The sequence below is a fragment of the Myxococcota bacterium genome, assembly GCA_035498015.1.
Lineage (GTDB): Bacteria > Myxococcota_A > UBA9160 > SZUA-336 > SZUA-336 > VGRW01.
In genome coordinates, this window is record DATKAO010000085.1 from 1 (window position 1) to 56,680 (window position 56,680).

Genomic DNA, 56,680 nt, shown 5'->3' on the forward strand with positions numbered 1-56,680 from the left:
CCGGTGGCCTGCTCCTGCTCGGCGTCGTCGTAGATCTTGATGTCCGCGCCCGGCCACGCCTTGCCGACCGTCCCCGGGAAGCGGCGCCATTCCTGCGGAGTCACCAGAGTCCCACCGCCCTCGGTCGCGGCGTAGTACTCGAAGATCGAGTTCCCCCACCAGTCGAGCATGCGGCGCTTCACGTCGGGCGGGCAGGGTGCGGCGGCGTGCACCATGGTGCGCGTCGAGCTGCAGTCGTACTTGGCGCGCACGTCGGGCGGCAGCGCGAGCATGCGGTGGAACTGGGTGGGCACCATGTGACTCGTGGTGACCCGGTAGCGGTCGATCAGCCGCAGGCAGTCCTCGGGCGTCCACTTCTCCATCAGCACGAGCGGATGCCCCATGTTGAGCGACGCCGAGCCGAACACCAGCACCGCGGTGTGGTAGAGCGGCGAGCCCACGATGTGCACGTTCCCGTCCTCGGGCTTGATGCCGAACATGGCGAGGAAGCCCGTGAACAGGGTCGCGATCGTATCGGGGTCGAGCGGCGCGAGCGGCCGGCGCACGCCCTTGGGCTTGCCGGTCGTGCCCGAGGTGTAGTTCATGACCGCGCCGGCGAAGCGCTCGGGCGGCGGAGTCATGGCCTGCCCGGCCACCAGGTCGCTGAAGCGGCGGAAGCCACTCACGCGGCCGATCGCGAAGCGGTGTGAGCCGGGGAAGCCGGCCTCGTCGGCCGCCGCCTGCGCGGTCTGGCCGATGCGCTCGTGCGCGATGAACGCCTTGGCCTCGCTGTCCTGCAGGATGTACGCGATCTCGCCCGCGGCGAGGTGCCAGTTGATCGGCACGAGATACCAGCCCGACTGCGCGCACGCGAGGTTCACCGCGATGAACTCGGCGCAGTTCGGCATCGCGACCGCGACCGCGTCGCCGCGCTGCAGCCCCGCGGCGCGCAGGCCGTTCGCGATCTGGTTCTGCAGCGCGTACAGCTCGCCGCGCGTCCATTCCCTGCCGTCGGGCGCGACCAGCGCCAGCTTCGACGGGTCCTGCTGCGCGAAATTCCAGAAACCCAGACCGGCCATCCGTGCTCCCTCTCCGAGACTCAGGGTTTGTGGTCGGCGACGATGTACGTGCTGAAATACTGTGACCCGCCGCCGTAGGCGTGCCCCAGCGCCTTGTGCACGCCGTCGACCTGGTGCTCGCCCGCCTGGCCGCGCACCTGCATGGCCGCCTCGGCGAAGCGGATCAGCCCCGACGCGCCGATCGGGTTGGACGACAGCACGCCGCCCGACATGTTCACCGGCAGGTCGCCGTCGAGCGCGGTCGCGCCCTCGTAAGTCATCCGCCAGCCCTGGCCCTCCTCGGCGAAGCCCATGGTCTCCATCCACATGGGCTCGAACCAGCTGAAGGGCACGTAGATCTCCGCGCAGTCGATCTCCTTGCGCGGGTTGGTGATGCCGGCTTTGGCGTACAGGTCCTTCGCGTTCATGCGGCCGGCCATCGGGTTCACCTGGTCGCGGCCGGCGAACATGGTCGGCTCGGAGCGCATCGCCGTGGCGTGCACCCACGCGGGCTTGCCGGGTGACTTCGCGGCCGCGCGCGCGCTGGCGAAGACCATGGCGCACGCGCCGTCCGAAGAGGGGCAGGTCTCGAGATAGCGGATCGGGTCCCAGAGCATGGGTGAGTTCATCACCTGCTCGAAGGTGACTCCCGGGATCTTCACGTGCGCGTAGGGGTTCTTGAGCGCGTTCTGGCGGTCCTTCACCGCCACGCGGATGCCGGTGTCCTCGGGCGCGCCCGAGCGGCGCATGTAGCCGCGCACGAGCGGCGCGAAGTAGCCGCCCGCGCCCGCGATCACCGCGACACTGAACGGTGTCGACACGGTGAGCGCCCACATCGCGTTCGACTCGGACTGCTTCTCGAAGGCCACGCACAGCACGCGCTCGAACACGCCCGACTCGACCAGCGACGAGGCCACGATGCCGGTCGAGCCGCCCACGCTGCCCGCGGTGTGCACGCGGATCATGGGCTTGCCCGCCGCGCCCAGCGCGTCGGCCAGGAACATCTCGGGCATCATCACGCCCTCGAACATGTCGGGCGCCTTGCCGATCACCACCGCGTCGATGTCCTTGAAGGACAGGTCGGCGTCGGCGAGCGCGGCCAGCGCCGCCTCGCGACACAGTCCGGGCATCGACACGTCGATGCGCTTGGCGTCGTACTTGGTCTGGCCGATCCCGACGACCGCGCTGTGCTCGCCCATCAGTCTCCCTCCAAGACGCAAACCAGGTTCTGCTGCAGACAGGGGCCCTGGGTCGCGTGGGCGACTGCGCGGTCGCCGTGACCGGCCATGATTCGCGCCGCCGCCTCGCCGATCCGCACGAGGCCCGCGGCCATGAGCGCGTGCGACGCGAGCGCGCCGCCCGACGGATTGATCTTTACGTTCTCGCCCAGCCCGAGCGCCGCGCGCAGGATCAGCTCCTGGTGCGAGTAGGGCGCGTGCAGCTCGGCGAAGTCGACCTTGCCCTTGTGCACCCCCGCCTTTGCGCCCGCGATCTCGCTCGAAGCCGAGCGCACGAGCTCGCGCGCGCCCAGTGACTGCGGCTCGATCCGATGGTCGATGCCGCGGATCCATACCGGCCGCTCGCACAGCTGGCGCGCGCGCTCGCCCGCGACCATGACCAGCGCCGACGCGCCGTCGGTCACCGGCGGCAGGTCGTGCGCGCGCAGCGGCGAGCTCACGTAGGGCTCGGCCAGGAGCTTCTCGACCGAGAACTCGCCCGAGACCACGGCGTGTGGATTGCCGATCGCGGACCGCCGGCTGCGCGCCACCACCTCGGCCAGCTCGCGCTCGCTCTTGCCCGTGGCTTCGAGGAACGCGCGCGCCTGGATCGCCGCCAGGCTGTGCGCGTCGGGCCACAGCGGAGTCACCGTGTAGGGGTCGAGCTGGAGCGCGAGCACCTCCGCGATGTCGCCCGGCGACGACTTGCCGAACGAATACACGAGCGCGGAGTCGACGTCGCCGGTCTGGATCTTGATCCAGGCCTCGTACAGCGCCCACGCGCCGTCCATCTCGACGTGTGACTCGCGGATCGGCGGCCAGGCCCCCACCGCGTCGAGCGCGCCCACGAACGCGAAGCTCTGGCCCTGCAGGTAGTCACTCGAGCCCGAGCAGGTGAAGCCGATCTCGGTGCGCGGCATGCGCGAGGCCCCGACCGCCTCGTGCACCACGGGCATCAGGATCTCGATCTCGTTGCGCAGCTCGCGCGCCTTGGCCGACTGCGCGAACGACACGATCGCGACGTCGCGCATCAGAGGTGCTCCTTGTACGAGTCGAACTCGGCGTCGGGCTCGGCCACGGGCTTGAAGTAGCGGATGCTCGACATCGACGGCCCGAGGTCCTTCCGGTCGACCCACACGGCCTGCACGCGCATGCCCATGCGCACCTGTTCGAGCGGGCACTCCTGCAGGACGTGGTTGAACGGGATGTTCGCGCCGTCGAGCAGCACGGCGACGCAGGCGTAGGGCGGAGTGAACGACAGGTTCTCCGACGGCACGCGCACGATGCAGAACGTTGTGACCGTGCCCCTGTCCGAGACCTGCAGCTCCTCTTCGGTCGCGACCGCGCAGCGCGGACAGGCGCCGCGCGCCGGCACGTAGACACGGCGGCACTCGGGGCAGCGCTGGCCCAGGATGCGGCCCTCCGCGATGCCGCGCAGGAAGCGGCTCTGCGCGCGGCCGGTCACGTAGTCGTAGTCGAGCACGACGGGAGTCACGATGCTCTTCACGAGCTCCAGCTCCGCCATCTCAGGCCTCCGGCTCGAAGCAGGCCAGGTCGGCCGGCTCGCCCTTGGTGTCGCTGCGCCAGCGCGGCCGAACGCGCAGTCCGGTGCGCATGCGCGACTCGGCCCCGGCGTCGACCGCGTGCAGCAGGGGAGTGTCTGCGCCGTCGAGCTGGATCAGCGCGTACGCGAAGGGGTGTTGGAGCGGCTGCTTGGCGCGCGGCGCAGTCACCCAGGTCCAGCTCTTCACCACGCCGCCCGGGCCCACCGGCACGAACTCGCCCGTCGTGGCGTCGCCGGTCGCCGGGTCGTACTCCGAAGGCGGCACGAGCACGCGGCCCTGGCGGGTCTTGTTTCCCACCAGCCGGCGCTCGCGCAGCTCGGCGAAGAAGCGGCCGAGCACCGGACCGACGGAGCGCCGGTAGGCGTACTCGAGGTGGTGCCGCGCGGTCAGCGGCGCGTCCTGTGACAAGTCAGTCCTCCACGGGCCGCGCGTCGAAGCGCGCGCCCTCCAGCATGAGCCGCGCCGCGGCGCGAATCTTGCGCGGGATGGCGGCGGGATCGGGCTCGGCGCCGATCACCCAGCCGATCAACGCCGCGAACCACACGCCGGTCAGCGCATCGGCGAGCTCGGCCTCTTCCGCGCCGGGCTCGAAGCTCTCGAGTGACTCGAGCAAGAGTCCGGGCGCGTCGCGCAGCGAGGCCACGATCATGCGCGCGATGCGCCGATTCGAGGCCGCGATCTGCTGCGCCGTCTCGCGCTCGCTGCCCGACATGGCCCGGACCAGCGCGCTGCCGAGCTGCGCGTTGCGCAGCAGCCCTCGCGTGGCGCGCCGGAAGAAGCCCGTGACCCGCTCGTGCGGGGTGCGTCCCTGGGCGGGACGCGTCGCCAGGCTCTGCTCCAGGCGAGTCACACCCTCGTCGAACGCGAACAAGAGGATGTCTTCCTTGCTGCGGAAGTACTTGTAGAGCGTGCCCAGGGCGACGTCGGACTGCTCGGCCACGTCGCGCAGCCGCACCGCGTCGAAGCCGCCCTGCTCGGCCAGCCCCACGGCCGTGTCGACGATGCGCCGCATGCGGCGCAGCTGGCTCGCGACGAGCTTGGGCGGGGGCGCCGCGCTCGCCTTCGTGACGCTGGCCAGGGGGGTGCGGCGCATAGGGAGGCAATTAGAACACGTTACAAACCGCGTTCGCAATCGTAGTACCATTCCGGCGACATGAAGCTCGGACTCCAGCTCGGCTACTGGCAGGCGCAGCCTCCGACGAATCACGTGCAGCTCGCGCAAGAAGCGGAGCGCCTGGGCTTCGATTCGGTCTGGACGGCCGAGGCGTGGGGCTCCGACGCGTTCACGCCGCTGGCCTGGATCGGGGCGCACACCTCGCGCATCAAGCTCGCGACCGGGATCGTGCAGATCTCGGCGCGCACGCCGGCCTCGACCGCCATGCACGCACTCACTCTCGACCACCTGTCGAAGGGCCGGGTGATCCTGGGGCTGGGTGTTTCGGGGCCGCAGGTCGTCGAGGGCTGGTACGGCCAGCCGTTCGACAAGCCGCTGGCGCGCACGCGCGAGTATGTCTCGATCGTGCGCCAGGTGCTGCGCCGCGAGTCACCCGTGACCAACGCGGGCAAGCACTACCCGCTGCCCTACACCGGCGCCGGCGCGTGGGGCTTGGGCAAGCCGCTGCGCTCGATCGTCCACCCGCTGCGCGCCGACCTGCCGATCTACCTGGGCGCCGAGGGCCCGAAGAACGTGGCGCTCGCGGCCGAGATCTGCGACGGCTGGCTGCCGCTCTACTACTCGCCGTTCCGGCCCGAGGTCTACGCCCAGTCACTCGCGAAGGCAAAGCCCGGCTTCGAGGTCGTGCAGGGGCTCCTGGTCAACGTCACCGACGACGTCTCGGCGGGTCTCGCGCCCGTGAAGGCGATGCTGGGCTTCTACATCGGGGGCATGGGCGCGAAGCAGCACAACTTCCACAAAGAGCTCATGGGCCGCATGGGCTACGAGGCCGAGGCGGACCGCATCCAGGAGCTGTTCTTCGAGAACAAGCGCGGCGAGGCGATCGCCGCGGTGCCGGACGCCTTCGCCGACGAGATCTCGCTGGTCGGGCCGATCGAGCGCATCCGCGACCGGCTCAGCGCCTGGAAGGGCACGCCGGTCACGACCCTCCTGATGTCCTCGCACGACCCGCAAGTCATGCGAAAGATGGCGGAGCTGGTGTTGTAGAGCGGGCGCATCCGGGGCTGCCCAATACGAGCACCCCGGAGCATGCGGAGCGCGGGTAGGGTGCTCGCGCGATCACCGGTAGGGTGCCCATGCGACCATATGGTAGGGTGCGGCCTCGCGCGGGGGGCGCGGAGGGCTCGTGCACAAGACCAGCGCCCAGGGCGCGCTCGCCGATCGGTGGGCCAGACTGACTGCCGCGTTGCCGGCCGATCTGCGCGCGCGCACGATCGCCGAGGCCCGCGTCGTGCGCCTGCCCGGGAACGTTCCGCCGTGGACGGACACCGGCCTGCGCCTCGCCAAGGGCGAGGAGGTCTCGGTGCTGGCCGAGGGACGGATCGTGACCTCCGAGGCCGCGGGTCTCTCGTTCGGGCCGCGCTTCGCGCTCTGGGCCCGGATCGGCGGGCGCGGCCCGATCTGGACCGGCACGCGCGACACGCAGAGCTTCCGGGCCGAGCGCGACGGCGCGCTCGAGCTCGCGGTCTACAACGGCGAGTGGAAGACGCCCGACGGCGTGCTGGCGACGCCCGTCGAGGCCTACGCGGGAACGAGCGGCGCGCTCGACGTGCTGGTCGTGCGCTGGCGCGGCGACGCGCAGCCGGGTCTGGCGGCGCTGGCCAGCACGAGCCCGGGCGAGCCGCTCGTGAGTGCCGAGCTCGAGAGACTCGCCGCGCCCGCCGTGCGACCTGCCGGCTGGAGCTACCTGTGGTTCCTGGGCCAGAGCGAGGTGTACCGCGCGCAGCGCGTGGGGGCGAGTCACTCGATCGCCTGCCGCTGCCAGGACGACGTGGCGATCCTGCGCCGCCCGATCGACCTGGCGCTCGATGCGGAGAGTGAGATCCGCTGGCGCTGGAAGATCGACCGGCTGCCCTCGAGCCAGCCCGAAGACTCGCTTCTGAGTCACGACTATCTCTCGGTCGCGCTCGAGTTCGACGACGGCCGAGACCTGTCGTGGTTCTGGAGCTCGAGCCTGCCGATCGGAAAGAGCTTCGCCTGCCCGATCCCGCAGTGGACCCCGCGCGAGACGCACCAGGTCGTGCGCACGGGTGCGGCGGGCCTGGGCGCGTGGCAGTCGGAGCGGCGCGCCATCCTGGCCGATCACGCGGCCGCGATCGGCGGCGCCACGCCGCGCCGCGCGGTGGCCGTCTGGCTGATCGCCACGAGCATCTTCCAGCACGGCCTGGGCGAGGCCGAGTTCGCAGACATCGCCGTCGAGAGCGGCGGCAAGACCGTCGAGGTGATTGGCTGATGAGCGAGCGCGCGACCACCCGTTTCGGCCACTTCGTGGTGCGGCGGCGCGTGCCGATCGCGTTCCTGCTGATCCTGTCGACGGGCTTCTTCTTCTATCCGATCGCGAACGCCATCTTCAGCGCGGCGGGTCACCCGCTGCCGGGACCCAAGGTGCGCGTGGGCAGCGACGCGCGCGCACAGCTCCCCGATCACCCCTTCATCCACGCGCAGGCCAAGTTCGCGGGTGACTTCGGCAACGCCACGCCGGTCGCGATCCTGTACACCGTCGACGAGGGCACGATCTACACGCCCGAGAACCTGGCGAAGATCGACGCCATCACGAAGTCACTCGACGGCTGGGACTACGACCCGCGTGCCGACGAGCGCAAGGCCGAGAAGCAGCGCCTCGACCAGGAGGGCAAGAAGAGCAAGGCCGAGATCGCCGCCGAGCTCGACCGGCGCTTCCCGCCCTATCCGGTGAATCACGACACGGTGCGCTCGATCACGCACCTGTCGACGCGCATCATCGAGTACGAGAAAGACGGCACGCTCAACGCCAATCTCCTGATGGAGAACCCGCCCGACACCCAGAAAGAGGCGGACGAGATCCACCGCAAGGCGAACGAGCTCATGCCCGACGAGGCGCGCCGGCTCCTGGTATCTCCCGACGAGAAGGCCGCGCTGATCACCGCGGGCTTCGTGACCGACCGGCTGTCGAGCCTCGAGGTCTACCGCGCGGTGTTCGACCATCTCATGGCGCTGCAGAAGCGCGAGGCCGACGACAAGCACCACGTGTACATCACCGGCGCGCCGCTCGCGGTCGGATATCTCCTGGCTCACTCGCGCGAGATCGGTCTGTCGGTGGTGGCCGCGGTGTTCGCGATCTTCGCGCTGCTCTGGGCCTACTTCCGGCGCTGGCACGGCGTGCTGATTCCGATGGTGGCGGCCTTCGCGACCGTGATCTGGGGCACCGGGTTCACCGGCTGGGCGGGGATCGCGTTCGATCCGCTGGTGCTCGTGATTCCCATGCTGATCACCGCGCGCGCGGTGTCTCACACCGTGCAGATGGCGGAGCGCTTCTTCGAAGACTACGAGCGGCTCTTCCCGATCTACGGCGACGCGGAGCGCGCCAAGCTCGAGGCCGCGGCGATCGCGATGGGCGAGCTGATCGTGCCCGGCACGCTGGGCATCCTGACCGACGTGGCCGGGCTGCTCGTGATCCTGGTGACCACGATCCCGCAGATGCGCGACCTGGGCGTGTTCGGCGCGTTCTGGGTCGCGGCGATCGTGGTGACGGTCGAGATCCTGCACCCGATCCTGATCTGCTTCCTGCCCGCGCCCAAGGAGTCCAGGCACTACACGCCAGCCGTGATGCGGCGCCTGGTCGGGCTGCTGGGTGACCTGGTGACTCACCCGGTCGGACGCTGGGCGGTGGTGGGCGCGTTCGTGGCCATCTTCCTGGGCTCGGCCGCGGCCGTGGCCGCCTGGTCGACGATCGGCGAGGCCAAGCCGGGCATCCCGCTGTTCTGGCCCAATCACCCCTTCAACCAGGCGATCGCGAAGATCGGCGAGAAATTCGGCGGCGCCGACAACCTGACCATCTATGCGGAGGCCGACCGCGACGACGGCGTCGAAGACCACGACGTGCTGGTCAACATGCAGTCACTCGAGCGCAAGCTGAAGCGCGAGACCGGTGCGGTCGCGGTGGTGTCTCCGGTGCAGATCGTGCGCGTGGCCAACCGCCAGTTCCGCAACGGCGAGCCCAAGCAGGAGATGATCCCCGACGGCGCGGCCGCGCGCGCGTTCCTGATCTTCATCCGGCTGAACAGCTCGCCGGGCGCGCTGTCTTCGATCATCAACGTCAACGGCCGCGTCGCGCAGCTCACCGCGTTCTATCCCGACCACAAGGGGCCGACCATCCGCCGGGCGATCGAGACCGCCGAGAAGTTCATCGCCGACAACCCGATGGGCGCGATCCAGATCCGGCTCGACGAGCACCACGCGGCGCCGGGCGCGCCGCCCTGGGACCGCGAGCGAGTCACCGACTTCTTCTACTACATGATCGGACCGCTCCTGCCCGCGCGCGCGCACACGCTGAAGGTGCTGCGCCAGCAGGACCACGAGTACGTGCCGTTCGAGGTGAAGACCGTCGCGAAAGACGGCTTGCCGCCGTGGATCGACGACTTCCGCCAGCGCTCCGTCGACAAGTACGCCAAGGAGAAGCAGCACGTGAAGCCGGGTCACTCGTTCGTGTGGCCCGCGCGCCTGGCCAACTGGGACCCCAAGGCCGTGGACCAGTGGTTCGAGAACGACGAGCTGCGCATCCGCGCGGTGTCGGTGAACACGCAGGACCTGATCGTCGACGACCAGAAGTCGAAGGGCGCAGCGCCGACCTACCAGCCCACCCAGACCTGGACGCGCGGCGTGCAGTTCATCCTGGCGGGCGGCGCGCTCGGCACGCTCGCGGCCGTGAACGACGAGGTCGAACGCGGTCACCTGGCGAACATCTCGCTGATCCTGTTCGTGATCTTCGTGCTGCACTCGGTGACTTACCGCTCCGCGGTGAGCGGCGGAATCATCTTCCTGCAGCTCGCCACGGCGACGCTCCTGTCACTCGCCTACATGGCTGTGCGCGGGGTCGGGCTCAACATCAACACGCTGCCCGTGCAGGCCGTGGGCGTGGGCGTCGGCGTCGACTACGCGATCTACATCGTCGACCGGATCCGCCAGGAGATGGCGGTGCGCAAGGACCTCGACGAGGCGATCCGCACCGCGGTGCGCACGACCGGCATGGCAGTCACTTTCACCGGTACGACCGTGGTCGGCGGGATCGGCTTCTGGGTGTTCTCGAACCTGCGCTTCCAGGCCGAGATGGCGCAGCTCTTGATCGTGCTGATGGCGATCAACATGCTCGCCGCGGTGACTCTGGTGCCGGCGCTGTACTCGATCCTGCGCCCGGGCGTGGCGAGCTCGCTGTTGCGGCGCGACGAGGCCGAGGACCAGGCCGGCGCCGAGGCCGACGCCGCCGGCTGAGTCAGAGCAGGTCGAGCTGCGCGCCGCCCGGCCGGCGGAAGGCGGCGGTCGAGAGCTCCGGCCCGTGCGCCGGAATGCCGTGGCGCTTGCGCGCCAGTGACACCCACTCGGCGATCTGCTCGGCGAAGACGCCGACGCCCCGGTGGCGGATGCCGAAGCGGGAGTCGTTGAGCTTCCCTTGGCGCATGGACTCGATGCGGTGCAACACCTTGTCGCGCCGGTCGGGGAAGTGGTCGGCGAGCCAGGCCGCGAACAGGTCCTTCACGGAGTAGGGCAGGCGCACGATCTGCCAGCCCGCCCAGCGCGCGCCCGCCGCGGCAGCCGCCGCGACCAGCGCCGGGATCTCGTGGTCGGTGAGTCCCGGCACGATCGGGGCGAGGTTCACGCCCACGGGCACGCCCGAGCGCGCCAGCGCCTCGATCGCGGCGAGCCGCGCGCGCGGCTGCGCCGCCCGCGGCTCCATCTTGCGCGCCAGCTCGGGGTCGAGACTGGTGAGCGAGACCGTGACCGACACCGCCTGGTGTCGCGCGAGTTCCTGCAGCACGTCGGCGTCGCGCGCCACCAGCCGGCTCTTGGTGATCACCGAGCACGGGTTGCGGAACTCGGCCAGCACCTGCAGGCAGCGCCGAGTGAGCCGCAGCCGCTGCTCGACCGGCTGGTAGCAGTCGGTCACTCCCGACAGGGCGATCACTTGCGGCTTCCAGCTCGGCCGCGCCAGGTGCGCGCGCAGCAGCTCGGGCAGGTCGTGCTTCACGACGATCTTGGTCTCGAAGTCGAGCCCGGCCGAGAATCCGAGATACTCGTGCGTGGGCCGCGCGTAGCAGTTGTGCGTGGCCAGCCCCGCAGCGAAGAACGTGCCCGTCGAGGTCTGGATGTCGACCACGTCGCGCACGCCGCCCGGCTCGAGCGCCTCGATCGGCTCGGGCTCCCAGGCGGGCTCGTGCCCGAACACGGCCTCGAGCTTGCGCCGGTCGGCGGGCCGGCACGCGGCGAAGAAACGCATGCGCTCGGCGTTGGACCGCGCCTCGATCCGGAGCCCGAGTGACTGCGCCCAGCGGCGCGCCCGCTCGAAGGCCTCGCTCTCGGGCCGCGCGCCGGCATCGAAGCTGCCGGCGAGGAAGCCGCGCCGGTAGCTGGCGCTCGCGCGATCGACGTGCACGAGCTTGTCGATCGAGCCCAGCGCGCACAGCGAGCGGACCTCGACCCGGGAAGGCCCGACCACCACGGGCAGCCCGAAGGCCTTCAGATACTCGGCCACGCGCGCGAGCGCCCCGGCCTCGGCCAGGCTGACGCGCCAGAACGCCGCCTGCGGCCGCGGTGTCTCGGCCGCGGACAGGCCCGCGATGTATCCTGCCCGGTAGTCGTCGTCGATCTCGCACTGCGACTCCACCGGCACGCGCCGCAGCGACCGGCCCGGCGCGAGCTGGCTCGTGCGCCACCAGCGGAAGTTGCGCGCCTGCAGCCAGCGGTGCTCGGCGGTCGTGACGAGCTCGGCGCCGCGAGTCACGAGCCGCGTGCTTTCCTTGCGCGACCACCACACGCCCAGCACGGTGGCGGCGCGCAGCTTGCGCGTGCTGCGCGGCTTGCAGTGCTCGTCGAAGCCCACGAGTGAGTCGCCCGGGCGCACTTCGCCCAGCGGCCGCCAGGTCAGGTCGGCGTGCAACACCGGTGTCTCGGGCGCGAGACAGTAGATGCAGCCGTGCTCGCAGCCGCGGTACGGGTTGATGCCGACGTCGAAGCCCACGTCGGGACTCTGGTTGCGAGCGATGGCCGAGCGCGAGGCGTCGCGCAGGAACTGCGTGCGTGGATCGGGGGTGAGCTCGTCGTCGAAGCCGGTCTCCGCGTCCGGCTCGAGCGCAGCGCTCTCGAAGCGGTTCGCAGGGGCGGCGGGGGTGCCTCGGCCTCGGATCGGCTCTCGGTAGCGAGCCATGCCCGAAGCCTATACGAACAAAAATCGAAAGTCCACGCGTGCTAGAGTCGACGCCACGCCAAGAGAGGAAGGGGGAGCCATGGCCGACGAGCTCTTGTACGCCAAGGACGGGCCGATCGCGACGCTCACGCTGAACCGGCCCGAGCGCATGAACGCCATCTCGGGGCCGATGCTCTCCGCGCTGGCCCAGAGACTCGTCGAGGCGAACGAAGACCGCGACGTGCGCGTGGTGATCATCACGGGCGCGGGGCGCGGCTTCTGCGCGGGGCTCGACCTGGGCGACGCCTCGAGCGGCGGCGGAATCGGCGGCGGCGGTCCGATGCCGGCCACGCTCGACCTGCGCAGCGCTCCACCGACGGTGCTCCACTCACTCGACAAGCCGGTGATCGCCGCGCTGAACGGCGGCGCGGCCGGCTACGGCATGGACCTCGCGCTGGGCTGCGACATCCGCATCGCCGCGCGGCGCGCGAAGCTGGCGGCCGCGTTCACCAAGCGCGGCGTGCTGCCCGAGTCGGGCGGAACGTGGCTGCTGCCGCGGCTCGTCGGCTGGTCGAAGGCGGCCGAGATCATCTTCACCGGGCGCACGCTCGACTCACAGCAGTGTCTCGAGCTCGGCCTCGTGAGTCAGGTGGTCGACGACGACGCGCTGCCCGCCGCGGCGCGCGCGCTCGCCAACGAGATCGCCGCGAACGCCCCGCTCGCGGTCCAGGGCGCCAAACGCATGATGCGGATGGCGCTGTCCGAGCCGTTCGACGCGCACGTGCACCACGTCTACCTGCAGCTGCTCCCGTTGTTCCAGAGCGCCGACTTCAAGGAAGGCGTCCGGAGCTTCCTGGAGAAGCGCGACCCCAAGTTCCAGGGCCGCTGAAGAGCGTCGCCGGACAGGGGTCGAGCATCAGCCGCCGCCAAGCGGCGGCCGGGGACACGCGCAGGAAAACCCGCCGCGCGGGGGGCACCCGCGCGGCGATCAGGAGCCTGACTTAATAGCGGTCGCGATCGCGGTCGCGGAACCCGCCACCGCCGCCGCGCGGCCCACCACCGCGCGGACCGCCGGGACCACCGGGACCACGGCGCTCGTTCGCTTCGCTGACGCGCAGCTTGCGGCCGCCAAAGTCCTGACCGTCGAGCGCGTTGCGCGCCGTCTCGGCAGCTTCGGATTCCATCTCGACGAAGCCGAAGCCTCGCGATCGGCCCGTCTCGCGATCCGAGATCACGTTGGCCGACTCGACCCGGCCGTGCTTCTCGAAGAGCGCACGGAGATCCGCGTCGTTGGTGGTGTACGGAAGGTTCCCGACGTAGAGCTTCTTACCCAAAACAGATACCTCGGTGCCGGGTCCTCTCCTAGGACCGGGGGGCACCCTACTCGCCTTGACTCCGGGCCGGCATTTCCGGCGGCGGAGCCCTTGCAAACACCTCCAGAATGGAGGCTACCGCCGCGGAGCTTATCACAGGGTTCCGGGAGCTACTCGCACAATCCGAGAGAAACCCGCGAGGCGGCTGGCGATGTGCATCTCCCGAGCTGCCCGGGCCATCGGCTGCCGTAGAATCCGGTCCGCCTTGACCCTTCGATGCGCCAAATTCCTTGGGGGCCGCCGCTCGCTTTGCCCAAGGCAGCCAGAGCCCCGGCTTCCGAGGCCGCGGGCGCCCCGCCCCAGGCCCGCCGATCTCGTCCCGCGGCGTGACTCTCACCCGAACGCCTTCCCATAGTCCACGCTGAGCCACCGCTCCGGCCGCAGCCGCACCAGGATGTCGCCGTCGCCGCTCCCGCTCTGGGCGAGGTAGGCATCGCCCATCTCCTTGCCCAGGTAGCGGTGGGCCAACACGCGGCGGTGTCGCTCGAGGTCGGCGCGCTCGATGCCGGCGATGCGGCCTTCGACGGACAGGTACTTGTACGGCGGCGTCTCGGTCTGCACGCACAGGCTGATGCGGTCCACGGACAGGAGCAGCTTGCCCTTGCGCGAGTCGCGGTCGGTCACGAACCAGACTTCGCCGCCGGGCTCGTAGCCGTACCAGACGGGCACGGTGAGCGGGCCGCGGCCGCGCTCCTCGATCGAGAGGACTCCGACGCGCACGGCGGCCAGGAAGGCCTCGCGCTCGCTGCGGCTCATGCGGGTGTCGGCCATGGGTGACTCCGTGTCAGGCGTCGAAGACGATCACGCTGCGGGCCGCGGTGCCTTTGCGCATCTCCTCGAAGGCGTGATTCACCTGGTCGAGCTTGAGCCGCGCCGAGATCATCTCGTCGAGCTTGAGCTGGCCCGAGAGATAGAAGTCGACGTAGCGCGGCATGTCCACGCGGAAGCGGTTGTCGCCCATCATCGAGCCCAGGATCTTCTTGCCGCTGATCACGACGTCGAGCGCGGGCACGTCGACGGTCTGGCCGATCGGCACCACGCCGACCCAGATCGCCGTGCCGCCCTTCTTCACCATGGCGAGGGCCTGCGCGCAGGTCTGCTTGGTGCCGATGCACTCGAAGGCGTAGTCGGCACCCCCGCCCAGGAGTGACTGGACGCCCGCGACGGCGTCGTTGTCCTTCGCGTTCACGCCGTCGGTCGCGCCGAGCGTCTTGGCCAGCTCGAGCTTCCAGGGCATGGTGTCGACCGCGATGATGCGCGCCGCGCCCGCGATCCGGCAGCCCTGGATCGCCGCGAGGCCCACGCCGCCGCAGCCGATCACCACGCAGGTGGTGCCGGCGCGCACCTGGGCGGTGTTCAGCGCCGCGCCGACGCCGGTCGTGACTCCGCAGCCAATCAAGGCCGCCCGGTCGAGCGGCATGTCGTTGCGGATCTTCACCACGGCGTTCTCGTGCACCAACATCTTCTCGGCGAACGACGACAGGTGCGCGAACTGGTTGATCGTGGCGCCGTCCTTCGACAGCCGGGGCGGCGCCTCGCGCGGGCGCATGGTCGCGGCGCCGCCGCACATGTTGGGCCGGCCCGAGAGGCAGTACTCGCAGTTGCCGCAGAACGCGGACAGACAGCCGATCACGTGGTCGCCGGGCTTCACGTGGGTCACGAGCTCGCCCACGGCCTCGACGATGCCCGCGGGCTCGTGACCGAGCACGAGCGGCGGCGGCACGGGCAGCGCCGCGTCACTCACGTGCAGGTCGCTGTGGCACACCCCTGTGGCGACGGTGTGCACCAGCACTTCGCGCGGTCCCGGCCGGCTGATGTCGATGTCCTCGATCGTCAGGGGCTGTTTGAAGGCGCGCATCACGGCAGCTTTCATGGTGTCTCCCTAGGGCGCTGGGCCCAGCAGTTTCTCGGCGAGCCAGCGACGCTGGTGCATGGCGTCGCCGAAGGTCGGGCGCGTGGTCTGCGCGCGCTTCAGATACAGGTGCGCGTCGCAGTCGAGCGTGAAGCCGAAGCCGCCGTGCAGCTGCACGGCGCGCGAGGCCGCGAACACGTACACGTCGCAGGCCTTGGCCTTGGCCATGCGCGCGAGCGTCTCGGCGTCGGGGTCGCCCGCGTCGAGCGCCGTGGCCGCCGCGTACACGAGCGAGCGCAGGCCCTCCACGCCGATCAGCACGTTCACGAGCGGGTGCTTCACCGCCTGGAACGAGCCGATCGGCTTGCCGAACTGCTCGCGCGTGGCGGTGTAGGCCGAAGTCAGGGTGAGCAGGGCATCGGCGCCGCCCGCCATCTCCGCGGCGAGCGCGAGACAGGCCCATGGAGTGAGTCGCGCGAGCGCTTCGCCCGCGCTCGCGGGCAGCTTCTCGCCCGGTCCGGCACTGACGCGCCCCAGGCGGCCGGCGCGGCGCGTCCGATCGAGCACGACTTCCGGCTCGACGCCCGTCGCGCGTGCGTCCAAGACTGCGAAGTCCTCGCCCACCCGCGCCACCAGCCGGTCCGCGAGCGCTGCGCCCCACACGTGGCGAGGCTCGGTGGCCAGTGCGAAGCGCGACTCACCGGACACCAGGGGCGGCAGCCAGCGCGCTCTCTGCTCCTCGGATCCGCTCTGCACGAGCACGAGCGCCGCGAGCGTCGACGACAAGAGCGGGCAGGGCAGGAGCCGCCGGCCGGTCTCCTCGAGCAGCACGGCCAGGTGCACTGCGCCCAGCCCCGCGCCGCCGTGCTTCTCGGGCACGCACAGGCCCAGCCAGCCCAGCGCCGCGAGCTCCCGCCAGTCCGCCGGGTCCTCGCCCGAGTCAGTCTCCGCCAGCGCCCGCACGCGCGCGATCGGGAAGCGCTCGTCGAGCCAGCGCCGCGCCTCGGTGCGCAGCAGCGCGTGCTCTTCGTCGCAGCGCACCGCCGGGTTCATCGCGTCTTCGGCAGGCCGAGCGCGCGCTCGCCCAGGATGTTGCGCAGGATCTCGCTCGTGCCGCCCGCGATGGTCATCGCAAACGAGTTGAGATACGAGCGCTGCCACTCGGCGTTCGCCGGCACGTGCGGGTCACCGATCCACAAGCCCGCGTCGCCACCCAAGAGCTCGCAGGCGAAGTCGGACAGCGCCTGCCCCTGCTCGGAGCTCGCGAGCTTCGACATGAGCGGCAGCGCCTCCGGCCGGTCGCTCACCAGCGCCGGCACGCGCGCGCGCGCCGCGTTCGCGCGCAGCGCCGTCTCGTCGATCCAGAACGCGCTGAGTCGGTCGCGCACGACCGGATCGGACAGCACGGCGCCGCCGTCGCGCTCGAGCCCGCGCAGCAGGCGCACCAGCGCCGCGACCTGCTCCGCGCCGCCGCCCTGGCCGCCGGCCGAGCCTTCCGACGCGCCGCGCTCGAACGAGAGCGTGGCCATGGCGATCTCCCAGCCCTGGCCCTCGCGGCCCAAGAGTGAGTCGCCCGGGATGCGCGCGCCGCTCCAGATCACCTGGTTGAAGCCGCCCTCGCCGGTCATCTTGACCAGCGGCTGCACCTCGACCCCGGGCAGCTTCATCGGCGCGAGGAAGTACGAGATGCCGGCGTGCTTCGCGCCCGCATCGTCGGTGCGCGCGAGCAGGATGCACCAATCGGCGTAGCGGCCCAGCGTGGTCCAGACCTTGTGACCTTCGATCGCCCAGTCGGCGCCTGCGCGCGTCGCCCGCGTGCGCAGCGACGCCAGGTCGCTGCCCGCGCCCGGCTCGCTGAAGCCCTGGCACCAGATCTCGTCGCAGCGCAGGAGCGGCCGGATCAGTCGCTTCTTCTGTGACTCCGTGCCGTAGCGCAGGATGACCGGCCCGGCCCACGACAGGCCCACCAGGTTGAGCAGGAACGGCGCGCGCCCGCGCGCGAGCTCCTGGTCGATCACCCGTTGCGTGCCGCGCGGCCGGCCGCCGCCGCCGAACTCACTCGGCCACTCCGCGCCCACCCAGCCCGCGTCGTACAGGCGCCGCTGCCAGTCGCGCAGCCAGTCGAACTGGCGGTCCTCGGCCACCTCGAGGGCGCTCTGGGGCAGCTTCCAGCCCGGGTCGCCGGGGTGGTTGCTGCGGATCCACTCGCGCAGCTCGGCGCGCAGGGCCTCGTGTTCGTCCACGGCGCCGATCATATACTGGAACCACCATGCGACTCTTCGACCACCTCGACTGGCACGCGCGCGAGCGCCCGAACCACCCGTTCGCCTGGTTTGCCGGGCGTGAGATCAGCTACCGCGAGGCGCGCGACCGCTCGAACCAGATCGCGAATGCGCTGCTCGCCGAGGGCCTGGCTCCGGGCGCGCGCGTCGCGTTCCTGTCCAAGAACTGCGCCGAGTACGCGCTGTTCTACTTCGGGGCCGCGAAGGCCGGCGTCGTGCCGGTGCCGCTGAACTTCCGGCTCGCGCCCGCGGAGTGGAGTTACATCGTGAACGACGCGGGCGCCGAGCTCCTGTTCGCGCGCGGCGCGCTGGCCGGCGCGATCGACCCGGTGCGGCGCGAGCTCGGCTCGGTCAAGCGCTGCCTGGCGCTCGACGCCACGCCGCCCCCGGGCTGGGAGGCGTACGAGCCCTGGGTGGCGCGCGCCGCCACGAGCGCGCCCGAGCGCTTCGTGGCCGACTCCGCCGACGTGTACCAGATGTACACCAGCGGCACGACCGGCCGGCCCAAGGGCGCGATCCTGCAACACCGCTCGGTGACGGCCAACGCGGCGCAGATCGGCTCGGTCACCTCGCTCGGTCACGGCGACCGCTATCTGGTCGTCGCGCCGATGTACCACGCTGCGGCCGCGGTCTCCTCGTTCTGGATCGTGCAGGAGGGCGGCTGCCTGTACATCCTCGAGGACTTCGTCCCCGCCGAGGTCGTGCGCGTGCTCTCCGAGGAGGGGATCGTCGCGGGCACGCTCGTCCCGGCCATGATCCAGGCGTGTCTGGTCGGCGTGCCCGACGTCGCGCAGCGCCGCTACGAGTCACTGCGCACCATCATCTACGGCGCGTCGCCGATCGCGGTCGAGACACTGCGCCGCGCGATCGAGGTGTTCGGCTGCGGCTTCGCGCAGGGCTTCGGCATGACCGAGACGACCGCGGCCGCCACCTTCCTCTTGATGAGTGATCACGAGCGCGCGCTGCGCGGCAAGCCGGAGCTCCTGCTCTCGTGCGGACGCGCGCTGCCCGGCACCGACGTGATCATCGCCGGGCCCGACGACGCGGAGCTGCCGCGCGGCGAGATCGGCGAGATCCTCGTGCGCGGCCCGCAGGTCATGCGCGGCTACTGGAACCTCGAAGGCCCGAGCGCCGAGGCGCTGCGCGGCGGCTGGATGCACACCGGCGACGCCGCGAGCATGGACGACGAAGGCTACGTGTTCATCCAGGACCGGCTGAAGGACATGATCGTCTCGGGCGGCGAGAACGTGTATCCGCGCGAGGTCGAAGACGTGCTGTTCAAACACCCGGCCGTGGCCGATGCCGCGGTGATCGGCGTGCCCGACGCGCAGTGGGGCGAGGTCGTGAAGGCGATCGTGGTGCTGCGCAAGGGCGCGCAGGCGACCGAGGCGGAGCTGATCGACCACGCGCGCCAGTCACTCGCGAGCTACAAGCGCCCGCGCTCGGTCGACTTCATCGCCGAGCTGCCGCGCAACCCCAGCGGCAAGGTGCTGAAGAAGGACCTGCGCGAGCCGTACTGGAAGGGTCACGCGCGCCGCGTCAGCTGACGCTTCAGCCGTTGATCTTCTCCAGCACGTTGTCGCCCTGGTTCCCGAACGCGCCGAACACGGCGTTCAGCCCGCCGTCGATCGAGAGCGCCACGCCGGTGACGAACGACGCGTCGTCGGAGAGCAGGAATGCGACCACGCGGCCGATCTCCTCCGGCTGACCCACGCGGCCCAGCGGGTGCGCCGCCGCGAGCGGGCCCTCGGTGAACACCTTGTTCTTGTGCAGGGGGCCGAGGATCGGCGTGTCGATCACGCCCGGGCAGATCGCGTTCACGCGGATCTTGTGCTGTGACAGGTCGCCGACCGCGCACTTCATGAGTCCGAGCACGCCGTGCTTCGACGCGCAGTAGCTGCCCATGCCGCCGCCGCCGCGCAGGCCCGCGTCGGAGGAGGTGATCACGATCGAGCCGCCTTTGCGGCCGTCGCGCATGGCGCGCGCGCTGGCCTGGAGGCCGTAGAACACGCCCGAGAGGTTCACGGCGATCGTGCGGCTCCACTCGTCGAGCGTGGTGTCGAGCACGTTCGAGGTGGCCGCGATGCCGGCGTTCAGGTGCGCGAGGTCGAGCGAGCCGAAGCGTTTCAGCGTGGCGTCGACCGCGCGCTGGTTGTCGGCGGGGTCGGTCACGTCGAGCCGGAGGCCGACGGCCTCGCCGCCGCCCTTGGTGATCTCCTTTGCGGCGGACTCCGCGCCTTCCGCGTTCAAGTCCGCGCAGGTGACTCGCGCGCCCAGCCGCCCCAGCTCCAGAGCGCTCGCCCGACCGATCCCCGAAGCGGCGCCCGTCACGAGCGCGACCTTGCCCGAAAGCTTGCCAGCCATGTGGAGTCCTCCCGTGCCGCGAGCATAACCCGCCGGCGGGAACGTTTTCCGGCACCCGGTCAGAAGGGCACTGGAAAGCTCGCGATCGCGCCGTCGCGGTTCTTGGCCTTCACCGCCGTGCCGTCGTCGACGATGAAGCTCCCGGGCAAGCCGACGCTGGAGCTGCCGCCGCTGCCAGTGACCTTCAGCGTGGCGGACTCGGGGCAGGTCGTGCCACCGAGCGCGGAGTACTTCAGCGTGAGGACTCCCGGTGCGATCAGCGCCAGCCCGCCCATGCCGGCGTCGCAGGAGATCTGCAGCGTCGCGGGCATGGTGACCGACTTCGTGTCGCCGTTCTTCGTGACGCTGATCAGTGGACCGTTGAGCGAGAGACCGCCCACCGGCGCGAGCTCGCCGAACGGCTGCGTGTCGATGGCCGCGATCGTGTTGTTCGTGAGCTCGCCGCAGTTCATGAACAGGAAGATCCCCTGGGTCTTCGTCGGCCGGGCGCCCGTGCACACCTCGAACACGTCCTTGACGTCGAGCGAGGTGCGGTCCATGCGGCCGTCACCGGAGTTGCTCTCTCCCTGACTCGCGAGCTTGAGGGTCATGGTGAGCTCGTGAGCGGTGATCGAGCCGCCTGCGTGAGCAGGACGAGCGCCGAACGCGAGCAGCAGTGCGGCGGACGCGAGGCCGGTAGCGACGCGGAACGTCATGACTCTCTCTCCCGAGTGGTGAGAGAGCCATCTTACTCGACCCGGACCCTCGGGTTTACGGGAAAGGAGGCAGCGTCGCGATCGCGCCGTCGCGATTCTTGGCCTTGATCAGGGAGCCGTCGTCGAGAATGAAGGACGCGGGAAGCCCGAGATTGTTGCTCGTGGCCGACCCCGTGATCTTCACGGTCGCGGACTCCGGGCAGACCTGGCCTCCACCCGAGAGCGCCGAGTACTTGATGTCCATGATGCCGTGCAACGTCGCGACCAGTGCGCCCGTGTTGCAGCTCAGGTCGATGGTCACCGGGAAGCTCGCGGTCTTCAGGTCGCCGTTCTTCGTGGAGTCGACCATCGGGTCACCGAACGTGATCTCGCCGATGTTGGCGAGGCCCGTGAGCGGCTGGGTCGAGATCGCGTCGATCTCGTTCATGTTCGGGTCGGTGCAGTTCAGGAACAGGAAGATTCCCTGGTTCTTCGTCGGGGAGCTTCCCGTGCACAGATCGAACAGGTCCTTGTCCTTCCGGGTGCTCCGGTCGACCCGGTCCTCGCCGCCGTTGGTCTCTCCCTGGCTCGTGATCTTGAACGTCATGCTGAGCGAGTGTGCCGTGACGACGGTGGAGCCCGCGTGGGCATGGAGCGGAGACGCGGCCACGAGCAGCGCCGCGGCGGATAGAAATGCGTAGCGGACCATGGGCTCTCTCCTCGGGTTTGGGGGTGAGAGGCCATCTTCCGCCAGGCAACGGCGGGGCTCAAGCTCGTTCCGGCGAAGGGCTTTCGCCTGCTACGGCAGGGTGACTGCCGGGTTCGCCTTCTTGAGCTGGAAGGTCGAGCCGTCGTCCACCAGCACGCCGCCGGAGGGCATCGCGGCCAGGCCGGTCACTCGCACCTTCACCGTCTGTGCGCAGAAGAAGATCTCGTCGACCGGCGTGTAGCTCACGTCGGCGATGCCGCTCACGAGGAGGTTGGGGCCGCCCGTGCACTCGATGTCGAATGTGATCGGCATGGCGCTGCGCTTGGTGGTGAAGCCCGTCGAGGTGTAGACCGCGTTGTCCACGTCGAAGGTGACGGTGCCGATCTCCTGGATCACGTTCGAGGTGTCGACGTCGATCGCGTCGATCGAGGCGGTGCCGAGCTCGGTGCAGTCGGGCAGGAACACGTACAGGTCCTGGGTCTTCGTCGGCGGGGTGCCCACGCAGCCGGCGAAGATGTCGGCCGAGCTGATCGCCACGCGCGCCGCCTTCGACCCGTTCGGCACGTCCTTCTGCTGGACGCCGTGGATGGCGATGCGCAGCGGGTAGGCCTGCGCGCGGGCCGTGGCGGCGGCGCCCAGGCAGAGCAGGGCGGCGCACAGGGCGGTCGGAGCGAGAGCGCGGGGCGAAGTCACGTGCGGGTCCTCCAGCGGCGTTTCGTGGCTCCTCTCATCGGCGCCGGCGGCTTTGCGCTTCGCGCTTTCGGGCGCGTGCTATAGACTCGCCGCGCGAAAGGGAGTGAACACATGGGGACAGCGCCGGACGGATCGCACAACGTCGCCGTCTATTTCGACCTCGAGAACGTGGTGATCGGCTGCCGCGACGCCCGCTACAAAGTGTTCGATGCGTCGCTCGTGCTGAAGCGCATGGTCGACAAGGGCAACGTGGTGACTCGCCGCGCCTACGCGGACTGGACCAAGTACCCGGACTACCGGCGGCCGCTGCACGAGAACGGCGTCGAGCTGATCGAGATGCCGGGCTCGAAGCTCACCGGCAAGAACAGCGCCGACATCAAGATGGTGGTCGACGCGCTCGAGCTCTCGTACACCAAGCCCCACATCGACACGTTCACGATCGTGTCGGGCGACTCCGACTTCTCGCCGCTGGTCGCGAAGCTGCGCGAGAACAACCGGCACACGATCGGCTGCGGGGTCAAGAACTCGACCTCGCCCATGTTCATCGAGCACTGCGACGAGTTCATCTACTACGACGACCTCGTGCGCCGCACCGTGGAGCGCAAGCCGCCCTCGCCCAAGGCCAAGGAGCTGCCCAAGAAGCAGCAGGAGGCTTTCGACATGCTGCTCGAAGCGGTCGAGGCGCTGCAGCGCGAGAACCGGGAGCTGCACGGCTCACTCGTGAAGGAGACCATGAAGCGCAAGAACCCGGGCTTCAACGAGGAGTACCACGGCTACCGCTCGTTCTCGCGCCTGCTCGAAGACGCGCAGAAGAACAAGCTGATCGCGATCCACAAGGACGCGCGCAGCGGCACCTACGTGATCGACGAGGTGCTCGACGAGTCCGCCGCCTGAGGCCTTACCGACGTACGTTCGTCTGCGACTCACTGCGCGGGCCTTCGGCCCTTGCCGCCTCGCTCAGGGCGGCCTTCGCTCGGCGCGGCGCGCCCAGCGCTCGGCCCAGTCGGAGAGCGGCGCGAGGGCCTGGCCGAGTGACTCGCCGGCCGACGTGAGCGAGTAGCCGGCGCCGGGCTCGTGCGCGACCAGGCCCGAGTCGCGCAGCTCGGCGAGTCTCTGGTTCAGCACCGTGGGCGAGAGCTCGTCGCACGCCGCGCGCAGCGCGCGGAAGCTCTGCGCGCCGTGGCGCAGCTCCCAGAGGATGCGCAGCGCCCAGCGCCGGCCCAGCAGGTCGAGCGCGGCCATGATCGGGCGGCCCGTGCGCGAGCCGCGCACCGGGGCACCGGGTCTCGGGGTCGGCATGACTCTCCTCGTGCTACGGATCCTCGTGCTACGTAGCTTGTGCTACGGATTCGATAGCGGTAAGCTACGGTAACAGTAGCACGGAGGTTCCCCATGGACGAAGCCCGGATTCCCCCCGCGCCGCGCCCGTACGCGCCCGAGCTCGAAGAGACGCTCGCCCGGCTCATGGGCCCGGGCGTCGAGCCGCTGCGGCTGTTCCGCACCCTGGCGCAGAACCCGCGCGTGCTGGCGCGCTTCCTGGCCGGCGGGCTGCTCGACAAGGGCAGTATCTCGCTGCGCGAGCGCGAGCTCGCCATCCTGCGCACCACGGCGCGCTGCGGCTCCGAGTACGAGTGGGGCGTGCACGTGTCGTTCTTCCACGCGCGCGCGGGTCTCTCGGCCGAGGAGGTGCGCGCGACCTGCGCCCTCGACGGCAGCCACCCCTGGAGCGGCCGCGACCAGGCGCTGCTCGACCTGTGCGACGCGCTGCACGAGCGCTGCGACGTCGACGACGCCACCTGGCGGCGGCTCGCGGCCGAGTTTGCCCCCGCGCAGATCGTGGAGCTGGTCGTGCTGGCCGGCTTCTATCACACGGTCTCGTACCTGACGAACGCGCTGCGCATCGAGCTCGAGCCCGGCGCCGCCCGCTTTCCCGCGTGATACGATCGCGCCGCGATGAGTGACACGCGGCGCGTCGAGGAGATCCTCGGCAAGCTCACGCTCGACCAGAAGGCGTCCCTGACCGCCGGGGCGGACATGTGGCACAGCGTGGCGATCCCGGGCGCCGGCGTCCCGGCGCTGGTGCTGTCCGACGGCCCGTCGGGCGCGCGCGGCAGCAACTTCTCCGAGGCGGGCGCGACCTCGGCCTCGTTCCCGTGCGGCGCGGCGCTCGGGGCCACCTGGAACCCCGAGCTGGTCGAGAAGGTGGGCGCGGCCATCGCCGAAGACGCCCGCACCAAGGGCGCCCACGTGCTGCTCGGCCCCACGGTCAACCTGCACCGCTCGCCGCTCGGCGGCCGCAACTTCGAGTGTTACTCCGAGGATCCGCACCTGTCGGCGCGTATCGCGGTGGCGTTCATCCGCGGCGTGCAGAGCCGGAACGTCGCGACCTGCGTGAAACACTTCGCCGCGAACGACCAGGAGTTCGAGCGCATGACCATCTCCTCGGAAGTGAGCGAGCGGGTGCTGCGCGAGCTGTATCTCGTGCCCTTCGAGGCCGCGGTGCGCGAGGCCGGCAGCTGGTCGATCATGTCGGCCTACAACCGGCTGAACGGCACGCACGCGTCCGAGCACCCGTGGCTGCTGGGCGCGCTGCTCAAGCGCGAGTGGGGCTTCGACGGCGCCGTGGTCTCGGACTGGTACGGCACGAGCAGCACCGCGCCCAGCGTGAACGCCGGCCTCGATCTCGAGATGCCCGGCCCCGCGCGCCACCTGGGCGCGAAGGTAGCCGTGGCGGTGCGCGCCGGAGAGATCCCCGAGTCCGCGCTCGACGACGCCGTGCGCCGGCTCCTGCGCCTGTGCGAGCGCACACACGCCTTCGACGACGCGGCCGCGGCCGAGCGCTCCGTCGACCGGCCCGAGCACCGCGCGCTGGCGCGCCGGGCCGCGGGCGAGGCGATCGTTCTGCTCCAGAACGAGGCCGCCACCCTGCCGCTCGACGCGAGCCGGCTGCGCAGCCTGGCGGTGATCGGCCCGAACGCCGCGGTGGCCGTGAGTCAGGGTGGAGGCAGCGCGCGCGTACGGCCCCACTACGCCGTGACTCCCTTGGAAGGCATTCGCAAGCGCGCAGGCGACGGGGTCAGCGTGCACTTCGAGCCCGGCTGCACCAGCCACAAGACGCTGCCCGCGCTGGGCGCGGAGTCACTCGCCGGCCCCCTGCGGGTCGAGTTCTGGAACGGGCACGGCTTCGATGGCGCGCCCGCGCTGCTGCGCGATGCGCCCGAGGGCTCGTTCACCTGGTTCGGCCGCTTCGCGCCCGAGATCGACTCGCGCGCCTTCGCGGCGCGGGTCACGGGCGCGCTCGCGCCCGGGGTCACCGGTGACTACGAGTTCGCGCTGGTCTCCGCCGGCAAGAGCCGCCTGTTCGTCGACGGAAAGCTCCTGATCGACAACTGGACCGAACAGGCGCCCGGCGACGCGTTCTTCAACCTGGGCTCGGCCGAGAAGCGCGCGTCGTGCCGGCTCGAGCCGGGCCGGCGCCACGACGTGGCGGTCGAGTTCGCCAACGTCGACCGGCCGGGCATCGGCGGGCTCAAGATCGGCTGTCTCGCCGCGCCGCCCGCAGACCTGCTCGAGCGCGCGGTCTCGCGCGCCGCGGCCTGCGACGCCGCGGTGGTCGTGCTCGGGCTGAACGACGAGTGGGAGAGCGAAGGCCACGACCGCGTGACTCTGGCCCTGCCGGGCCGCCAGGCCGAGCTGGCGGCGCGCGTGGCGGCGGCCAACCCGCGCACCGTGGTCGTGATCAACACGGGCGCGCCCGTCGACCTGTCGTTGCTCGAGCACGTGCCCGCGGCGCTCCAGCTCTGGTATCCGGGCCAGGAGTCCGGCAACGCGCTGGCGGACGTGCTGTTCGGCGACCGCAACCCGTCGGGCCGCCTGCCGCACAGCGTGCCCAAGCGGCTCGAAGACACGCCCGCCTATCTCGACTGGCCCGGTGAGCACGGCCGCTCCGTCTACGGCGAGGGCCTGTTCGTGGGCTACCGCTGGTACGATGCGCGGCGCATCGAGCCGCGCCTGCCGTTCGGTCATGGGCTCTCCTACACGCGCTTCGAGTACGGTCCCCTGCGCCCGGCGCGCGAGCGGCTGCGCGGCGACGAGTCACTCGAGCTGTCGCTCGACGTGACCAACGCCGGTCCGCTGGCCGGCCAGGAGGTCGTGCAGCTCTACGTGCGCGACGTGGCGTCGAAGGTCGCTCGGCCCGAGCAGGAGCTGAAGGCGTTCGCGAAGCTCACGCTCGCGCCGGGTGAGACGCGCACGGTCTCGTTCACGCTGGGGCCGCGGGCCTTCGCGTACTGGGACACCGGGGCGGCGAATTGGGTCGCGGAGCCAGGCGAGTTCGAGCTCTGTGCGGGCGCGTCCTCACGCGATCTACGCGCGCGCGCCTCGGTCGTGCTCGAGCCTGCCTGACTCCGCGACTCCCTCCCTCTTTCGCTACAGATTGCAGCCCGACGTGAGCGCCGGCCCCAGGCTGGCGAGCGCGCGCCGCAGCACCGTGACGTCCACGATGTCGCAGCTGGCCGCGCCCGAGCCGTTGGGCCCTGCCACGTTGCACTTGCCCGGCGCCAGCGGCGTCGAGATCGAGGCCAAAAGCTCGCGCGCGGCCCGCACGTCCGCGCTGGCCGCGATGCCGTCCGCAGTCACGTCGCCGCACTGATTCGCGTCGCGGATCCCGTCCGGCTGCGACGAGTCGCCCACGCCGCCGCGGTCGATGCCCATGCGCGGGCCCGAGCCCGGCGGCGTGCAGGTGAAGGTGAGCTCGGTCGGCACCGAGCCGACCAGGTTCTTGAGCTGGGTGCTGGTCAGCGTGGGGTCGGTCGAGGAGTCGGGCGTGTAGGTGTTGGCAGCCGACATCCACCAGCCGCGAGTCACTCCGTTGATCGTGGCCTTCACGACCAGATCGCACTCCTTGTTCGGCGTGCGGTCGACGTCGGGGTAGTCGGTGACCGCGCGCGTCTCGAGCAGGGAGACCCGGTTGAACACGTTGGGATCGCTGATGTTGGCCGAGGTGAACGTGACTTGCTGGCCGACGATGGGCGCCAGGTCGCTCGGGAAGGCCATCACGAAGTTCGCCACGTTCTGGCGCATCGCGGCGCCCTTGTTCTTGTAGTTGCTGTTCGGGTCGTTGGTGGTGTCGGCCGGGAACGAGAACACGCTGCCGTTCAGGAAGCTCACCACGTTGTCGACCGAGCCGTCGTTCAGGTAGCCGAAGCCGCGGATCTGAATGTCGTTGGGGTCGCCGTGCAGCGGGATCCCGGGCTTGTTGGGGTCGGTGATGAGGTTGACTCCGTCCATGCCGTACATGCCGACCTTCTGATAGGCGTTGCGCAGGTGCGGCACCTTGAAGTGCTGACTCAGTCCTTCGAAGGTCGAGAGACCGCCCGTGCCGAAGAAGCCCTGCGACGGGTCGAGCGTGTGACAGCCGTTGCAGTTCTTCAGCGTGTCCGACGGCGCGCCCGCGTAGAAGCCGGCGCCGGCCGCGGCCGACGCGCTCACCGAGAGGTCGAAGCCGCGGATCGGGTTCGGCGGGAGCTGCACCTTCAGGATGAAATTCGTGTACGCGAGCATGTCCGAGGCGCTGAGCTGACTCGCGCGCCCGAGCAGACTCACGAACGCGGGATTGAATTTCTGGAAGGCCTGCGTCTCGTCGAGCGCGTTCGCGGGATCGCCGTCCCAGTTCGGCTGGCGGTCGCTGCTGACCCCGCCCGATCGGTCGCCGCGCCAGTGCATCGGCCCGCTGTGCTCCATGCCGCGCAGGGTCTGCGTGGTCATGGGGCCTTTCAGCGGGTGGAAGTCCACGTTGCCGCCCAGGTTCGCGATCGCCACGGGCAGCGGCGGGGCCAGGCCCGAGCGCACGAACGGGTTGTTGTTGGTGAGCACGCCGTTGGGATCGGGCAGGCCCAGATCCCAGGCCAGTGAGTCGAAGTCGGAGAACACGTGGCACACCGCGCACGAGGCCTCGCCGTTGGCCGAGGTCAGGTGCGTGTCGTACAGGAAGCGCCGGCCGTTCACGATCGTGGCGCTCTCGGGGTTGTGCACCGTGACGTGACCGATCTCGGTCTTCGCCGTCGGGTCCACGATCGAGATGCCGTCGTCGAAGCGCGTGTACACGTAGAGGCGGTTGCGGCCCTCGTCGAGCACCAGCCCGCCCGGACCGCCCGCGCTGAGCGGAATGTGATTCGCGGCGTTGGGCGTGAACGCGCCGGGATCCGAGGGCGGCAGCGCGAGCGCCACGGTGTCGATCACGCCGACCTCCTGGGAGCCGAACGCGGCCAGATACAGCGTGGCGCCGTTCTGAGTCACGGCCATGTCGGTCGGGATCCCGAGGCTCTTCTGATTCATGCTGGCCGGCACGGACACCGGGGCGAGCGTGTAGTCGATGTGCTTGTTCAGGTGGCGGGTCGCTACGGTCGAGCTGCCGGACAGGATCGAGATGCGCGCCTTGTGCAGCTCGCCGCGCAGGTTCGGCTCGGGCGGGGTGGTGTTCGGGTCCGCGCCACCCTCGAAGCGGTCGAAGTTGTTCGCGTCGGTGTTCGAGACGTACACGACGCCCGAGATCGGATTGACCGCCATGTTGTAGAGGATCGTGCCCACGTGATCGAAGACGCCCGTCTGCACCGGCGGCGTCGCGTTTGCGTCGAGCACGAACACGTCGTGGTCGGGCAGCGTGAACTTCACCAGATTGGTGTGAGTCGCGCCGTTGACGTCGACCCAGGTGGTGTCCGACTGGTACTTCAGCATCACGCCGACCTGGGGCGCAGGCAGCGTGCCGCCGGCCGGGTTCACGTAGTCCGGGGTCGGTGCCGGGGTCGGAATGGCGCCCTGCAGGGCGACCGTGGTCTGGTCGCCCGAGTGGAACACCGCGGCGTAGACCGTGCCGCCGTCGGGAGTCACCGCCAGCGCGCGCGGTGTGTCGCCGAACAGGTTCAAGAGCGCGATCGGGGTACCGCCCAGGTTGGCGCCGAGGCTGTTCGCGTCGAACACCCACACGTCGCTGCGGCCCACGCCGCCCTCGAGCAGCTGCGGGTCGCCCGGGCGGTTCTGGCCGCGGTGCGCGGCGGTGATGAAGGCGCGGTCGTGCGCCGTGCCACCGAACACGATGTCGCGCGGCTCGTCACCGACCAAAAGCGTGCGAGTCACCTTCAGGTTCGGAACGTCGACGATCGAGATGCTGTCCGAGAGGTGATTCACCACCCAGACTTCCGTGTTCGAGCGCGCGGCCACCGCGACGGGCTCGAGACCCACGGGCACGGATCCGATCAGCCGGAGACCGCTCGCGCCGACTTGGAAGACCTCGAGCCGGCCGTCCGGGATGTTGCAGGCGAAGAGCTTGGTCTTGTCGGGCGACAGCGCGAGGGGCCGCACGGGGCCGCTCTCGAACAGCGTGTAGTTGTCCTGGGCCGATGCGAGGCCCGGCAAGCCACACAGCAGGGTCCACAGCAGGACAGAGCTACACCAGCGCCAGCGTCCCATGATCCCCTCCAACGCGCCTCTGCCGCGGCAGCGGTCGATGCAAACCGCGGCATGATACGACGATCCACTGACCGGAGGGGAGGGAAAAGCCGAGTCCGCGCGGCCGGATCAGTTCGCGCAGCCGTTCGTCGTAGCGGGCGAAAGGCCAGCGAGAGCGCGCTTCAGGACGGCCACGTCGAGGATGTCGCAGCTCGCCGGGTCGCTGCCCGGGTCGCCCGCAACGTTGCACTTGCCGGGCGCGGTGGGGCTCGAGATTCCGGCCAGGAGGGCGCGCGTCTGGGCCAGGTCGCCCGAGGTCGCCACGCCATCTGCGTCGGTGTCTCCGCACTGCTGCTGGTCGAGGATGCCGTCGGGCGGTGAGTCGTCGCCGACCCCGCCACGGTCGATGCCCAGGCGCGCGCCGGAGCCGGGCGGCGCGCAGGTGTAGGTCAGGTCCTGCCCGGGGGTGGCTGCGAGCGCGCGCAGGTCGGCGTCGGCGATCGGGCCCTCGCTGCTGGAGTCCGAGGTGAAGACGCCCGGCGAGCTCATCCACCAGCCGCGCGCCACACCCGCGATCCGGCCCTTCACCACCAGGTCGCACTCGTTGTTCGGGGTGCGGTCCGCGTTCGGGTAGGCCGTGCTGGCGCGCTGCACCAGCAGGTCGAGGCGCGCGATCAGGTCGGGATCCGTGCCGTTGTCGCTGCGCAGAGTGACCTGCTGGCCGACGATCGGCGCGAGGTCGGACGGGAACGCGAACAGGAAGCTGGCGAGGTTCGCGCGCGTGGTGTCTCCCGCGGGGCCGCCGAGCGGGCTGAAGAACGTGCCCTGCAGGAAGCTCACGATCGTGTCCGAGGAGCCGTCGTTCAGGAAGCCGAAGCCACGCACCTGGTCGCTCGTGGGCGAGCCGTGGCCCGGGAACGAGCCGATCGGGTTGCGCCCGAACATACCGACCTTCTGATACTCGTTGCGCAGGTGCGGCACCTTGAAGTGCTGTGACTCGGCGGAGAAGCTGGTGAGTCCGCTCGTGCCGAAGTGACCGTGCGCGGGGTCGAGCACGTGACAGCCCACGCAGTTCTTGCTGGCGCCGTCGCTGGCCGCGCCCAGGAAGGTGGCCAGGCCCGCGGACTGCGCCGCGGTGAACGAGCCGTCGAAGTTGCGGATCGGGTTCGGCGGCAGCTGGAGCTGCAGCGCGAAGCTCGCGAACGCCTGCATGTCGCCGGCCGACAGCTGGCCGTCGCGGCCCAGCAGGCTCACGAACGCGCCGTTGAACTTGAGGAACGCCTGGTTCGGGTCGTTGGCGTTGGGATCGGCGTCCCAGTTCGGCGTGCGGCTGCTGAAGCCGCCGCCCGAGCGGTCGCCGCGCCAGTGCATCGGCCCGTTGTGCACCATGCCGCGCAGGGTCTGCGTGGTCATCGGCCCCTTGAGCGGGTGGAAATCGACGTTGGTGACTCCGCTGCCGTCGACCACGGCCGGGCCGGTCGTGCCCACGATCTTCACGAACGGGTTGTCGTTCAGGGCCACCGCGCCATCGGGCGACGGAGCGCCCAGGTCCCAGGCCAGCGAGTCGAAGTCGGCGAACACGTGACACGAGCCGCACGAGGCCTCGCCGTTCGAGGACGAGAGGTGCGTGTCGTACAGGAAGCGCCGGCCGGTCGTGACCGACGCGGGCTCCGGGTTGTGCACGCGCACGTGGCCGACCTCGCTCTTCGAGTCGGTCGAGACCAGGGAGATTCCGTCGTCGAAGCGCGTGTACACGTAGAGCCGGCTGCGCGGCTCGTCGAGCACGACGCCGCCCGGCCCGCCCGCCGAGAGCGCGATGTGACTCGCGGCGCTGGGCTGGAACGCGTTGGGATCGTTCGGGTCGAGCTCGAGCGCCGCGGTGTCGATCACGCCCAGCTCCTGGGAGCCGAACGCGGCCACGTAGAGCGTGGCGCCGTCGGAGGTCACTGCCATGTCGGTCGGGATCCCGAGGCTCTTCTGATTCATGCTGGCCGGCACGGACACCGGGGCGAGCGTGTAGTCGATGTGCTTGTTCAGGTGGCGGGTTGCCACGGTCGAGGTGCCGGAGAGGATCGAGATGCGCGCCTTGTGCAGCTCACCGCGCAGGTTCGGCTCGGGCGCAGCGACGTTCGGGTCCGCGCCGCCCTCGAAGCGGTCCATGTTGTTGGCGTCGGTGTTGGTCACGTAGACGGAGCCGGACATGGGATTCACCGCCATGTTGAACAGGATCGTGCCCACGTGGTCGTAGACCGAGGTCTGCGCCGGCGGCGTCGCGTTCGCGTCGAGCGCGAACACGTCGTGGTCGGGCAGCGAGAACGGGACCAGGTTGTCCCAGTTCACGCCGGTGGCGTCCTGCCAGGTCACGGGACCCACCTGGCGCATCATCAGCCCGACCGCCGGCGTGGGCAGGCTGTTCGGGTCCGAGACGCCGGTGGGCAGGCTCTGGAAGGGGCCGATCTGCGGAATGGTGCCGACGGGCAGCGTGGTGGTCTGGTCGCCGGAGTGGAACACCGCGGCGTAGACGGTCGCGCCGTTGGGAGTCACTGCCAGCGCGCGCGGAGTGTCTCCGAACAGGCTCAAGATCGCGAGCGGCGTGCCACCCAGCGCCGCGCCCAGGTTGTTCGCGTCGAACACCCACACGTCGCTGCGGCCCACGCCGCCGTCGAGCAGCTGCGGGTCACCCGGCCGGTTCTGCCCGCGGTGCGCGGCGGTGACGAACGCCCGGTCGTGCGCCGCGCCCGCGAACACGAGGTCGCGCGGCTCGTCGCCCACCAGCAGGGTGCGAGTCACTCGCTGGGTCGCGACGTCGACGATCGAGATGCTGTCGGAGAGGTGATTGACGACCCACACCTCGCCGTTCGTGCGGGCCGCGACCGCGACCGGCTCGAGCCCGACCGGAACCGACCCCGAGTGCAGAAGCCCCGCTGCGCTCAGCGAGAAGATCTCGAGCCGCCCGTCGGGGATGTTGCAGGCGAAGAGCGTCGTGCCGTCGGGCGAGAGCGCGAGCGGGCGCACGGGTCCGCTCTCGAACAGCGTGTAGCTGCCCTGTGCCGCGGCGTTCGCTGCGTACAGCCAGCACAACAGCGCAAGTGCAAGCACCCGACCCAAACCCCGAACCCTCCGAAACTTCTCGCGAACCCCACGCCGGCAACCGCGCCTCTCTCGGGAGCTGCGGTGTCCGCCCATCATACGACGTAGGCCGTCCAGCAGTTGCAGAATCCCGTGTGCCAGAATGGAACCGAGGGGAGCGACGACGTGAAGAACAACATCGGCTTGTTTCTGGCGAAGCGCGCCTTGCTGAATCCGAGCCTCGAGGCCTTCATCGATACTCACTCCGGGCGCCGCTTTTCCTTCGCCGACCTGAATGCCCGCGCCAACCGCACCGCAAGCTTCCTTGCGGGTGAGCTGGGCGTGCGGCCCGGCGAACGGGTGGCCCTGCTCTTGATGAACGGCCCCGAATTCATGGAGAGCTTCTTCGCGATCGCGAAGCTCGGAGCGATCTGCGTCCCCCTCAACTGGCGCCTCGTCGCAGACGAGCTCCAGTTCATCCTCAAAGACGCCGGCGCACGGACCCTGATCTACGGTGGTGAGTTCGCGCAGGTCGTGGCGGAGCTCGAGAAGCGGCGCTCCACCGACGTGCGGCACTGGGTGCACGTGGGCAGTGACTCGACCCGCGCGCCCGGCGCGCTGGACTACGACGCGCTGCAGCGCGCCGGCTCGGCCGAGGAGCCGCCGATGGGCGCGCAGGACGACGACGTGCTCTACATCATGTACACCTCGGGCACGACCGGGCTGCCCAAGGGCGCGGTGCACACTCACTCGACCGCCATGTGGGGCGTGCTCACGATCGCGGCCACGGCCGAGATGCGCTTCAAGGATCGCTATCTCGTGTCGCTGCCGCTCTTCCACGTCGGCGCGCTGACCCCGATCACCGGCAACGTGTACCGCGGCGTGACCAGCATCGTGATGCGGGCCTTCGACCCGACGAAAGTCTGGGAGCTGATCCAGTCCGAACGGGTCACGGTGGCGCTCAAGGTCCCGGCGATGCTGAACTTCATGCTGCAGACCTACGACCCGAAGAAGTACGACCTGTCGAGCCTGCGCTGGATCATGAGCGGCGCCGCGCCCGTGCCGGTCACTCTGATCGAGGCGTACGCCAAGCTCGGGATCGAGATCCACCAAGTCTACGGACTCACCGAGAGCTGCGGCCCCGCATGTCTGATCGGCCCGGACGATGCCCTGGCCAAGGCCGGCTCGACCGGCAAGGCCTTCTTCCACACCGACGTGCGCGTGGTCGACGACTCACTGCGCGACGTGGCGCCCGGCCAGCAGGGCGAGGTGATCATCCGCGGCGCGCACGTGATGAAGGAGTACTGGAACCGCCCCGACGCCACGGCCGAGACGATCAAGAACGGCTGGCTCCACTCGGGCGACGTCGCCACGGTCGACAAGGAAGGCTTCGTCTACATCCAGGACCGGCTCAAGGACATGGTGATCTCGGGCGGCGAGAACGTGTACCCCGCCGAGGTCGAGAACGCGATCCTGTCGCACCCCAAGGTCGGCGAGGTCGCGGTGATCGGGCAGCCGAGCGCGAAGTGGGGCGAGTCGTGCTTCGCCGTGGTCGTGAAGAAGGACCCTTCTCTCACCGGCCAGGAGATCCTCGATTGGTGCAACGGCAAGCTCGCCCGCTACAAGCAGCCGAAAGCCGTGGGCTTCATCGACGTAATTCCTCGAAATCCCTCGGGAAAGGTGCTGAAGCGCCTGCTCCGCGAGCAATTTCCCGGACCCGCGCCGGAATAGCCCGACGGCTCACGCGCTGAGCCCCTCATGAGATCGGCCTCACCCGGGTCGGACCGCCCTTGTGTTGGCGCAGGACTTGCCGATCGTGCGGCCGTGGCAATCCCGGGACGGCGGACCAGCTTCGCCAACTACCTGCTCCTCTCCTACACCGGCATGGCCGTGCACGCGGCCGTGTTCGCGCGCGGCCACGTGGGCGACGCCCTGTCCCTGGGCTTCGCGCTGGCGGTGTCTGCGACCTACGCGGCCCTCTATCTGCTGCCGCTGGTGCTGGTGTGCGGGCTCGGCGCGCTGGTCCCCCCGCGGGCCCGGCTGCTGCGGGGCGCGGCGGTGGCGCTGGCCGTGGTGGTCGGGGGGCTCTTGCACGCGCTGGTGATGGGTGACCGCGTGCTGTTCCAGCTCTACGGCTTCCACCTGAACGGCTTCGTCTGGAACCTGGTCACGACCCGCGGCGGCATCGAGTCACTCGACGGCGGTCCGGAGACGTTCCTCTCGCTGGCCGCGCTCGGCGTGGGCTTCATCGCGCTGCAGGCCGGGCTGTGGTGGCTCGCTTCGCGCGAGCGCACGGGCGCGCGGCTCGCGCCCCTGCGCGGCTGGCGCGCGTGCGCCGCGGCGGCGGGCATGTTCCTCGCGGCCACGGTGGCGGAGCGCGCGACCTACGCGTACTCGTACGCGGTCCACGAGAACGCCGTGCTCGACGTGGCCAACGCCTTCCCGCTCTACCTGCCCACGCGCGCGCGCACGCTGACCCGGGCCATGGGCATCGAGTCGCCGACCGAGGCGGTGTCACTGGAGGCCTCGCGCGCGGTGCTGGACTACCCGCTGCACCCGATCGCGCGCGTGCCGCACCGGCCCTACAACATCGTGTGGCTCGTGGCCGAGTCACTCCGCGCCGACGCGCTCGACCCCGAAGTCATGCCCGCGACCAGCGCCTTCGCGGCGCGCTCGCTGGACTTCCGCCAGCACTACAGCGGCGGCAACAACACGCGCATGGGCATGTTCTCGATGTTCTACGGGCTGTACGGCGGCTACTGGTTCGCGTTCCAGGAGCAGGAGCGCAGCCCGGTGCTGATGGACACGCTGCAGCACGACGGGTACCAGATCGAGGCCCGCACCAGCGCGAAGTTCACCTATCCCGAGTTCGACGAGACCATCTTCGCGCGCGTGCCGCGCGAGAAGCTGCACGAGGGCGACGGCCGCCCCGGCTGGATGAACGACCGCGACAACGTAGCCGGTCTGATCGACTTCATGGCTCACCGCGAGGCGCAGAAGCCGTTCTTCGCCTTCATGTTCTTCGAGTCGCCGCACGCGCGCTACGAGTTTCCGCCCGAGTCGGTGATCCGCACGCCGTATCTCGACCGCATGAACTACGCCACCATGGACGTTCACCGCGACATGGGTCTGATCAAGAACCGCTACCTGAACGCGGTGCACCATCTGGACTCGCAGCTCGCGCGCGTCTTCGAGTATCTCGAGGCGAACCAGCTGCTCGACTCCACGATCGTGATCGTGACCGGCGACCACGGTGAGGAGTTCATGGAGAAGGGCCGCTGGGGCCACGCCTCCGGCTTCACCGAGGAGCAGACGCGCGTGCCGCTGCTGCTCTGGGTGCCGGGCGAGGCGCCGCGCCGGATCGAGCGCATGACGAGTCACCTCGACCTGCCGGCCACCGTGCTGGCGCTCCTGGGCGTGACGAACCCGCCCTCGGACTACTCGTTCGGCTTCGACCTGCTGCACGGGCCCGAGCGCCACTCCACGGTGGTGAGCGGCTGGGACGAGCTGGCCTACGTCGACGCCGAGCACAAGATGGTCCTGCCGCTGGGACGCTTCGACTTGCGCCGCAAGCGCCGCGTGACCGCGCGCGACGATTCCGCGCTGTCACCCGCCGCCGAGGAGCTGGCGACCTCGGACCGCACGCGCGTGCTCGGGCTGATGCGTGAGCTGGCGCGCTTTGGCGGACCTCGCGGCTGACCTGATAGAATCGCGCGCACCATGGCCGCCGAAGTGCGCGACGCAGAGCTCCTGGCCGTCACGGCGGACTCACTCTCGCTCACCTTCAGCGTGAACGACGGCACGCGCGCCGTGGCCGAGCCCGCGCGCGTGGTGGTGGACGGCGAGGTGCGCAACGTCTCGGCCGAGCCGGGCACGCGCCACGTGCGCGTCGACCGGCTGGCGCCGGACACCGAGCACACGATCGAGATCCAGGTCGCCGGCGGCGCGCCCCTGACTCCCACGAAGTACTTCTCCGGACGCGCGCGCACGCTGCCGGCGCCGCGCGGCAAGCGCGTGGCGCGCTTCGCCACCTTGAACGACCTGCACTTCGGCGAGCCGCGCTTCGGCGGCACGCTCCTGGCCAACGGCGACTACGGCGAGCCCGCGGCGGGCTATCCGGCGGTGCGCGAGACCGACGGCGACGTGCCCTACTGGCAAGTCATGAACGAGGATGCGGTCGCCGACATCAACTCACTCGGCGCCGACGCGGTGGTGATCAAGGGCGACATCGCGGACATGGGGCGCGCGCACCAGTTCGAGTTCGCGCGGCGCACGTTCTCGCGCTTCGCGCCGCCCTGGCACGCCTTCCTCGGCAATCACGATCACTACGCGCGGACGCAGTTCGGCGAAGAGGTCGACGGCTACGCGCTGCTCGGCCAGCCGCCGGCGCCGCGCGCGCTCGAGCTCGGCGGCTGGCGGCTGCTCCTGCTCGACACGGTCGAGCCGGGCGACCACCACGGAGTGTTTCCCGACGCGCGGCTGGCCTGGCTCGCCGACCAGCTCGCCGAGACACGCGAGCACGCGCAGCCGACCCTGCTCCTGACTCACCACCAGCCGGTGCCGCCCGAGCACGCCCACAGCTACCCGAACACGATCGGCATCCTGCCCGAGCACTCGCTGCGCATCTTCGACCTGCTCGGCAAGAACCCGCAGGTGCAGGGCGTGTTGATCGGGCACACCCACCGCAACCGAGTGCGCCGCTACGCGGCGTCGGGCGCGATCCCGTTCATCGAAGTGCACTGCGTCAAGGATTATCCGGGCGGATTCGCCGTCTATGACTTGTATGACGACGGCACGTTCCGCCAGGAGGTGCGGCGCACCTCGAGCCCGCGCGCGCTCGCACATTCCACTCGCTGCCGCGATTTCTTCAACGGCGGCTACCGCGACTTCGCGCTCGGCACGCTGCCCGAGCGCGCCTTCGTCGCGGGAGGTCAGCGCGCGCGCTGATGATCGGCGCCCGGCTGGTCGCGGCCGTGGCTTCCTGACTGAGCGGCCGCGGCCTCGTGCGCTCGATGACGCTCACTCGCTCGACAGGTCGCCGATCAGTGACTCGCGCGATTCGCCGGTGAGCGCGGTCGACTCGCGGTAGTTCGGGTGGTCGACGCGCAGCGCGACCTCGACCTTCCGGTCGCAGAACCTGCACGCCAGCGTTGGCCCGAGCGGAAAGCGCACGTACTGCACGGCCGAGATGCGGTCGCTCTCGAACTGCTTGCGGTCGAAGCTGGCGCGCACGCGCTCGCCGCCGACCTCGAGAGAGACGTGCTCGTCGATGCCGATCAGGCGGTCGAGCTCGGCGCGGATCTGCTTCATCTCCGGGATCTCGATCATGAGCGTGGCCGAGAGCTCGTTCGCGCCGGGCACGAGCTCGTTGTAGACCGCCAGCTCGTCCTCGATCTTCTCCTCTTTCACCGTGCGCTCCGCGCGCAACATCTCCTGGATCTGGAACAGCACGGTGTCGCGGTTCTCGAAGATGAAGGTGAGCCGGTCGCCGACCGAAATCCGGCGCGGGCGCTTGCGCGCGATCGTGCGCGCCAGAAACTCGGGCCGGATGCGCTCGTAGGCGGTGAGATCGAGCAGCTGGTCGCGTTGCACGCCTTTCACGACGTTCCTCCGAACCCGTAGGCCTCGGCGAGCAACACCACGGGGTGTACGGCCTCGCGCCCGGTGCGCTCCAGGATGCGCAGCGCGGCCAGCGGGCAGTCGGTCGCCACGCGCTCCGGCTCGGCCGACTGGATCTCCAGGACCATGCGCCCCGCGATCTTCTGACTCTGATCCCACCAGCGCGCCTTCATGCCCCAGGTGCCGTCGACACCCGAGCAGGCGTCGACCAGGCGCACGTCGTCGGAGACGAGCCCCAGGAGCTGCAGCGAGCGGAAGCCGATGCTCTGCGCCTTCAAGTGACAGGGCAAGTGGTAGGCGATGCGGCCCAGCTTCTTGGCGAAGTCGCGCGGGAGTTTCTTCGCGGCCGCGAGCTTGAACACGAACTCGCCCAGGTCGAGCGTGGCCGCGGCGACCGCGCGCGCGTCGTCCGTGCCCAGGAGCTCGGGATACTCGTTCTTGAGCTGGTACGAGCAGGTCGGCCCCGGCACCACGATCGGCACGCCTTCGCGCACGCGCGGCGCCAGCGCCGCGACCACCTTCGCGGCGTTCTTGCGCGCCGCCTCGAGGTCGCCGCCGTGCAGGAAGGGCGCGCCGCAGCAGGCCTCGTAGCCGTTCTCGACCGCTACGCCCGCGTGCTCGAGCACCGCCAGCGCGGCGCGCGCGGTGTGCGCCTCGCTGTACTCGACGAAGCAGGTGGCGAACAGGATCGCGCGCCCGTTCTCACCCGACACCGTCTGGTGTCGGTCGAGCTCCTTCGAGAAAGGCCGCTTCTCGTAGCTGGGCATGATCCAGCGCCGGTCGATGCCGGTGCCCTTCTCCATGAGCAGCCGCACCGCGCGGTTCTTGAACGCCGCATTGGTGAGCCCCGAGGTGAGACACGAGGTCTTGCCCATCCGGTCCTGCTGCGCGCCGATGCGCTCGGGCAGCGGGATGCCTTCCTCGCGCGCCTGCACGAGCTTGGCGCGGCTCATCAGCTTGGGGAAGTCGATCGCCCACTCGTGCGGCGGGTGGTACGGGCAGTGGTTGTAGCAGAGCTTGCACTGGTAGCAGAGGTCGACGACCTCGCGCATTTCCCCTGCGGTGAGCTGCGCCGCCTCCAGCTCGTGCCGGTCGATCGCGTCGAAGAGCGACGGAAACGACGGGCAGAGCGGGAGGCAGCGCCGGCAGTCGTGGCACTTTTCGAACACGCGCACCAGCTCGCGATCGAGTGACTCGCGCTCGAGATACTCGGCGTCGTGCAGGCTCGCGTTCTTCAAGCTGGAACCACCGTTTCCGCGCAGCTCAGAGCTTGGGCAGCGAGTCGAGCGCCTTCTGGAACCGGCCGGCGTGCGACTTCTCGGCCTTGGCCAGCGTCTCGAACCACTCCGCGATGTCGGCAAAGCCCTCGCTGCGCGCGTCCTTGGCCATGCCCGGGTACATCTCGGTGTACTCGTAGGTCTCGCCCGCGACCGCGGCCGCCAGGTTCTTGTCGGTGGCGCCGATCGGCTTGTCGGTCGCCGGGTCGCCCACGCGCTTCAGGTAGTCGAGATGACCGTGCGCGTGACCCGTCTCGGCCTCGGCCGTGTCGCGGAACAGGCCGCCCACGTCGGGGTGACCCTCGATGTCCGCCTGCTTGGCGAAGTAGAGGTAGCGGCGGTTCGCCTGCGACTCACCGGCGAACGCCTCCTTCAGGTGGTTGTGCGTCTTCGTACCCTTCAGCTCTGCCATTCGACCCTCCAGACCCCCGAGGGTCTCAGGTTGCGGCCGCCGGAGAGTCGTGCGACTCGCACGCCTCGCAGAGGCCGAAGAAATCGATCTTGATGCGCGTGGGCCGGCGCCCGCGCGCGCGCACCAGCTTGCGCCCGAGTGACTGCGGCACCTGCACGTGCAGGTCGTCGATCGCGCCGCAGCGCTCGCAGATGAAGTGGTGGTGCGGCTTGGGGTTGCCGTCGTAGCGCGCGCCGCCCGCCGCGGGCACCTCTTCCACCACGCCCTCCGAGACCAGCACCTCGAGGTTGCGGTACACGGTGCCGAGTGACAGGTTCGGCACGCGCCGCAGGAGCGCCGCGTGCGTCTGGGCCGCCGTGGGGTGCTCCTCGCTCTGGCGCAGGAACTCGAGGATCAGCGCGCGCTGGCGCGAGCGGTTGCGGCGGGCGGGGGGCTTCACGGCCGCGGAGCATAGGCCGGCCCTCCGCGCAGGTCAATAGAATCAGGAATTCTTCCTGATTTTGCCCCGGGCTATGCTTGCGTCATGGCGCGTGCGCGGATCGAGATCGAGTACTGCCGGCGCTGCCGCTGGCTCACGCGCGCCGCCTGGCTGGCGCAGGAGCTCCTGGGCACGTTCGAGGCCGAGCTCGCCGAGGTCGCGCTCGTGCCCAACGACGCGGGCGGCGTGTTCGAGGTGCGGCTCGCGGGCGAGACACTCTTCTCGCGCCAGGCCATGGGCCGCTTCCCGGAAGCCGCCGAGCTGAAGCGCCTGGTGCGCGATCGCGTGGCGCCGGAGCGCGACCTCGGCCACGTCGACGGCTAGATCCGTTCGAGCCGGATCGCGTCTTCGGGGCACGCTGCCACGCACAGCCCGCAGCCGTGACAGTCACTCGCGCGCACCGCGAAGGCCTGGCGATGGCCGTGCGCCCAGGACTTGACGCGGCCCGGGAACGACAGCGCGCGGCGCTCGTCGGCCGAGAGCGTGCGGATCTCGAACACCGAGTACGGGCACACGCGCAGGCAGTCCGCCTTCGCCTCGCAGCGGTTGCGGTCGATCACCGGCGCCACGACGCCCGGAGGGTGCTTGCAAGGCTCCGCCATGTCCCGGGTATCATGACGGAATGAGTCGCACGTTTCGCGTCGGGGTCCGGGACATCGAGACCGAGGTCGAAGAAGCGGGCGCCGGGCCGCGAGCCTTCCTGCTGGTGCACGGCTTCACCGGCTCGCGCGACGATTTCCGCGAGCAGATGGCGCCGCTCGGCGCGCTCGGGCGCACGCTCGCGCTCGACCAGCGCGGCCACGGCGGCAGCAGCAACACGGGCAAGGCCGAAGCGTATGCGTTGGGCAATCTCGTGGAGGACTTGTGTGGCGCCTTCGACGCGCTGGGCCTGGCGCAGGCCGACCTGCTCGGTCACTCGCTGGGCGGCGTGGTCGCGCTGCACTTCGCGCTGAAATACCCCGCGCGCGTCGCCTCACTCGTGCTCATGGACACCTCGCCGGTGCCGATCAAGATGCGCTTCTCCGAGAGCGCGCGGGCCGGGATCGCGGCTTTCGCGCGCGAGCACGGCATGGGCGCGCTCGCCAAGCGCATGCGCGAGATGGCGGCGGCGAACCCCGCGCTGCCGCCTTCGCAGCGCCGCTGTGAGGAGCGCATGGGCTCGGACGTCTACTGGCAGCGCATCGAGCGCAAGCTCGAGGCGATGGATCCCGTGGCCTGGGACACGATCTCGAGCCAGTTCCCGCAGTTTCCCTCCGTGGCCGAGCGCCTGGGCGAGATCCGTTGTCGGACCACGGTGCTCGTGGGCGCCGAAGACCTGCCGTTTCTGGGTCCCGCCGACCAGCTCGAGCGCGGCATCCCGGGCGCTCGGCGAGTCACAATTCCGGCTGCAGCGCACAGCCCGCAGCTCGAGAACCCGGCGGCCTGGCTCGAAGCCATCCGAGCCCATCTGGCGTGGGCGCGCGCTGGGTGACTGACGAACGATCGTGCACGCATGCCGAGGCTTGCGGCAGCGCGCCGGCCCCGGCTGAGACGCGGTGCGTCAGGAGCGCTTCTCGCGCTGGCACGGAGCCTGCAAAACCACCGACCGGCAGCAGCAATGACCGGTGACGGGGCCGCACTGCCGGACTCCCTCCCGTAAGGTGGCTCAGCCGGTCACGAGTCTTCCCGACACGAGCGCCCCCCGGATCCGTACGGGTCCGGGGGGCCACTGCGTCTAGTCGACGTCGCCGGCCTTCGCCTCGCCCCTGGCGTCTCCGGTAGACTGCGTTCATGGCGAAATCCAAGAAGAAGTTCCTCACCGACGTCCGCACCCTGCGCAAGCGCGCGCGCCAGCACATCGAGCAGGGCGCAGTCACTCAGGGCTACAAGGCCAAGCGCGAGACGGTGCTCTCGCTCTTGAACGACGCGCTCGCGACCGAGATCGTGTGCGTGCTGCGCTACAAGCGCCACCACTTCATGGCCTCGGGCATTCACGCGCAGAGCGTCGCGGCGGAGTTCCTGCAGCACGCGAACGAGGAGCAGGCGCACGCCGACGAGATCGCGCAGCGGATCGTGCAGCTCGGCGGAGCGCCGAACCTGTCGCCCGAGGGCATGCTGACGCGCGCGCACTCCGAGTACGTCGAGGGCGAGAACCTGATCGACATGATCAAGGAGGACCTGGTCGCGGAGCGGGTCGCGATCGACAGCTACCGCGAGATGATCCAGTACCTGGGCACGAACGACCCGACCACCCGCCGCATGCTCGAGGGCATCCTGGCGGTGGAAGAGGAGCACGCCGAGGACCTGGTGACCCTGCTCGCCAAGGTCGGCTGACGGCGCGAGTCACTCGTGCGCTTCTCGTACGCCGAGGCGATGTGCGACCCGAGTCACTACGCGCCTCTGGCGCGCGCCGCGGAGGAGTGCGGCTGGGACTCCTACGTGGTGCCCGACAGCGTCTGCTACCCGGAGGTCTCCGACAGCCGCTACCCGTACACGCCCGACGGCAACCGTGAGTTCCTGGCCGACAAGCCGTTCCTCGACCCGTTCGCGCTGATCCCCGCGCTCGGGGCGCTGACCGAGCGGCTGCGCTTCGTCACGTTCGTGGTGAAGCTGCCGATCCGCTCGCCCGTGCTGGTCGCGAAGAGCGCCTGCTCCGTCGCGGTGCTGACCGGCGGACGCTTCGGGCTCGGGGTCGGCCTCAGCCCGTGGCCCGACGACTTCGCAGTCACCGGCACCGACTGGGACACGCGCGGTCCGCGCTGCGACGAGATGATCGAGATCATCCGCGGCCTGGGCCGCGGCGGCTTCTTCGCCTACGAGGGCGCGCACTACCGGCTGCCTTCGATCCGCATCAATCCGGTGCCGGAGCAGCCGCTGCCGATCCTGGTCGGAGGACACGCCGAGCCGGCGCTGCGCCGAGCGGCGCGGCTGGGCGACGGCTGGATGCACGCCGGCGGCGAGCGCGAGGGGCTCGTGCGCGCGCTGACCCGCCTGCGCGAGCTGCGGCGCGAGCACGGCCGCGAGCGCGAGCCCTTCGAGGTGCACGCAATCGCGCTCGACGCCTACACGCCCGACGGGGTCCGCCGGCTCGAGGACCTGGGAGTCACCGACGCGATCGTCGGCTTCCGCAACTCCTACGAGCCCGACACCCAGACGCTGCAGCAGAAGCTCGACGCGCTGCGCGCCTACGCGGACCGCGTGATCGCCAAGGTGCGCTAGCGGCCGAGCGCGCGCAGGTACGAGTCGACGGCCTCGGCCGGCCGCGCGCCGTTGCGCGGCCGCACCAGGAGGTGAGTCGCGGCGCCGAGGATGAGCGCCACCAGGCCCGAGCTCGACTCGGCCGGGTCCGCGTCGCGGCGGATCGCACCCGCGCTCTGCAGCGCGCGGATCGCGCCCTCCCACAGCACGCGCCACTCCGCGAGCTGCTGGCGCGCGAGCTGCACCTCTTCCGGCGGGCCCGAGGCGCGGGTCCAGAAGGCGAGGCGCACGCGCCAGTCGCGCTCGCGCGTCGCGTCGAGCGGCAGCGAGTCGCGCGCGATCGCACGCAGTGACTCGATCGTGGAGGCGCGCGCGCCCGGCTCGCGCAGCGCGTGCATCAGCGGCTCGGTCGACGCACGCAGCGCGTGCAACAGGAGCTCGTCCTTGTTGCGGAAGTAGTGGGCGATCGAGCCGGCGGAGCAGTTCGCCTCTGCCGCGACCGATTGAACGGTCACGCCTTCGAGGCCGATTCGCGCAATCACCCGAGCTGCTGCTCCGGCCAGGTCACCGCGCCTGCGCTCGCGGTCCACGACCTTCGGCACGACCACTCCCCTTGCGGTCAGTGTTGTGAATTGCCTACGTACGCATTCTAGTATGGACGCGGAGTCACGACTCGCTTCTGCACATCTTCTGGCGTATGTTGAACGGGCGAGTTAAATCCGAGCATCCTTCCGATGCCCCTCCGATCCGAATCGTCCACGCCCATTCTCCCACCGTCCGGGCGCGAACGGGGGCACCTTGCACCGAAGGGGGCGAAGCATGACAGGAGCGCTCGCCGACCCGGCGCCGTCATTCCGTCGGCGCGCGGGCTCGCGTCAGCCGCGGGTCACTCCCGTGAGTGACTCCGCATCGTCGATGACAGTGACTCGCGGGCCGGGCGGCCCGGTCACTAGAGAGTTTGGGGGTCCGTCCGAAATGGAACGTCGTCCAGTCCAATACTGTCTGCGCCTGCCGCAGCCGCTCTACCGTGACGCGATGGACGTCGCGCTCGTCTTCGATCTCAGCCTGAACCAGTTCCTGGCGGCGGCGATCGAGAAGTTCGTGGCGTCGCAGATGAGGCAAGAGTCGACGCGGCGCGCGATCGAGCAGATCCGCGCGGCCCGCAGCGCCGGCCTGGTGAGTGTGCCGGCCGATCCCGCGGGCCCGAAAGCCAACTGAGCCGAGCTTCGCCCGCGCTGGCGGTGCACCGGCCCGCTCGCCGCTTCACAAGTTACGCCCAAATTGGGCGGCAAATGGTCGGGTAAGCTGACTCGCGCTCACGGCGGTCGCCGTGAGAAGATTCGCGTCGCCCGTGGAGGCGAACATGGACGCGTCGCGAGGCGGCATCTCGTTCGGCCCGTTCCAGCTCGACCTGACCCGCGGCGAGCTGCTGCGCAACGGCGAGCTCGTGTCACTCGCACCCAAGCCGCTGGCGCTGCTCAGCTATCTCGCGGCGAACCGCGACCGCGCCGTGCCCAAGGCCGAGCTGCGCAAGCAAGTGTGGCCGGGCGTGTTCGTGAGCGAGGCGGCGCTCGCCAGCGCCCTCAAGGACTTGCGGCGCGCGCTCGGCGACGACGGCGCGCGCCAGGGCGTGATCCGTACGCTGCGCCGCCGCGGCTATCGCTTCGTGGCCCGCCTGCGCGAGGGCGCGCAGCCCGCGGGCCCCGCGCCGGCCGCGCCGAGCGAGCCGACTCCTCGGGCGGCGCCGCGCCCGCAGCTCGTGGCGCGCGGACGCGAGCTGCGCGCGCTCCTGAGCTGGCTCGCGCAGGCCGCCCGCGGCCGCCCGCGCATCGTGCTCCTGGTCGGTGAGTCGGGGTCAGGCAAGACGCGCCTGCTCGAAGAGCTGGCGGCGCATCCCGCCTGCTCGGGCTTCGCGGTCGGCATCGGCCACGGCCAGGCCGGCGCGCCGCTGCCCTATCTCGGGCTGGCCGAGGCGCTGGGCGCGCGGCTGTTCGCGGGCGGCGACAGCGCCGAGGACCTGCTCGCCGACGACGCGGCGATCCTGCGCCCGCTGCTGCAGCTCGACGCTCCGCCGCGGCCGGCCGGGGGGCCGGGCCTGGATCACGCGGAGCGCGACCGCGCGGATCTCTTCGCCGCAGTGACCGAGCTCGTGACTCGGCTCGCGCGCCGGCGTCCGACCCTGCTCGCAGTCGAGGACCTGCACGACGCGGACCCGGCGTCGCTCGACCTGTTCGCCGCGCTGGCGGCCGGGCTGGGCGCGGCGCGCGCGCCGGTGCCGCTCTTGCTCGTCGCCACCACGCGGCCCGCGCAACCCGGCGAGAGACTCGGCGACGTGCTCCGGCGCATCGAGCCGCTGGCCATCTGTTCGACCTTGCGCGTGACGGGCCTGGGTGTCGGCGCGACGCGCCGCCTGCTCGGGGCGCTCGGGGTCGAGCGCAGCTCGCACGCCGAGCTGCGCGCGCTCCAAGCGGCCACCGATGGGAACCCCTTGTTCATCCGCGAGCTCGCGCGCAGCGGCCGGGGTCGGATCTCGGCGACTGACTCGCGCGGCGCGGGCGACCTGCGCAGCCTGGAGGCGGCGCGCGTCGCGGCGCTGCCGGACGGCTGCCGGCGCGCGCTCGCCGCCGCGGCTTGTCTCGGCGAGCGCTTCGGACTGCTCGCGCTCTCGGCACTGTGCGGCGCCGATTCGGAGACGGTGCGCCGCGAGCTCGAGCCGGCGCTGCGCGCGGGCCTCGTGACCGGCGCGGAGCGCAGCTTCCGCTTCGACCACCCGCTGGTCCGCGAGGTCGTGCGCGACGCTACGCCGGAGCCGCTGGCCCGCGAGCTGCACCGCGGCGCGGCGGCGCTGCTCGAGGACCTGTACGCGAGCGCGCCGGGCGAGCACGCGCTCGAGATCGCCCACCACCTGCTGCGCGGGGGGAGCGAGATCGAGCCCGGCCGGCTGCGCGCCTTTGCACGGCGCGCCGGTGACCAGGCGGCTGCGCTGTGCGCCTGGCGCGAGGCCGCCCGCTTCCACGCCGCCGCCGCGGCGGCCGCGGGAGCGCTCCCGCTCGGCGAGCGCGCCGGGCTCGAGCTGCGCGCCGGTCTCTCGGCGAATCACGACCTCGACGTGGAGTCGGCGCTCGAGCACTACGGGCGGGCCGCCGACGCGTTCGCCGAAGCCGGAGACGACGCTGGCCTGGCCTGGGCGCTGCTGGCGGCGGCGCGTGCGCGCTCCGCCTTCCCGGCCGCGGCGTCGCCGGGCGGCGTCGACGTGCGGCCGCTCGAAGACCTGGCGGCGCGCTTTGGCGAGTCACATCCCGGCCTGCGGGCGCGCATCCACGCCGCAGTCTCCGAGGCGCACTGGGTCGCCGGTGAGCTCGAGGCGGCGCTCGCCAGCGCGGAGCGCGCGGTGGCCATCGCGCGGGGGCAGGACGACGACGCCCTGAGTCACGAGACACTCATGGGCCTGGGCATGGCCCAGCTCTCGCTCCTGCGCGTGCGCGAGGCGCTCGAGAGCTGGCTGGAAGCCGCGGCGCGCGCGCGACGCACGCGCGATCCGTGGCTCGAAGCGACGCCGGGCGGGCGCGTCGCGCTCGCGCTGCTCCTGCTGGGCCGGCTGCCCGAAGCGCGCGAGCGCGCGCGCTCGGCGATCGAGCTCGCGCGCGCCGCGCGCCACGGCGCCGAGCTGGGCCTGGCGCACGCGCAGCTCGCCGCGCTCGAAGCGGCCTCGGGCGCCTTCGCCGAGGCCGAGAGTCACGCAGCGAAGAGTCTCTCGGCGCTCGACCGTCAGGGCGTGCCGTGGGCCGGGCTGTTCGCACACAGCGCGCGCGCCGCCGCCGCGGCCGCGCGCGGCGCCTTCGCCGAGGCGAACGCCGCCCTGGACGAGCTCGTGACTCCGGGCCGCGCCTTCGAGAAGCCCGGGCCGGCCGTGCAGCTCGTGACCGCGGCCTACCGCGAGCTCGTCGCGGCGCGCCGCGACGGCGCGAGCGCCGACCCCCGGCGTGCGGCGCGCCTGGTCGGGGCGCTGCGCGGCGTCCGGCTCGATCCCTATCAGCTCGGCGCCGTGTGCGCGCTCGCCGAGGTCAGTGACTCGCTGCGCGACCGGGCGCTGGCGGCGGTGCCCGAGGAGCTGCTGCGCGCCGCGGCGGCGGCGGGCATCGCGTTCACGCCCGGCTGGCCGTTCTCGGTCGAGCGCGCGCTCGGCTGCTGCGCGCGGCTGGCCGAGCGCTGGGACGAAGCCGGCCGCTGGCTCGACGACGCCGTGGCGCGCGCGCGCGACTCCGGCGCGCGCGTGGCGCTCGCGGAGGCATTGGTCGACCGCGCGCGCCTGTCGCTCGAGCGTGCCGACGCCCGGCGCGCCGCGCGCGACCTGGACGAGGCGCTGCCCCTGCTGGAGGCGCTCGCCATGCGGCCCGCGCTGCGCGACGCGCTCGCGCTCAGCCGCTCCGTGCGGCGCCCGAGCTGAGCGCCGGCCGAGTCACTGCCAGCCCACCACCCGGTAGCCGCGCTCCGCGAGACACTGCTCGACGAAGTGACGGTAGGCCGGGCTCGGGTTGCGGTGCGTGCGCAGGATGCCGCGCACGAGCCCGCCCGCAGCCCCGGCGGCCGCGCCCGCCGCCGCGCCCGCGCCCGGATTGCCCAGCACCGCGCCGCCCGCGGCGCCCGCCGCGCCGCCTGCGGCCGCGTCGGTCGCGCTCTCGCCCGCCACGTCGCCGGCGCGGTTGGAGCTCGCGCCGTATTCCTTCGCCAGCCGCGCGCAGTCGTCGAGGTCCTGGTCGACCAGTGACTCGTCGCGGGTCTGCAGCACCTCGTTCGGGTACAGGATCGGCTCGGGCGCGAGACACCCGGCGAGGAGACCCGCGCAAGCGGCCAGCGCGCAGGCCCGCCGCCGCACCTACTTCTTGCCCGGCGGAAAGCCCGCCAGGCCGGGATCGAGCTGCACGCCGAAGCTGTTCAGCGCCATCGACACCAGGTTGTAGTTGCCGACCGTGAACACCACGTCCATCAGCTGCTGCTCGTTCAAGTGTTTCGCCAGCGCGCTCCAGGTCGCGTCGGTCACGAACGCGTCGTTCCACAGCTCGTCGGTGGCGCGCAGGAGCGCCCGGTCGAGCTCGGACCAGCCCGGCGCGTCCGCGCCCGCACCGATGCGCTGGATCTCCGCGTCGCTCAGCCCCTCGCGCTTGCCGATCACCACGTGCTGCGCCCACTCGTACTCCGCGCTGCACAGCCAGCCGATGCGCAGGATCAGGATCTCGCGCTCGCGCGCCGGCAGTGAGTTCTTGCCCAGCACGTGGTTCGCGAACACCAGCCAGCGCTTGGCGAGCTTGGGGTAGTTGGCGAGCGTGCGGAAGATGTTGAGCGCCGGGAACGGCCCGGCCCCGCCGCTGACGGGTCCGAGCGATTCCTTGGCCTCGTCGCTCCACTGCTCGGGCGGGATCGCGCGCACTCGGGGGGAATTCAGGCGCATGTGGCTCTCCTCTACCCGATTCTACACCGCGACGGCCGCGTCGGAGGCCGAGCGAAGGCCGTTAGTATCTCGCGTCGAAGTCGATCTCGACCGGCTCGTCGCCTTCGAGCCGGGCCTGGCAGGCCAGGATCCAGCCTTTGGCCAGGTCCTTGGCCGTGAGCGCGTCGTGCACGCGCATCTGGACCTTGCCGCGCCGGAGCTGCGCCATGCACGAGCCGCAGTAGCCCTCCTCGCACGAGAACGACGGCTCGAGGCCGGCGCGGCGCGCCGCGGCGAGCAGGCTCTCGCCGGGCTGGGTCGGGATCTCGTGGCGCTGCTTGTCGAGCGTGCAGCTGAAGTGAGTCACTGCGGAGCCCGCCGCGGGCGTGGCGGCGGCCTCGCCACTCGCGCGGTCGGGGTCGGTGGGCGAGACGAAGCGCTCGATGAACACGTGGCCGTCCGCGCCCACGCGGCGCTCCTCGAGCGAGCCCTCGACGATGTCCATGAAGGGCCCGGGCCCGCAGATGTAGAAGTCGGCGTGCTCGAGACCCGCGAAGGCGTCCTTCACGTTCTGCGCGTGCATGAAGCCCCGCTCGGCGTCCAGGTGGTGGTGCACGCTGAGCCGGTCCGGGTATCTCGCCCGCCAGCGCTCCAGCTCGTCGCGGAAGATGATCGAGTCACGGTCGCGGTTGGCGTACACGAGCTTCACGCTGCGGCGCGTGCTCACGAGCGCAGACTTCAAGAGCGACAGGATCGGAGTGATTCCGCTCCCGCCGCCGAACATCACCAGCGGCCGCTCGGCCTCGCCGCGCCGCAGCACGAACAGGCCCTCGGGCGGCTTCACGTCGATCGTGCTGCCGTTCGCGAGCTGGTCGTTGAACCAGTTCGAGACCCGGCCGCGCTCCACCCGCTTCACCGTGACCTGGGGAAGTGAGTCGCATTCGGGCGCGCTGGAGAGCGAGTAGCAGCGGTGCAGCCGCATGCCCTGGAACGGCACCTCGAAGGTCAGGAACTGGCCGGGCACGTAGCGGAACAGCTCCGCGAGCGCGGGCGGGACCTCGAACGCGAACGAGCGGGTGTCGGGGGTCTCCTGCACGACGGCCGCGATGCGCAGCGTGTGGAAGGCGTGCTTGGGGTCGGGGGTCGACATGGGGAGGCGAGCCTAAACGAATGCGTCCGGGCCCGCCATTCAGGCCAGGACCAGGAGCGCGGCCAGCGCCTCGAGTGAGTCGACCGACACGTCGGCGTGCTCGCGGAACGGGAAGGCGCCCTCGGGATCGACGTACACCGTGGCGGTGCCGGCGGCGCGGCCGGCCAGCAGGTCGAAGCGGTAGTCGCCGACCATCACCGCAGCCTCGGGCGCGGCGCTCCAGCGCGCGAGCAGGCGGTGGATGCCCTGCGGGTCGGGCTTGGGCGCGGCGGCCTCGCGTCCCACCACGCACTCGGCCGCGAAGAAGCGCGCCAACCCGCACGCGCGCAAGGTCTCGAGCGCGTTCGCATGACTGTTGCGGGTCAGGATGCCGAGCGTCGCGCCCCGTCCGGAGAGTGACTCGAGCAGCCGCTCCGCGCCCGCGGCCGCCCGCGCGCCGCGCGCCAGCTCGAGCTCGAGCGCGTCGAGCTGCGCGAACAGCTGGCGGGCACGTGACTCGGGCAGCGACGCGAGCTGCTCCAGGATGGGCTTGCCCGGCTCCAGCCCCAGCTCGGCGCGGATCGCGTCGAAGTCGTGCACGGCGACGGTCAGCGTCCCGTCCATGTCGAAGATCCAGTGCCGGCGCGCCGCGAGGTCCACGGCGCGGGAGACTGCCGCACTCGGCGCTAGAAGGGCAGGGCCGCGATCGCGCGGCCGATGCCGTCCTCGCGCGCCAGCTCCGCGGCGACCCGACGCGCGCCCTCGCGGTAGGTCGGGTTCTCCGCCAGGTCGCGCAGCGCCTCGGCGAAGCGCTCGGCAGTGAGTCGCCGGCGCGAGAACAGCCCCGGCCCGGCGCCCAGCGCGGCCAGGCGCTTGCCCCAGAACCACTGGTCGGCGATGAAGGGCACGACCAGCGACGGCACGCCCGCGCGCAGCGCGGCCGAGGTCGTGCCTGCGCCGCCGTGGTGCACCACCGCGCGCACGCGCGGGAACAGCCAGTCGTGCGGCGCCGCTTCCAGCGCGAACACCGTCTCGGGCAGCTCGACGCCTTCGAGCGCGCCCCAGCCCGAGAGCAACAAGCCCCGCTGGCCCGACAGCGCGAGCGCACGCACGACCTCGCGAGTCAGTGCCCGCGGGTCGGGCGCGGGCATGCTGCCGAAGCCCACGCACACCGGCGGCGGACCCGCGGCCAGGAACGCCTCGAGCGCGGCCGGCGGCCGCCAGCCCGGGTCGCGGTCGAGATACCAGTAGCCGGTGATCTCCAGCTCGTTGCCCCAGTCCGCCGGCTTGGGCACCACGGCGCGGCTGAAGCCGTACAGCGTCGGCCAGCGCTCGCGCGCGAACAGCGTGAAGGGGTTGCCGCCCGGCGGCAGGCCGAGCACGCGCTCGCGCGCGCGGTCGTAGGCGCCGCCCGCGACCCGGTACAGGAGCGACCAGCCGATCTTGTGACTCATGCGGCACAGCGCGCCGCGAAACGGCAGCCAGCGCGGCGGCTCGGGCAGGATCCAGCTGCCGAACTCGCGCGTGGCGTGCGCCGGCTGCAGGAAGGCGCACGCGAACGGCGTGCCGCGCTTGTCGTGCAGCGAGTGCGCGACCGGCAGCGCGGTGGGCGCCACCAGGATCGCGTCGGCGTCCTCGGTGTTCTGACACGCTTCGGTGTAGCCCTTCTCGAGCAGCGGCTCGAGCAGCTGGATCAGCTCGCGCACCATGCGCACCGGGTTGGCCATGCCGCGCACCAGCTCGCGCGCCTGCGGCGAGTGGATCAGCTCGCGCGGGTCGCCGGTGTCGAAGCTGCGCCACTCCACGCCCGCTGACTCGACGAACGAGCGGAACATCGGCGCCGCGCACACCGCGGTGCGGTAGCCCGCCGCGTCGAGGCCGCGCGCCAGCGCCACGTAGGGCTGCACGTCGCCGCGCGAGCCGAGGGTGAGGATGCACAGGCGCATAGGTCCCTCGACCATCGAGAAGCGGGCGGGATCGCTTGAATCTGACCGCTCAGCGCAGGCGCGAGATCAGCCAGAACAAGGCCGAGAGCGCCAGCGACAACACGATCGAGGTCGTGATGGGTACGTAGACGCGCAAGTTCGGTCGCTCGATGCGCAGGTCGCCCGGCAGCCGGCCCAGCCCGCCGAGCGAGGGCCAGAGCCACAGGGCGATGCCGAGCCCGACGACGACCAGACCCAGGATCACGAGCGCGCGCGGCAGCGGGGGCATGGCGCGAAGTCTAGTGCGCGCGTGCGAGAATCGAAGCATGCAAGAGCTCGAGCCGCGCATCGCCGCCTACGCCGCCCACCGCATGCCCGACGCCACGGACGTGCGCGTTGCGGCGGTCGAGCGCATCCACGGCGGCGCTTCGCGCGAGACGTTCCGCTTCCGGCTGCACTGGCGCGAGGGCGCGCGCGAGCTCGAGCGCCGCCTGATCCTGCGCCGCGACCCGCCCGGCAGCCTGATCGAGACCGACCGCGCGGCCGAGTTCGCCGCCTACCGGGCGTTTCGCGACAGCAGCGTGCCCGTGCCCGAGGCGCTCTGGCTGGAGAGTGACTCGCGCTGGCTCGATCACCCGTTCTTCGTGATGGAGGAGATCGTCGGCTGCGATGCCTCGCCCCAGGCGATCGTCGCGCCGCCCTACGCGCAGCATCACGACAAGCTGGCGCGCCAGAAGTGGACCATCCTGGGCCAGATCGCCGCGGCCGACCCCGAGAAGCTGGGCCTGGTGGGCGCGCTCCCGGAAGTGACTCCCGGCAACGCCTGGTGGCACGAGCTCGACCACTGGACGCGCGTGATCGACGAGGACGAGCTCGAGCCGCAGCCGATCATCCGCGCCGCGATCCGGCGCCTGCGGCGCGCGCCGCCGCCGCCGCCCGCGCGCCTGCACGTGGTGCACGGCGACTACCGCACCGGGAACTTCCTGTACGACGGCGAGGGCGACATCCGCGGCATTCTCGATTGGGAGATGGCGCACCTGGGTGACCCGCTCGAGGACCTCGCCTGGAGCATCAACCGCATCTGGTGCTGGGCGCGCGACGGGCGCGTCGGCGGACTCACCTCCAAGGCCGAGGCGATCCGCATCTGGGAGTCGGCGAGCGGCCTGCGCGCCGATCCCGGGGCGCTGCACTGGTGGGAGCTGTTCTCCAGCGTGAAGGGCCTGGCGATCTGGATCTCCGGCGGGCGCGAGTACCAATCGGGCTCGAACAAGGACCCGGTGCTGGCCTTCTCGAGCATCTGGCTCTCGAACGCGCAGAACCGAGCCGCGCTCGAGACGCTGGGCAAGCTGTCGTGAAGCCCGACGTCGGCACCGTGCTCGAGGTGGTCGGGGGCAAGCTCCTGCTCGAGGTCGCGCCTGCGGTCGGGCCGGGCTACCAGCGCCAGTCGGTGGCACTCACCGGCATCCTGCTCACCATGGTGAAGGAGGAGTGGGAGCGCTCCGCCTCGCGCCGGGTCGAGGAGAACGCCGCCCTGCGCGCGTTGTTCGGCCGCGCGGCGAGCGTGGTCACCGATCCGGAGCTGCGCCGGCGGCTGGGCGAGGCCGCGGCGAGCGCCGACGCGAGCTTCCAGATCTCGCTGCTCGAGCAGGCCAACGCCGCGCTGCGCACGCTGTTGATCGAGCTGCACGCGCACGTCGAGTCACTCGAGTCGCCCGCGGCGCGCGCGCTCGACGACGAGATCTGGAGCGAGCTGGTCGCGTCGACCGAGCGGCGCCGCTTCGGGCTCGCGCCGTTCTGAGTCAGGTCCGCGACAGGAAGCTGTAGAGCGCGAGCCCGCTCGCGAACAAGAGCACGAGCCAGGTCAGCACCGTGCCACCGAAGCGCCCGGGCGTGGTGCCGACCGAGCTGCCCAGCCCGAACGCGTGCAGCAGCCGCGCGGCGAACAGCCCCCCGCCCAGCGCGTGCAGCACGCCCGGCGACGTGCCGTCGATCTCGAGCACCAGCATGAGCAGGAGCACCATGGGCACGTACTCGATGAAGTTCCCGTGCACGCGGATGCGCTGCTGCATGAGCGGGTTCCCGCCGTCGCCGAAGCCGACCTTCTGCGAGACGCGCGTGCGCACGACCTGGATGGCCAGTGCCAGCATGAGAAGGCCGAGCAGCCCAGCCCAGAGCGCGGTGATCGGTGCCTGCATGACTCCCCCTTCGCGCGTGTCACGCGCGTGCCGGGAAGTGTGAGCCGCGCGAGCGCCGTGCGCTAGAGTCGCCGCCCGCCATGATTCGAAAGCCCGCGCTCGCCGCCGGTCGCGCGGCGCTCCACTGGGCCGCGCTCGCGGCGGTCTACGGCCGGCTGGCCGAGATCGCTTGTCTGCGCTTCCCGCTCGACTGGGACTTCCTGGCCTACCACCTGCCGGGCGCCCTGCAAGCCTGGGGACTCACGAGTTACACGCCCGAGCCGCGGCTGGTGGCGGTGATCGCGGGCTTCCCGCCGCTGCCGCGCGTGATCGAGGGCGGGCTCGTGTTTCTGACCGGGCGTTTCTCGATGGCCAGCGCGCTCAACCTGGTCGGCTGCGGCGCGCTCGCCGCCGGGCTCGGCTGGCTCTACGGGCGGCGCATCTCGCTGCGCTGGCTGGCGACCGCGCTGCTCGGCGTGCCGCTGTTCGTGTTCCACTTCCCGTCGGGCTACGTCGACCTGTTCACGGCGTCGTTCCTGGCGCTGGCGTTCGCGGCCCTCTCGGAGCTCGAATGCGAGTCACTGCGCCCGCGCGCAGCCGTGGGCGCGCTGGCCGTGGCGGCGCTCGCGCTCGCGCAGCTGTCGAAGTTCCAGGCCTGGCCGGTCGCGGCGGTGCTGGGCTCGGCGCTCTTGCTGCGCTTCGTCGGGCTGGCGCGCGCGGGCCAGCTGTCGCGGCGCGCGGCGGCGGCGCTCGTGGCCGCGCTCGTGCTCGGGCTGGGCGCCTGGCCGGTGCGCAACCTCGTGGTGTTCCACAATCCGGTGTACCCCGTGGTGTTTCCGGTCGCGCCCCGGCTGTTCCCCAACGCGACCGTGGAGGCGGACTCCGGCGCGTACAACCTGCCGACCTGGCTCGAGCCCCAGCCACGGCCCGTGCGCTTCCTGGCCTCGGTCGCGGAGTGGAGCCGCTTCTACTCGGGCGAGCGCTTCTACTGGTCGATCGACCAGAGCGCGCGCGCCGATCCGGCGCGCAGCCCCCACCACCGCCTGGGCGGCTGGTTCCCGTGGACGCTCCTGGCGTGCTTCGCGGGCGCCCTGCGCGCGCGCCGCGCCGGGAAGCTCGGCCGCAGCGCGCAGCTCGCGTTCGGGCTGGCGCTGCTCGGGGTCGCGTTCCTGCCGCAGTGCCAGGAGCTGCGCTACTGGCTGTTCGTGCCGCTCGGGCTCGCGATCGCGGCCGCGCTCGGCCTGGCGCGCGACGTGCCCGGGCCCGCGCGACTCACCCGCGCCGCGCTGGTCGTGGGCGCGGCGTTCGTCTTGTTCGTGACCCGGCCCTTCGAGCTCGACACGCGCACGCCCGCGGAGCTCGCGCCGCGCCACGCCGTGGCCTTCTGGCACGCGCAGCGCGCGAACCCCGCGCCCGAGCCGGTGCGCGTGTGCGACGTGAACCCCGAGGGGATCTTCTGGTCGGGGCCGACCTTCCGCGAGTTCCGGGTCACCGCCTGCTTCGGCGAGTGACTCACTGGCAGTAGGACGCGAGCTCCGGGTAGGGCGGCCACTTGGCGTTGGGATCCTCGCCGCGCAGGGCCGTGCGCACCTGGTACAGGAACGGGCTGCCCCAGTTGCGCGCGAAGCGCGGGTCGAGGTGGTAGACCGTGTCTTGCATGGCGTCGTCGAGCGACACGAAGCGCACGCCCATGGCCTCGTACTCCTCGAGCAGGTCGTCGATCATGTCGGCGGTGAACTCACCCGCGTGGATCAGCAGCACCTGGCGGATGCGCCGGCCGAACAGCGTGCGCGCCTGGCGGTCGGAGTCGAGCAGCGTGTCGCGCGCCGCGCGCCGGTAGCGCGCGCGCAGCTTCTCCACGTCGCGGTCGTCGGCGTGGCAACGGTGGAAGATCGGGAACCACTGCCAGTCCTCGAAGTCGACCGTGACTTCGGCGATGCGGTAGCCGCGCGAGAACAGGTAGGAGCGCGCGGCCTCGCGTGCCGACTCGCTCGCGCCCTCCTGCAGGAACGGGTAGCGGAACACGCGCCAGTCGTGACCGGGCTGCAGTGACTCTAGCACCGCCTCGTTGCGCCGCACGTCCTCCGAGAACTCCGCGAGCGACGTCTTGGCGAGGTCGGGGTGCGAGTAGGTGTGATTGCCGATGCGGTTGCCGGCCGCGAGCCACTCCCGGAGCGCGGCGCGATCCTCGGGGTGCTCCTCGAGCCGCTTGCCGTTCACGAAGCCGGTCACCGGCGGCAGGTGGTGGCGCTGGAAGGCCGTCACCAGCCGGTGTAGCACCACGTCCGCGGACCCCGAATTCGGGATCGCCATGCGCGGCAGGTCGTCGACCGTGACCGCGACCTCGATCGGCGCATCGGACGGCGCGGGGTGGTCGACCTGCACCGCGCGCACGCCGAGAAACCCGGCGCCCGCGGCAACGATCACCAGCCAGCGCAGCAGCTGTGGCA

Annotated in this window: 51 protein-coding genes and 1 pseudogene (1 of these 52 cut by a window edge); 20 read left to right on the forward strand and 32 right to left on the reverse strand. The window is 71.0% G+C overall.

All coding sequences use genetic code 11. From position 1 onward, the window contains the following. From VMR86_06610 to VMR86_06630, 5 genes and pseudogenes are all read right to left on the reverse strand, one after another. Positions 1-1,058, reverse strand: a 1,058-nt coding sequence (locus VMR86_06610; protein ID HTO06713.1) for an AMP-binding protein, incomplete at its 3' end; no start/stop codon positions are given. Positions 1,059-1,078: 20 nt separating this feature from the next. Continuing rightward, entirely contained in the window at positions 1,079-2,236 is a 1,158-nt protein-coding gene (locus VMR86_06615; GenBank protein ID HTO06714.1) for a thiolase domain-containing protein, read from the reverse strand. Then, on the reverse strand, positions 2,236-3,285 hold the full coding sequence (locus tag VMR86_06620; protein HTO06715.1) for a thiolase domain-containing protein: 1,050 nt from the start codon (positions 3,283-3,285) through the stop codon (positions 2,236-2,238). Before VMR86_06620 ends, VMR86_06615 begins: the two co-directional genes overlap by 1 nt. Next, positions 3,285-4,227 (reverse strand): annotated as a pseudogene (locus VMR86_06625) (OB-fold domain-containing protein). Before VMR86_06625 ends, VMR86_06620 begins: the two are co-directional and overlap by 1 nt. 1 nt (position 4,228) lies before the next feature. After that, positions 4,229-4,912 carry a TetR family transcriptional regulator gene (locus tag VMR86_06630; protein HTO06716.1) on the reverse strand — a complete coding sequence of 228 codons (684 nt, stop codon included), beginning with the start codon at positions 4,910-4,912 and terminating at the stop codon, positions 4,229-4,231. A 60-nt stretch (positions 4,913-4,972) separates the two neighbouring features. Here VMR86_06630 and VMR86_06635 point away from each other — a divergent pair, with 60 nt between their 5' ends. The 3 genes from VMR86_06635 to VMR86_06645 all read left to right on the forward strand — a co-directional run bounded on the left by VMR86_06635 (position 4,973) and on the right by VMR86_06645 (position 10,240). Beyond that, the gene (locus tag VMR86_06635; GenBank protein HTO06717.1) at positions 4,973-5,980 is read left to right on the forward strand and encodes an LLM class F420-dependent oxidoreductase; all 1,008 of its coding nucleotides are present in this window, start codon (positions 4,973-4,975) and stop codon (positions 5,978-5,980) included. A 139-nt stretch (positions 5,981-6,119) separates the two neighbouring features. Continuing rightward, positions 6,120-7,226, forward strand: a complete 1,107-nt coding sequence (locus VMR86_06640; protein ID HTO06718.1) for a DUF3047 domain-containing protein — start codon at positions 6,120-6,122, stop codon at positions 7,224-7,226. Then, a complete protein-coding gene (locus tag VMR86_06645) occupies positions 7,226-10,240 on the forward strand; it encodes an MMPL family transporter (protein HTO06719.1) in 3,015 nt (1,004 codons plus the stop codon). Before VMR86_06640 ends, VMR86_06645 begins: the two co-directional genes overlap by 1 nt. Before the next feature lies 1 nt (position 10,241). On the opposite strand, the gene VMR86_06650 is transcribed toward VMR86_06645, so the two are convergent. Continuing rightward, positions 10,242-12,170 carry a PA0069 family radical SAM protein gene (locus tag VMR86_06650; GenBank protein ID HTO06720.1) on the reverse strand — a complete coding sequence of 643 codons (1,929 nt, stop codon included), beginning with the start codon at positions 12,168-12,170 and terminating at the stop codon, positions 10,242-10,244. 79 nt (positions 12,171-12,249) lie between these two features. Here VMR86_06650 and VMR86_06655 point away from each other — a divergent pair, with 79 nt between their 5' ends. Beyond that, positions 12,250-13,038, forward strand: a complete 789-nt coding sequence (locus VMR86_06655; protein ID HTO06721.1) for an enoyl-CoA hydratase-related protein — start codon at positions 12,250-12,252, stop codon at positions 13,036-13,038. A gap of 112 nt (positions 13,039-13,150) precedes the next feature. Here the strand turns inward: VMR86_06655 and VMR86_06660 are convergent, their stop codons facing one another. The 5 genes from VMR86_06660 to VMR86_06680 form a co-directional block, all read right to left on the reverse strand. Then, the gene (locus tag VMR86_06660; GenBank protein ID HTO06722.1) at positions 13,151-13,528 is read right to left on the reverse strand and encodes an RNA-binding protein; all 378 of its coding nucleotides are present in this window, start codon (positions 13,526-13,528) and stop codon (positions 13,151-13,153) included. Between the two features lie 327 nt (positions 13,529-13,855). After that, entirely contained in the window at positions 13,856-14,293 is a 438-nt protein-coding gene (locus tag VMR86_06665; protein ID HTO06723.1) for a pyridoxamine 5'-phosphate oxidase family protein, read from the reverse strand. Positions 14,294-14,306: 13 nt separating this feature from the next. Continuing rightward, positions 14,307-15,395 carry a Zn-dependent alcohol dehydrogenase gene (locus VMR86_06670; protein ID HTO06724.1) on the reverse strand — a complete coding sequence of 363 codons (1,089 nt, stop codon included), beginning with the start codon at positions 15,393-15,395 and terminating at the stop codon, positions 14,307-14,309. A 9-nt stretch (positions 15,396-15,404) separates the two neighbouring features. Continuing rightward, positions 15,405-16,427, reverse strand: a complete 1,023-nt coding sequence (locus tag VMR86_06675; GenBank protein HTO06725.1) for an acyl-CoA dehydrogenase family protein — start codon at positions 16,425-16,427, stop codon at positions 15,405-15,407. Beyond that, the gene (locus tag VMR86_06680) at positions 16,424-17,617 is read right to left on the reverse strand and encodes an acyl-CoA dehydrogenase family protein (GenBank protein HTO06726.1); all 1,194 of its coding nucleotides are present in this window, start codon (positions 17,615-17,617) and stop codon (positions 16,424-16,426) included. Before VMR86_06680 ends, VMR86_06675 begins: the two co-directional genes overlap by 4 nt. Positions 17,618-17,643: 26 nt before the next feature. Here VMR86_06680 and VMR86_06685 point away from each other — a divergent pair, with 26 nt between their 5' ends. Further along, positions 17,644-19,203 (forward strand): long-chain-fatty-acid--CoA ligase, encoded by a 1,560-nt coding sequence (locus VMR86_06685; protein ID HTO06727.1) that lies wholly within the window; start codon positions 17,644-17,646, stop codon positions 19,201-19,203. Between the two features lie 4 nt (positions 19,204-19,207). Here VMR86_06685 and VMR86_06690 read toward each other — a convergent pair whose 3' ends face one another. The 4 genes from VMR86_06690 to VMR86_06705 all read right to left on the reverse strand — a co-directional run bounded on the left by VMR86_06690 (position 19,208) and on the right by VMR86_06705 (position 22,096). Next, positions 19,208-20,020, reverse strand: a complete 813-nt coding sequence (locus VMR86_06690) for an SDR family NAD(P)-dependent oxidoreductase (GenBank protein ID HTO06728.1) — start codon at positions 20,018-20,020, stop codon at positions 19,208-19,210. Between the two features lie 59 nt (positions 20,021-20,079). Beyond that, positions 20,080-20,610: a hypothetical protein gene (locus VMR86_06695; protein HTO06729.1), complete on the reverse strand. Its 531-nt coding sequence runs from the start codon at positions 20,608-20,610 to the stop codon at positions 20,080-20,082. A 160-nt stretch (positions 20,611-20,770) separates the two neighbouring features. Then, the gene (locus tag VMR86_06700) at positions 20,771-21,403 is read right to left on the reverse strand and encodes a hypothetical protein (GenBank protein HTO06730.1); all 633 of its coding nucleotides are present in this window, start codon (positions 21,401-21,403) and stop codon (positions 20,771-20,773) included. A gap of 90 nt (positions 21,404-21,493) precedes the next feature. Next, positions 21,494-22,096, reverse strand: coding sequence for a hypothetical protein (locus tag VMR86_06705; protein ID HTO06731.1), 603 nt, complete (start codon positions 22,094-22,096; stop codon positions 21,494-21,496). 111 nt (positions 22,097-22,207) lie between these two features. Here VMR86_06705 and VMR86_06710 point away from each other — a divergent pair, with 111 nt between their 5' ends. Continuing rightward, the gene (locus tag VMR86_06710; protein HTO06732.1) at positions 22,208-22,990 is read left to right on the forward strand and encodes an NYN domain-containing protein; all 783 of its coding nucleotides are present in this window, start codon (positions 22,208-22,210) and stop codon (positions 22,988-22,990) included. A gap of 63 nt (positions 22,991-23,053) precedes the next feature. Here the strand turns inward: VMR86_06710 and VMR86_06715 are convergent, their stop codons facing one another. After that, the gene (locus tag VMR86_06715) at positions 23,054-23,395 is read right to left on the reverse strand and encodes a helix-turn-helix domain-containing protein (GenBank protein ID HTO06733.1); all 342 of its coding nucleotides are present in this window, start codon (positions 23,393-23,395) and stop codon (positions 23,054-23,056) included. A gap of 93 nt (positions 23,396-23,488) precedes the next feature. Here VMR86_06715 and VMR86_06720 point away from each other — a divergent pair, with 93 nt between their 5' ends. Beyond that, positions 23,489-24,034 carry a carboxymuconolactone decarboxylase family protein gene (locus tag VMR86_06720; GenBank protein HTO06734.1) on the forward strand — a complete coding sequence of 182 codons (546 nt, stop codon included), beginning with the start codon at positions 23,489-23,491 and terminating at the stop codon, positions 24,032-24,034. Positions 24,035-24,049: 15 nt separating this feature from the next. Beyond that, entirely contained in the window at positions 24,050-26,500 is a 2,451-nt protein-coding gene (locus VMR86_06725) for a glycoside hydrolase family 3 C-terminal domain-containing protein (protein ID HTO06735.1), read from the forward strand. 24 nt (positions 26,501-26,524) lie between these two features. Here VMR86_06725 and VMR86_06730 read toward each other — a convergent pair whose 3' ends face one another. Together VMR86_06730 and VMR86_06735 are read right to left on the reverse strand one after the other, a co-directional pair. Then, a complete protein-coding gene (locus VMR86_06730; protein ID HTO06736.1) occupies positions 26,525-29,563 on the reverse strand; it encodes a hypothetical protein in 3,039 nt (1,012 codons plus the stop codon). A gap of 108 nt (positions 29,564-29,671) precedes the next feature. Then, positions 29,672-32,641 (reverse strand): hypothetical protein, encoded by a 2,970-nt coding sequence (locus VMR86_06735; GenBank protein HTO06737.1) that lies wholly within the window; start codon positions 32,639-32,641, stop codon positions 29,672-29,674. A gap of 156 nt (positions 32,642-32,797) precedes the next feature. On the opposite strand from VMR86_06735, the gene VMR86_06740 reads away from it, so the two are divergent. The 3 genes from VMR86_06740 to VMR86_06750 all read left to right on the forward strand — a co-directional run bounded on the left by VMR86_06740 (position 32,798) and on the right by VMR86_06750 (position 37,558). Then, positions 32,798-34,342 carry a long-chain fatty acid--CoA ligase gene (locus VMR86_06740; protein HTO06738.1) on the forward strand — a complete coding sequence of 515 codons (1,545 nt, stop codon included), beginning with the start codon at positions 32,798-32,800 and terminating at the stop codon, positions 34,340-34,342. 93 nt (positions 34,343-34,435) lie between these two features. Beyond that, a complete protein-coding gene (locus VMR86_06745; protein HTO06739.1) occupies positions 34,436-36,310 on the forward strand; it encodes a sulfatase-like hydrolase/transferase in 1,875 nt (624 codons plus the stop codon). A gap of 21 nt (positions 36,311-36,331) precedes the next feature. After that, positions 36,332-37,558: a metallophosphoesterase gene (locus VMR86_06750; GenBank protein HTO06740.1), complete on the forward strand. Its 1,227-nt coding sequence runs from the start codon at positions 36,332-36,334 to the stop codon at positions 37,556-37,558. Between the two features lie 72 nt (positions 37,559-37,630). Here VMR86_06750 and VMR86_06755 read toward each other — a convergent pair whose 3' ends face one another. From VMR86_06755 to VMR86_06770, 4 genes are read right to left on the reverse strand one after another with little or no spacing between them, the layout of a single operon-like run. Beyond that, entirely contained in the window at positions 37,631-38,212 is a 582-nt protein-coding gene (locus tag VMR86_06755; protein HTO06741.1) for a DUF3501 family protein, read from the reverse strand. Further along, complete coding sequence (locus VMR86_06760) at positions 38,209-39,468, reverse strand: heterodisulfide reductase-related iron-sulfur binding cluster (GenBank protein HTO06742.1); 1,260 nt, start codon at positions 39,466-39,468, stop codon at positions 38,209-38,211. Before VMR86_06760 ends, VMR86_06755 begins: the two co-directional genes overlap by 4 nt. Positions 39,469-39,493: 25 nt before the next feature. Further along, the gene (locus VMR86_06765) at positions 39,494-39,919 is read right to left on the reverse strand and encodes a rubrerythrin family protein (GenBank protein ID HTO06743.1); all 426 of its coding nucleotides are present in this window, start codon (positions 39,917-39,919) and stop codon (positions 39,494-39,496) included. 25 nt (positions 39,920-39,944) lie between these two features. Beyond that, positions 39,945-40,358 (reverse strand): transcriptional repressor, encoded by a 414-nt coding sequence (locus VMR86_06770; protein ID HTO06744.1) that lies wholly within the window; start codon positions 40,356-40,358, stop codon positions 39,945-39,947. 84 nt (positions 40,359-40,442) lie between these two features. Between VMR86_06770 and VMR86_06775 the strand changes: the two genes are divergently transcribed. After that, positions 40,443-40,721 carry a SelT/SelW/SelH family protein gene (locus tag VMR86_06775; protein ID HTO06745.1) on the forward strand — a complete coding sequence of 93 codons (279 nt, stop codon included), beginning with the start codon at positions 40,443-40,445 and terminating at the stop codon, positions 40,719-40,721. Here VMR86_06775 and VMR86_06780 read toward each other — a convergent pair. After that, positions 40,718-40,999, reverse strand: a complete 282-nt coding sequence (locus VMR86_06780; GenBank protein HTO06746.1) for a ferredoxin family protein — start codon at positions 40,997-40,999, stop codon at positions 40,718-40,720. The genes VMR86_06775 and VMR86_06780 overlap by 4 nt on opposite strands. 20 nt (positions 41,000-41,019) lie before the next feature. On the opposite strand from VMR86_06780, the gene VMR86_06785 reads away from it, so the two are divergent. From VMR86_06785 to VMR86_06795, 3 genes are all read left to right on the forward strand, one after another. Continuing rightward, on the forward strand, positions 41,020-41,868 hold the full coding sequence (locus tag VMR86_06785; GenBank protein ID HTO06747.1) for an alpha/beta fold hydrolase: 849 nt from the start codon (positions 41,020-41,022) through the stop codon (positions 41,866-41,868). A gap of 299 nt (positions 41,869-42,167) precedes the next feature. Beyond that, positions 42,168-42,710: a ferritin-like domain-containing protein gene (locus VMR86_06790; protein ID HTO06748.1), complete on the forward strand. Its 543-nt coding sequence runs from the start codon at positions 42,168-42,170 to the stop codon at positions 42,708-42,710. Between the two features lie 15 nt (positions 42,711-42,725). Next, on the forward strand, positions 42,726-43,595 hold the full coding sequence (locus tag VMR86_06795) for a TIGR03619 family F420-dependent LLM class oxidoreductase (GenBank protein ID HTO06749.1): 870 nt from the start codon (positions 42,726-42,728) through the stop codon (positions 43,593-43,595). On the opposite strand, the gene VMR86_06800 is transcribed toward VMR86_06795, so the two are convergent. After that, complete coding sequence (locus VMR86_06800) at positions 43,592-44,176, reverse strand: TetR/AcrR family transcriptional regulator (GenBank protein HTO06750.1); 585 nt, start codon at positions 44,174-44,176, stop codon at positions 43,592-43,594. The genes VMR86_06795 and VMR86_06800 overlap by 4 nt on opposite strands. A 433-nt stretch (positions 44,177-44,609) precedes the next feature. Between VMR86_06800 and VMR86_06805 the strand changes: the two genes are divergently transcribed. Both VMR86_06805 and VMR86_06810 read left to right on the forward strand, forming a co-directional pair. Then, complete coding sequence (locus VMR86_06805) at positions 44,610-44,792, forward strand: hypothetical protein (GenBank protein ID HTO06751.1); 183 nt, start codon at positions 44,610-44,612, stop codon at positions 44,790-44,792. Positions 44,793-44,937: 145 nt separating this feature from the next. After that, complete coding sequence (locus tag VMR86_06810) at positions 44,938-48,021, forward strand: AAA family ATPase (GenBank protein ID HTO06752.1); 3,084 nt, start codon at positions 44,938-44,940, stop codon at positions 48,019-48,021. Positions 48,022-48,033: 12 nt separating this feature from the next. Here the strand turns inward: VMR86_06810 and VMR86_06815 are convergent, their stop codons facing one another. The 6 genes from VMR86_06815 to VMR86_06840 form a co-directional block, all read right to left on the reverse strand. Next, the gene (locus VMR86_06815) at positions 48,034-48,450 is read right to left on the reverse strand and encodes a hypothetical protein (GenBank protein ID HTO06753.1); all 417 of its coding nucleotides are present in this window, start codon (positions 48,448-48,450) and stop codon (positions 48,034-48,036) included. Next, positions 48,451-49,023 (reverse strand): carboxymuconolactone decarboxylase family protein, encoded by a 573-nt coding sequence (locus tag VMR86_06820; GenBank protein HTO06754.1) that lies wholly within the window; start codon positions 49,021-49,023, stop codon positions 48,451-48,453. A gap of 61 nt (positions 49,024-49,084) precedes the next feature. Beyond that, entirely contained in the window at positions 49,085-50,152 is a 1,068-nt protein-coding gene (locus VMR86_06825) for a ferredoxin--NADP reductase (GenBank protein ID HTO06755.1), read from the reverse strand. Between the two features lie 39 nt (positions 50,153-50,191). Beyond that, on the reverse strand, positions 50,192-50,791 hold the full coding sequence (locus tag VMR86_06830) for an HAD-IA family hydrolase (GenBank protein ID HTO06756.1): 600 nt from the start codon (positions 50,789-50,791) through the stop codon (positions 50,192-50,194). Between the two features lie 26 nt (positions 50,792-50,817). Continuing rightward, positions 50,818-52,077: a glycosyltransferase gene (locus VMR86_06835; GenBank protein HTO06757.1), complete on the reverse strand. Its 1,260-nt coding sequence runs from the start codon at positions 52,075-52,077 to the stop codon at positions 50,818-50,820. Positions 52,078-52,126: 49 nt separating this feature from the next. Beyond that, positions 52,127-52,345, reverse strand: a complete 219-nt coding sequence (locus tag VMR86_06840; protein HTO06758.1) for a DUF2905 domain-containing protein — start codon at positions 52,343-52,345, stop codon at positions 52,127-52,129. Between the two features lie 37 nt (positions 52,346-52,382). On the opposite strand from VMR86_06840, the gene VMR86_06845 reads away from it, so the two are divergent. Together VMR86_06845 and VMR86_06850 are read left to right on the forward strand one after the other, a co-directional pair. Continuing rightward, positions 52,383-53,411, forward strand: a complete 1,029-nt coding sequence (locus tag VMR86_06845; GenBank protein HTO06759.1) for a phosphotransferase family protein — start codon at positions 52,383-52,385, stop codon at positions 53,409-53,411. Continuing rightward, positions 53,408-53,854, forward strand: coding sequence for a hypothetical protein (locus tag VMR86_06850; GenBank protein ID HTO06760.1), 447 nt, complete (start codon positions 53,408-53,410; stop codon positions 53,852-53,854). The genes VMR86_06845 and VMR86_06850 overlap by 4 nt, the downstream gene beginning before the upstream one ends. A 1-nt stretch (position 53,855) precedes the next feature. Here the strand turns inward: VMR86_06850 and VMR86_06855 are convergent, their stop codons facing one another. Next, positions 53,856-54,251 (reverse strand): MAPEG family protein, encoded by a 396-nt coding sequence (locus tag VMR86_06855; GenBank protein ID HTO06761.1) that lies wholly within the window; start codon positions 54,249-54,251, stop codon positions 53,856-53,858. A gap of 80 nt (positions 54,252-54,331) precedes the next feature. Between VMR86_06855 and VMR86_06860 the strand changes: the two genes are divergently transcribed. After that, complete coding sequence (locus VMR86_06860; GenBank protein ID HTO06762.1) at positions 54,332-55,741, forward strand: hypothetical protein; 1,410 nt, start codon at positions 54,332-54,334, stop codon at positions 55,739-55,741. Position 55,742: 1 nt separating this feature from the next. Here VMR86_06860 and VMR86_06865 read toward each other — a convergent pair whose 3' ends face one another. After that, positions 55,743-56,680 carry the 3' portion of a polysaccharide deacetylase family protein gene (locus VMR86_06865; protein ID HTO06763.1) on the reverse strand. It continues 13 nt past the right edge of the window, so the window shows 938 of its 951 coding nt (coding positions 14-951); its start codon lies beyond the right edge, outside the window; it ends in the stop codon at positions 55,743-55,745.

Excerpts from the sequence above, each read along its gene's own strand:
- VMR86_06655 (HTO06721.1), top strand. The coding sequence starts at position 12,250 with ATGGCCGACGAGCTCTTGTACGCCAAGGACGGGCCGATCGCGACGCTC.
- VMR86_06835 (HTO06757.1), bottom strand. The coding sequence starts at position 52,077 with ATGCGCCTGTGCATCCTCACCCTCGGCTCGCGCGGCGACGTGCAGCCC.
- VMR86_06790 (HTO06748.1), top strand. The coding sequence starts at position 42,168 with ATGGCGAAATCCAAGAAGAAGTTCCTCACCGACGTCCGCACCCTGCGC.
- VMR86_06725 (HTO06735.1), top strand. The coding sequence starts at position 24,050 with ATGAGTGACACGCGGCGCGTCGAGGAGATCCTCGGCAAGCTCACGCTC.
- VMR86_06765 (HTO06743.1), bottom strand. The coding sequence starts at position 39,919 with ATGGCAGAGCTGAAGGGTACGAAGACGCACAACCACCTGAAGGAGGCG.
- VMR86_06635 (HTO06717.1), top strand. The coding sequence starts at position 4,973 with ATGAAGCTCGGACTCCAGCTCGGCTACTGGCAGGCGCAGCCTCCGACG.
- VMR86_06650 (HTO06720.1), bottom strand. The coding sequence starts at position 12,170 with ATGGCTCGCTACCGAGAGCCGATCCGAGGCCGAGGCACCCCCGCCGCC.
- VMR86_06855 (HTO06761.1), bottom strand. The coding sequence starts at position 54,251 with ATGCAGGCACCGATCACCGCGCTCTGGGCTGGGCTGCTCGGCCTTCTC.
- VMR86_06670 (HTO06724.1), bottom strand. The coding sequence starts at position 15,395 with ATGAAAGCTGCCGTGATGCGCGCCTTCAAACAGCCCCTGACGATCGAG.
- VMR86_06750 (HTO06740.1), top strand. The coding sequence starts at position 36,332 with ATGGCCGCCGAAGTGCGCGACGCAGAGCTCCTGGCCGTCACGGCGGAC.
- VMR86_06695 (HTO06729.1), bottom strand. The coding sequence starts at position 20,610 with ATGACCCTCAAGCTCGCGAGTCAGGGAGAGAGCAACTCCGGTGACGGC.
- VMR86_06730 (HTO06736.1), bottom strand. The coding sequence starts at position 29,563 with ATGGGACGCTGGCGCTGGTGTAGCTCTGTCCTGCTGTGGACCCTGCTG.
- VMR86_06710 (HTO06732.1), top strand. The coding sequence starts at position 22,208 with ATGGGGACAGCGCCGGACGGATCGCACAACGTCGCCGTCTATTTCGAC.
- VMR86_06620 (HTO06715.1), bottom strand. The coding sequence starts at position 3,285 with ATGCGCGACGTCGCGATCGTGTCGTTCGCGCAGTCGGCCAAGGCGCGC.
- VMR86_06665 (HTO06723.1), bottom strand. The coding sequence starts at position 14,293 with ATGGCCGACACCCGCATGAGCCGCAGCGAGCGCGAGGCCTTCCTGGCC.
- VMR86_06690 (HTO06728.1), bottom strand. The coding sequence starts at position 20,020 with ATGGCTGGCAAGCTTTCGGGCAAGGTCGCGCTCGTGACGGGCGCCGCT.
- VMR86_06720 (HTO06734.1), top strand. The coding sequence starts at position 23,489 with ATGGACGAAGCCCGGATTCCCCCCGCGCCGCGCCCGTACGCGCCCGAG.
- VMR86_06645 (HTO06719.1), top strand. The coding sequence starts at position 7,226 with ATGAGCGAGCGCGCGACCACCCGTTTCGGCCACTTCGTGGTGCGGCGG.
- VMR86_06700 (HTO06730.1), bottom strand. The coding sequence starts at position 21,403 with ATGGTCCGCTACGCATTTCTATCCGCCGCGGCGCTGCTCGTGGCCGCG.
- VMR86_06840 (HTO06758.1), bottom strand. The coding sequence starts at position 52,345 with ATGCCCCCGCTGCCGCGCGCGCTCGTGATCCTGGGTCTGGTCGTCGTC.
- VMR86_06825 (HTO06755.1), bottom strand. The coding sequence starts at position 50,152 with ATGTCGACCCCCGACCCCAAGCACGCCTTCCACACGCTGCGCATCGCG.
- VMR86_06810 (HTO06752.1), top strand. The coding sequence starts at position 44,938 with ATGGACGCGTCGCGAGGCGGCATCTCGTTCGGCCCGTTCCAGCTCGAC.
- VMR86_06780 (HTO06746.1), bottom strand. The coding sequence starts at position 40,999 with ATGGCGGAGCCTTGCAAGCACCCTCCGGGCGTCGTGGCGCCGGTGATC.
- VMR86_06675 (HTO06725.1), bottom strand. The coding sequence starts at position 16,427 with ATGAACCCGGCGGTGCGCTGCGACGAAGAGCACGCGCTGCTGCGCACC.
- VMR86_06685 (HTO06727.1), top strand. The coding sequence starts at position 17,644 with ATGCGACTCTTCGACCACCTCGACTGGCACGCGCGCGAGCGCCCGAAC.
- VMR86_06615 (HTO06714.1), bottom strand. The coding sequence starts at position 2,236 with ATGGGCGAGCACAGCGCGGTCGTCGGGATCGGCCAGACCAAGTACGAC.
- VMR86_06805 (HTO06751.1), top strand. The coding sequence starts at position 44,610 with ATGGACGTCGCGCTCGTCTTCGATCTCAGCCTGAACCAGTTCCTGGCG.
- VMR86_06775 (HTO06745.1), top strand. The coding sequence starts at position 40,443 with ATGGCGCGTGCGCGGATCGAGATCGAGTACTGCCGGCGCTGCCGCTGG.
- VMR86_06785 (HTO06747.1), top strand. The coding sequence starts at position 41,020 with ATGAGTCGCACGTTTCGCGTCGGGGTCCGGGACATCGAGACCGAGGTC.
- VMR86_06715 (HTO06733.1), bottom strand. The coding sequence starts at position 23,395 with ATGCCGACCCCGAGACCCGGTGCCCCGGTGCGCGGCTCGCGCACGGGC.
- VMR86_06860 (HTO06762.1), top strand. The coding sequence starts at position 54,332 with ATGATTCGAAAGCCCGCGCTCGCCGCCGGTCGCGCGGCGCTCCACTGG.
- VMR86_06630 (HTO06716.1), bottom strand. The coding sequence starts at position 4,912 with ATGCGCCGCACCCCCCTGGCCAGCGTCACGAAGGCGAGCGCGGCGCCC.
- VMR86_06820 (HTO06754.1), bottom strand. The coding sequence starts at position 49,023 with ATGCGCCTGAATTCCCCCCGAGTGCGCGCGATCCCGCCCGAGCAGTGG.
- VMR86_06845 (HTO06759.1), top strand. The coding sequence starts at position 52,383 with ATGCAAGAGCTCGAGCCGCGCATCGCCGCCTACGCCGCCCACCGCATG.